Origin of the sequence: Deefgea rivuli DSM 18356 (assembly GCF_000620145.1) — a bacterium.
GTDB lineage: Bacteria > Pseudomonadota > Gammaproteobacteria > Burkholderiales > Chitinibacteraceae > Deefgea > Deefgea rivuli.
The window spans coordinates 288,056-345,726 of record NZ_JHVM01000003.1; the positions used below are offsets into that span (position 1 = coordinate 288,056).

The window sequence follows — 57,671 nt, forward strand, 5'->3', positions numbered from 1 at the left end:
CATCTGGCGAGCGGTACATAAATTGCACCAAACGATCGCGCGATGCCGATGGCTCCATCAAATTACGCGCAATTCGTGTTCCCACGCGATCTGCAGGCTGCGCCAAAGTCATGCCGCAAGGAAACACCACGCGGCGCGCAAACCATGCAATTGCCCGATTCGGATGATTGGCTAAAAAGCCGTGCATCGCTTCTTGACAGTCATACAGCGCCGTTTCTACTGCCCAACGCACCAGTGGACGGTCTTCTTTAGGCTGGCCATCATCATGGAATTTCTTCAATGCTGCCGTTGCGATATACAGGTTCGACAACATATCGCCCAAGCGAGCGGATAATTTCTCTTTAAATTTCAAGCTACCGCCCAAGGTCGCCATTCCCATGTCGGCTAAGAAAGCAAAAGCCGATGAAAAACGCACGATATCGCGGTAATTTTGTGCCGTTGGCCCATCAACAGGCGCAACAACAAAACGTGCACCTGTCAAACCTAGCCAGATTGAGCGCACCATATTTGAGATGGCAAAACCGATGTGCCCCATGACTGCATCATCAAATGCCACCAAATCTTTACTCATCGCCGCTTTGAGTTCACGCAATACAAATGGATGGCTGCGAATCGCGCCTTGGCCAAAAATAATCATGCTGCGCGTTAGAATATTAGCGCCTTCTACTGTAATAGCAACGGGTATTGCGTGGTAGCCCAGAGCCAGATAGTTACGCGGGCCAATACATACTGCTTTACCACCATGCACATCCATTGCATCGTTCAGCGTTTTGCGCATTTTTTCGGTATTGTGGTATTTCAAAATCCCAGAAATCACCGATGGTTTTTCACCCGAATCCAGCGCAGTCAAAGCAAGGCGTTGCGCGGCATCCATTTGATAGGTGTAGCCACCGATCCGACCTAGTGCCTCATCCACGCCTTCAAAGCGGCCAATCGACAGACCAAACTGGCTACGAATCCGTGCATACGCACCGGTGGTATACGACGCCAACATACCCGTCGCAACCGACATCGCTGGCAAGGAAATACAGCGACCCACTGACAGACATTCGACCAGCATTTTCCAGCCTTTGCCGACGAAATCCTGCCCGCCAATCACCCAATCCATCGGGATAAACACGTCTTTACCCCAGTTCGGGCCATTCTGGAATGCGCTGGTACCTGGATAATGACGGCGGCCAATTTCAACACCTTCGTGCGTCGTTGGAATCAGGGCACAAGTAATACCGATGTCTTCTTTATCACCGAGTAATTGCTCAGGATCGTACAGCTTGAAGGCCAGACCTAAAATCGTCGCCACTGGCCCTAAGGTGATATAGCGTTTTTCCCAAGTCAGGCGAATGCCGAGCACATTGTCGTAAAACACGCCAGTACGCGGATCGGTATAGCTGCCACGCGTCACGATACCAAAGTCAGGAATCCCGCCCGCGTCCGATCCGGCCTCTGGGCTGGTTAGTGCAAAACAAGGGATTTCTTCGCCGATAGCGAGTCGCGGCAAGTAGTAATTCTTTTGCTCTGCTGTGCCGTAATGCTGCAATAACTCGCCCGGGCCGAGTGAGTTCGGCACCATCACTGTCACTGCAGCCGAACCTGAGCGCGTTGCGATCTTAGTCACTACACGAGCGTGGGCGTAGTTGCTGAATTCTTTACCACCGAATTCTTTTTTAATGATCAGACCCAAAAAGCCGTTTTTCTTAATGAAATCCCACGCTTCGGGTGGCAGATCTTTGGTTTTTTGCGTGATTTCCCAATCATTGAGCATCGCGCACAGAGTTTCGGTCGGGCCGTTTAAAAATGCTTCTTCTTCAGCGCTGAGTTTTGGTGCGTTGTATTGATGCAATTTGGCAAAGTCAGGCTTGCCCGAGAACAAATCTCTATCCCACCACACCGTACCGGCATCGACTGCTTCTTGTTCAGTTTGCGACATCGCAGGCGTGATTTTGCGAAACACGCCAAACAAAGGCCCAGTCAATACAATCCGACGTATTGGCTTGAGATTCAATACTATTAATACCGCCAATAAGATACCTGCCCAGATCGGATTCGCGCCCTGCTGAAATACGGCAAAAGCAGCACCAACCAAGAGCAATAAAGAACTCCACCACAGTGGCGCGCGCGAATACGCTAGCGCACCCAATAAAACGACAATGGCAATAATACAAATAAAAATAGACATGATGTTCTCCAACCTACGCTTAAGCTGCCGCGGGGCTATTGAGCCCCGCAGCGATAAATGGCAATAGCATGTCCGCCACCAATTGCGGATCACGGGCGTTCACTACAGGTTGCGTCATAAAGAGGCGCATCACGTTATTGCCAGCAAATGCGTTAAACATTGCACTGGTCATAAAATGGAAACGCCAATTGATTTCTGCGGTCGATAAATGCGGCAAGGCATGCGCTAGCGCCGCCAAATACTTGCGGGTGAGTTCGCCATAACGTTGCGGGAGTTTTTCTTTAAGGGCGGGATTAGGCTCAACATAGCTGCGAGCCAGTAATTTAACGAACACCAAGCCGCCATATTCTGGATTACTACCCATTTCCATCGCGGCAGTCATAAAAGCCTGCGCCACTTCGATGGCGGAATAGTCGTTTTTTGCAGCAGTGAGTTCGTCGATTTTACGAATAGACAGTTGTGCAAACGGTTCGGCGCGACGCTCAAACACAGCTTGGAACAAACCATCTTTGGAGCCAAAATAATAATTCACCGCCGCGATATTGACGCTCGCCGAGCTGGTAATTTGCCGCATCGAGGTGCCGGCAAAACCATGCTCTACAAACAGCAGCTCTGCCGCATCTAAAATGCGCTGCGATGTTTCTAAGGCTTTCCCCGTTTCCATGCCCTACCCCTGTAATAACTTGATTTACGTCAATTTCAAACGACTGTTTGAAAGTTAAATCTTGTCACTACATAAGTCAAGTAGGAAGCACTAATCTAGGGAATTTACTTATTATTTTCTACAACAGCGCATCTAAACGATGCAAAACTTCCACAAAGCGTGGGCGCTGCAAAACATGCACTTGGCAACATTGCGCGGCGAGATCCTGCAGTTGATCTTTTGCCTCATCACCACACCACTTAATACGCTCAAGCAATTCGGCCAGCAACACGCCAAATGCACGCACCTCAATTTTTTCTAATTCAGCCTGCGGCGCAGTCTGAGCATAGAAAGAAGCCGCACCAAAATCACCCAAATACGCATGACCTGCCACATCGTGCAAAATATTGTGCGCATACAGATCACCATGCAAAATACCTTGCTGATGCAAATGCAGCGCCGCACTTGCGATACTACGAGCAATACTCAGCGCCGTAGCGAATTCAAGAACGAGCGTTTGCGCATAAACATCTCGCGTACAGCTCGTCAAACTCGGCGGCTGCGCCAAAATCGTAAATTGCGGCTCAATCAGAGGCACGACCAAACCTTGCATCTGCTCTGGATGCTCAATCAGTTGCCCGTGCACACCAATTAAATTCGCGTGCGAGCCCGCCGCGCGACAAACGGCCATTTCAGTTTGTGGCAAACCATCACTGGTCACCTCGCCTTTGAATAATTTTAGTGCTACGTTATTAATGCCCGATGGCTGCGTATGCTGCGCGCGATAAATCGTTCCTGAAGCGCCCTCACCCAATAGCTCACCAACTTCTAAATCCGACCATGCAATCTGCACACCTTCATTACCAACAGCACGATCCGACTCAAAGCCTTTATTTAAAGGGTTGCCACCCAAGGCCAGCCACGACAACTTCGGCAATTTCAACAGCCACTCCGGCAAGCCATGCAATTGATTGGCAGCCAAGCGAATTAATTCGAGCTGCTGACAAGCCGCCATTTCTGCTGGTAATGATGTTAATTGATTGCCAGCCAACATCAATTTTTGCAATCCTGCGCAAGCGCCAATACTCGCAGGCAATTCGCCAATTTGATTATCGGTCAGTACCAACCAGCGCAAGGATTTCGGTATAGACTCTGCTGGAACATCCACAATTTGATTAGCTTTAAAGCCGATCATCGTCAACGCAGCGCAATTTCCAAGCACGACGGGTAGCTGCGTAAATAAATTGTCCGAGCAGAAAATAATCTGCATTTGATGCAAACGCCACAAATCATCGGGCAGGCTGGAAAGCCGATTACCCGATAAATTGAGAATTTCCAAACTATCAGCTAAAGCAAAAATCTCGCACGGGAACTCAGTCAAGCCGCAAGACAAATCTAAGCGTTTGATGCCAGCCAATTCGCCATTTCGAAGCCGCGCCAGTGTGTCCTTACCCTGCATCACGCCACATCACCATCGACGTAAAACCAGCGTCCGTTTTCACGCACAAAGCGGCTATGTTCGCTTAAACGATGCGCTTTGCCGCCCACTTTGTAGCGCGCAACAAAATGCACTTCGCCTTCATTACCGTCCTCGCCCGTCTCTATAGCAAAATCAACTTTCAAACCCAGCCACTTCACACCAGCATCGGCTGACAAATCCAGTTCAGCAGCACGCGTACTGGGATGCCACGTCGCTTGCAAATAGTCAGCCAAGCCCAAAACATAGGCGCTATAGCGCGAGCGCATCAGGCTTTCTGGCGTCGGTGCGGCGATTCCCGCATGGTACACGCCGCAGCAGAGTTCATACGTTGTAGCGCGACCGCAAGGGCAAGGCGCGACGGCGGAAAAGGTATTTTTGGCAGTCATTTGAGCTTCAAGGCGAGTAAACTGGCGTATTGTTGAAACAAATCGCAAATAAGGCAATGAAAATCAACTCAACTCCAGCAAAAATTACTGCCGCCATTTTTGATATGGATGGCTTACTCATTGATAGCGAGCGTATGTCGCTAAGCTGCTGGCACGATGCGGCGCAAGAGCTTGGCCACAGTATCAGCGAACACGTGCCACTGGGCATGATAGGTATGCACTCTTCAAAAACGGAGGACTACTTACGCTTGGAACTCGGCGAGCAGTTTCCAGTCGCAGCACTGCGCAGTCGCACGCATAAAATTTATCTAGAGCGCAGCCAAACGGCGATAGCGCTACGCCCTGGCGTGATTGAACTACTCGATTTTCTGCAAAAACAACAAATCCCTTGCGCAGTGGCCACATCAACGCGCCGCAGCATTGCGATTCACCATCTTGAGCTAACTAATCTATTGCATTACTTTCAATTTGCCGTGTGCGGCGATGAAATCACGCACCCAAAACCTGCGCCCGATATTTATCTGAAAGTCATTGCAAAATTGAATGTGAATGCTGCTGATTGCATCGTATTTGAAGACTCGAATTTTGGCGCGCAAGCGGGGCACGCCGCAGGCTGCCGCGTCATCATGGTGCCCGATTTGCGCCCAGCCAGCGCAGAGACGCAAGCGCTAAAGCTTGAAATCGTCGAGTCACTACATCAAGCCAAACAAATCTTAGAATCTGAACTGGCATAAAAAATCGCGCCTGCTGTGCAGTGCGCGATTTTAATCAAAGCAGCCACATCAACAGGTATATCAATGTAGGATTTATTGATAAAGGCCTAGAAAGATATACCCATAGATTAATGCTTACCTGTACTACCAAAACCACCTTCACCGCGATCACTCTCGGCAAATTCTTCAACAATATTAAAGCCAACCTGCACCACTGGCACAATGACCAATTGCGCGATGCGCTCTAAAGGTTGGATCGTAAAACTGGTGTTACCGCGATTCCATACCGACACAAAAATCTGCCCTTGGTAATCGGAATCAATCAGGCCCACCAAATTACCCAGCACGATGCCGTGTTTATGCCCCAAGCCTGAACGCGGCAAAATCATCGCCGCCAAACCAGCATCACCCAAATGCAGCGCCATGCCCGTTGGCACCAAGGTCGTAGCGCCCGGTGCTAAGTCAACAGGTGAATCCACACACGCGCGCAGATCCAAACCTGCGGCCCCTGCTGTTGCGTAAGCGGGCAGATTGTCTTTTAAACGATCATCTAAAATTTTTACATCAATGGTGGTCATGGTCTTTCCTCAATGAGTGGATTTAAGGTGCAAAGTGGGATTACTACTTCGCGGCCTGCTCGGCATCATATAAACGCGCAATATGCGCGATCAGTTTGCGGGCAATATCAATTTTTGGCGCGCGCGCCAAACGCGTCTCACCGCTGTCGTCGAGCAATACCAGCTCGTTATCATTTTGCCCCATCGCTTGCTGCACTAAGTTCGCTGCCAGCAAAGGCAGTTTTTTGCGTTTGCGTTTAGCTTCGGCGTATTCAAGTAGATTTTCAGATTCAGCAGCAAAGCCGACACAAAATGGCGGATTGGGTTTGGCGGTAATATTGGCCAAAATATCCGGATTCGGCCCCAACTCCAAAGTCAAAATATGCGCATCTTTCTTGATTTTTTGCTCGGAAGGATTGAGCACATAATAGTCCGACACCGCAGCCACACCGACAAAAATATCCGCAGCCGCGATTTCATCTTCTACGGCATTAAGCATTTGCTGTGCGCTTTGCACATTAATGCGCCGCGAACCCACAGGTGTCGCCAAAGCGGTCTCACCCGAAATCAAAATCACTTCAGCGCCCGCTTCATACGCGGCGCGCGCAATTGCGTAGCCCATTTTCCCAGAGCTGGTATTGGTAATACCACGCACAGCATCAATTCGTTCAAACGTCGGGCCAGCTGTTAATAACACGGTGCGGCCAAGCAATAATTTGGGTTGCAAACCCGCTTCAAAGAACTCGAAAATATGTTCGGCTTCGAGCATCCGGCCATCACCCACTTCGCCGCAAGCTTGCTCACCTGAGCCAGGCCCTAAAATCACGACGCCATCACTGGTCAATTGCGCCACATTGCGCTGATTGGCGGGGTTCTCCCACATTTGTTTATTCATTGCTGGCGCGACAATCAGCGGACAGGTTCGCGCAGCCACCAAAGTCGTCAACAAATCATTGCAATGCCCGTGTGCAATTTTAGCCAAAAAATCCGCCGACGCGGGTGCAACCAGCACCGCCATCGCGCCGCGCGTCAAATCAATATGCGCCATATTGTTGGGCATTCGCGCATCCCATTGATCGACAAACACCGGATGACCCGACAAAGCCTGAAACGTCACCGCGCCGACAAAATGAGTTGCCGCTTCGGTCATCACGACATGCACTTGATAGCCCGCCTTCACCAACAACCGTGTTAATTCAGCCGATTTATACGCGGCAATACCGCCAGTAACACCCAATACAATTTTTTTATGACTCACGACGTAAGCCTCTGCTATAGCGAATGATCCAAGTTTAACAAGAAACGCCGATGTCCATCACCGATTGGCCCGCAGATTCTCGCCCCCGAGAAAAATTACTGCAAAACGGCGCCGCCGCGCTGAGCGATGCCGAACTATTGGCAATTTTTCTGCGCGTCGGCATTACCGGCAAAAGTGCGGTCGACTTAGCGCGTGATTTATTGCAGCATTTTGGCTCACTGCAAGCACTATTTCACGCCAAGCTCAGTGATTTTGAATGCATTAATGGCATCGGTGACGCCAAATACGCGCAATTGCAATCGGTACTTGAAATGAGCCGCCGCGCCTTGCTCGAACAACTCAAAGAACGCGATTCCTTTACCAATCCCGCCGCAGTCAAAGACTTTCTGCAACTACGCTTGCGCGGGCTTAAATCCGAAGAATTTCATGCGCTGTTTTTAGATAGCAGCTACAAACTGATTGCTGCTGAAACACTATTTAAAGGCACTTTGGCGGAAACGCGCGTTTATCCACGCGAATTGGCACGCCGCGCAATCGAACACAACGCCGCCGCGCTGATCGTCGCAGGTTATATCGTCAAGTACGACGTTGCATTCAGGGAGAGGCACTGATTCCTCTAGTTAAAAGCAAATTATTTGCGATTCGATGTTGCATATAGAAGTGTTGCATTAACTTTTTTACTTCACCCCCTGCAATGAGGAGCTGTATCTGTAAAGCGCCATTCTCTTTTCGATATTATCCACTTTTCTCGATTTATAGGGCAGTTATTAGTCATAAACTCTAACAACTCTGATTGACGGCTATGGCTATTTTTTGGCCAACTGGGCGTAGAGTATTTTTCAAGAAAAGTGCAGCAATGAGCCAACCTACTTCCCGTTCGATTGTTGCGCTGAATATCAATGCGAAGAATAAATTAAGATTACAAGACCCAGTATTTCTCATGAGTCCATTGATTTTTGAGACGGTGCATCAAATCTAGTAATATTTTATGAGCATCACGATAAATGCCATCGCCAGCTTTCAGCTCTACTACAACCCACAACAAACCCTGATCTCAACCTCGGACCGTTAACTTCCATCAAAGGATTTTTTCGCCAGCACGTAACAGGGTCGACGATATCAGCCATTCCTGGTATCCTGGCATAATCCCAAAGAAAGAAATTGAAATAGGCGAGGTTCGTGGAACAAATCATAAAAATTGTAGACCTTTTTGCAGGCCCCGGTGGTCTTGGAGAAGGTTTCTCATCTCATCCTGCATTTCGTATCAGCGTCTCGGCCGAGATGGAATCATCTGCACATGCCACGCTGCGTCTACGCGCTTTCTATCGGTGTCTTAAACGGCTTGGTGAAGATGCCCTTGCGCCCTACTTTGCTATATGTAATGGTGAAAAGCCACCCATTGACAACACAGCTCTCCCGCACTGGGATGAACAAACAAAAGCAGCGTGGGCTGAAGCCTGTGAAGAGGCTATGCAACTGACATTGGGCGAAGCGGAAAGCAATGCCAAGTTAGACCAAGCGATCAAATCCAATAAGATAAGCTCTGACGTGCCCTGGGTATTAATTGGTGGGCCTCCATGCCAAGCCTACTCCCTAGTTGGACGTGCGCGTAACAAAGGCAAGGCAGACTACAAGGCAGAGGATGATCATCGCCACTTCCTTTATAAGGAATATCTGCGAATCATCGCCGAAAACAAGCCGCACGTTTTTGTCATGGAAAATGTTAAAGGGATCCTATCTTCAAAGATTGGTAGTCAGCTTATTTTTCACAGTATTCTCAAGGATCTATCGGGCTGCGGATATCAGATTCATTCACTGGTGACAGACACCTGCTTTATGCAGGGCGATAACCCTGCTACGCTTGATGCTCGAAAGTTCATCGTACATGCCGAGAAGTACGGAGTACCGCAGGCTAGACATCGCGTGATCCTCCTGGGGATTCGTGAGGATATCGGCAATGTTAAAGGCCCTGGCTGGAGCCCACCTGTTCTTCATGAGAAAGGTCAAGTTTCCGTTATTGAAGCCATTAACGATTTACCCCCACTTCGCAGCCGGATTTCGAAGGGAGAAGACTCTCCTGAGCGCTGGAAGTCACTTCTTTTGAAACATTGCCATGATTTAGCAACACAAGCTCGCCTCAAAAAGCACAGTTTGGATTGCGTTGCAGATGTACTGGATAACGTCGTAACTAACGCCCGCTTTCCTATCAGCCTTGGCAAGATCCCAAGTGAGTATCAGCCGCCTAAGTATTGTCCCGAAGACCTTTCTGCTTGGTACACAACTCAAGGCACCACTAAGAAGCTGCGTAACATTTTGAACCACGAAGCACGTGGACACATGGAAAGCGATCTGAGACGCTATGTTTATGCTGCTTCTTTTGCGAGGGCAACTGGAGCCTCACCTAAAGGGTATAAAGATTTTGCCCTTAAAGGGCTGGCTCCTGATCATGAGAACTGGGAGAGTGGGAAATTTGCGGATCGCTTCCGTGTACAGCTGGAAGGTCGACCATCAACCACTATAACTAGCCACATCGCCAAGGATGGTCATTACTTCATTCACTATGATCCGCGGCAATGTCGCAGTCTTACTGTGCGTGAGGCCGCACGCTTACAGACTTTTCCAGATGACTATTTTTTCCAAGGCAACAGAACACAACAATATCATCAGGTTGGGAATGCTGTTCCGTCTTTTTTAGCGAGCCAGATTGCAGATATTGTTTACGCTGTACTGCATAGGCCACTGATGGACTGACATTATCAATGCAAGCAGAATTTGCCCCCCACAAGAGAGAGAGTCTCCCCCCCTAACGACTGATTTATCAAAAGCTACCATATACAGTAATCCATGAAGGTCGGTAATTCCATCTGACATAATAATTAAATGTATACGAGAATTATGTTTAAGCAGAATCGTCTTTTAATTTTGAATTTGTGAAACTACACCTTCAGTTTATTAATTTGAGAAATCTATTATTGATAATTATTTAAAAAGCAACTTCTAGTCTTTCAAGCAGCGCAATGAGTGAATTTTTTTCTGCTCGAGTCAAAGTAATCCGGCCAGCTTGCAGCTTTTCCAAGGCTCTTGAATTGTTGTTCGACAACAAATTCTTGCCTGTAGCTATCCGTCTCAATTCGGCAGCCTTAGGCACCAAATTTGCTATAGCGACATCAAAATCCAGTTTGCGATTTTTTCTTTCCTCTTTGCGTCCACGGCCAACTTCCTCACCAAACTCACTTAGTGAAACACCATAATCGCATATTTTTTCAGGAGGAGCTTCGACAAGAGGGAGAATATACAGCGTCCAGCAGAACTCTTTTTTTGCAAACTCAGAAGGATTTTTGACCATCCCAGGTGGATCATTGAGTATCTTATGAATTCTTGATGCCCAACCAAGCATCCAGTCAGTCAATACCTTAGGCACCGTCTGATCACGCCATATACGCATCAGATCGATTTGCATTTCTCCAACGCGAAAGGCCTGCGCGACAGCTGCAACTGAATAGGCAACAGTTTGAGCCTTTAGGCCCTTTGCAGCCTTGTACCATTCTGACTGTGCGATTTCTTTATCAAGTGAGCGGAATACGATGGCTTTAGCTACAACGCATTTAAACCAAAATTCATTCAGATCAATCCCGTCTCCATAACCTACCAGTACAGACGTGACATAGCGCTGAAAGCATTTCTGCTCCCCTTCAGAGACATGGTGTGGCCGCCCATTAAAAGCAAGCTCATACTTTGCTAGGTCCGTTTTAACCAAAAGTTGGTTCTTGGGATATTCAGTTTCAATGCGACTGCGAATTGCTGCACTCTTATAAGCAAACAAATTTCTGTACTGACCTCGTGCTCGTTCATAAAACCATCTTGTCACATGCAACTCACCGGCACGTTGAGGAGTCGATATTTCCTTTGAAAGACGTTCTATACGTATCTGAACTGGGCTGTTTGATGCCAAGTCTGCAAGCGATACCTTATTCTGGGTATTAGCGTACTCGGAGATCTTTGGAACAACTTCACCAAGTCGCTCTTCTCCGATCACCGAGAGCTTTACCTGCACGTAGACTTCGTCAAGATTACACTTCATAGCATCTCGAGCGTATAAAATTGATGCAGTAGTCTGCCCACCGTTAACGATCTGAAAATCCCTGATGCTTGCAATTCCTAGTGCACCGTCAGGCAGGCGTTCCGTTACAACAGATGAAGCAGTACCAGTAATACCATTGTTGTAGGCAAAAAACATGGATGGGCACTCTTGAATTGTTTTAAGAATCCCTTTGTTTACGCTTGTCTTGGCCTGAAGATAGGTGCGAACGTTCTGTTCAAGTAGTCGACTACCATAAGTAGCAAATATCTTAGCAAGTACAGGTCCTTGCATCGCGAATATGTAACTACTAAAACCTGTACTTCCCATAGATGCGGGCAAGCAAGATATTGCTCCCTCGAAGTCTTCCTTAAATTCCACCTCGACTGGATCAGAACCACTTCGTGAAATACGTTCGTATCGCTCAATATCAAGAACATTAATCTGGATCGGGAGATCGCCAAAAATTCGAGTATCAAACATTTTCCTGCGTGTCTTGAGGTGGCCATTAGTGAACATCAGTACACGAATACGAGCGAGCCTAGGTTTATATTGGCGAATCTGGATTGCCAACCTATATGCATGACTAGACTCTTCCATTGCCTCAAGGGTTTTTGCTGAATGAATAGCCTTAAGGAATCGTTCCACTTGTGATACGGCCAAGTCAACGTCGCGAGCATTAACTACCGGAAGGTATTCTTCTTGGTAATGGACGCATACGGCAAGATAAAGCTCTCCGGCCGGATCATCTGTCCCCTCTGGCAAATCAAAAGCATACCCATCAACGCGATAACCGGAACCAGATTCATTAAGGACGGGTGTATAGTCAAGGTCGGGGCAGTCGCCATTCTCCGCGGCGAGTTGTGCAAAGATGCGGAAAAACTCGGTAACCTTAAGCTCGCCATCAGCAATACTACCGATGGTGATCTCGTTAGCTAATTCTTGATAGCTCTCTGAGAAATCAACCATCAACCGCTCCAAGTAGTACTGCCCAATCCGTACGGCATGCATCCAGAGAAGGCCCAGCAATTTCATACTGAACTGCGGCAATCCCTAGCGGCACATTTGCAGGGGTCAACCTTGGGAAGCTGCCTGTGACAGAGTAAACAATTCGATCATCAAGGGCGTATTCCTCTAAGCATTGGTTGGAGTCGACGGTCATTCCGGAAAGGGCAATCTTTCGTTCAAACTCCAGCCCAGCCAGAGGACGCCCTATAAGCAGCTCCTTGATATCCTCGACAATCGTCAGCAGTGAGCGACCCTTCTCAGAAGGCGAGACTCGCATTAGTGCGACAAAAACCCGATCACCACAGTCATCCAGCTGCGTAAGGGATGAGATACGCAGTTTCAAAGCACCTGTTGATAGCTGTGCTTTAACCTCGACTCTTGTACCGTTAACTCCAATATCTCGTGTATCTCCATTAGGACCACGCCAACCAAGTATTAGTGTATTAGGATTGATCTCAGATTCGGTGAGAAGCGACTCCAGCACAAGAAGCTCCCCCATAAGCCCCAGAACTTCTTCTCTTGTAAGCCCATCATTCGCTCGCCTTTTGAATAATTCGGCCCAGTTCGCCAACGCCCTCAGCAAAATGGCAGTCGCAGCATCTACTGAACATGCCACTCCAGATCTTTCCGCCAAGTCATAGCACATGAGGGAAAAATTTCTAGCAAGATCTGCTTCAAGCAATGTCATGCCTATACGGATACCATTGTCTGTCTTCAGGGAAACCAACTCAATATTTCTGAACGCCGGCAGTTCAAACGGCTGCATGTCTTCACCGAGCACGTCAATCACGACTTCGCGATACCCCGCCAAGGAATATTGAACATAGAAATTGAGCGTATGATCTGGGTAGACGCGGAATCTTCCTGCTGAATGGCCTCCACTTGCCAACTCGGCCCATTTCGACTCGAACTCATTCATATTCATCAGTAAGCTCCTCATCCGTCTCTGCAGCCTCTCGCCTTTCGGCCAACAGCTGAATCAAACGTTGTGATGCTTGGTATCGTCTTTCCTTGCAGGGGATATTTGTTCCCGGCACAACGAGGCTGAAAGTTACGACAGGCATCTCACTACCGAACTTAAGCTCCTCGTCTATCGAATCCTTGGATGCAAGCCGGAAATTCAGAAGATGAACCACTAAAAGCGGCCTTGTACGAGACATTGCATACCGGATAGCCTCTGACTGTAGCTCGACTCCGCTCTCCAACTGATTACGTTTGATCTCTTGTGCCTTATGATCGAGTTCATCCCTGTCTTCGCCATACGCCATATCATCAGCGCCAAAGGCCACAGCATTTTTCGATGTTACTTTTACTAACCGACCGTCCCGTAGGCCACTGCCTCGTGTTCTGCAATAAATAGGGCTACTGCCTTCCTTTGGGTAAGGGAATGGGAGTGATTGCCCATTTGGCTTTTGGGTGACGAAGGGCAATGCCACATCCCATTCCTTCAATTCGCTTCCTGCTCGGTCTTCGATATAAGCTCCGATTAGGCTGACACCTCCGGCATCAAATGCGTTGAACTCAGTCTGTGGGAGCTGCACATTCGTCAACAGGCGTAGTATTTCGGCTGCTGGAACATGTGTCCATACTCTCGCGCTTGTAGTATCTGCCGATGTTCCAACCCCTATCAAACGTTTGAGAAACTCATCAACGGCGGCTAGGTTTTGATCGTTGGCTTCCTTGCTGTCATACAAGGAATAGGCTTGGATGTGACGGGAGGAAAAATCCTCTGCCAAAGTAATTTCTGTCGCACTCCGCATCTTATTCGCAGCTGTGATTGCAATACCGGTCGGACTTTGGCGGACTTTAAGACCAAACTCAAATGGCGTCTTACCAAGAAGTGCCATACGCTGAAAATCTGCGCGTAACTCTTCAACCGAATCACTCACCTCCTGAAAATCTCCAATCAGATTAGGAGTTACATGGATACGACAAATATTCTCGAATCCAAGGCGATATCCAAACCATCGCCCCATTTGAAGTAGCGTATCCGATGCTCCGACGTTACGCAAAACATAGGAAATAAGAAGACCTTCCAGCGTAAGTCCACGAGCCAGTGCTAGACCTCCAATGCCGATAAAGTGCAAGCCAGTGGATGGAGCGCTCTCGTAATCAATCCCGCTACCTTTCATGTTAACCAACCTGGTTTTGATAGAAGAGATAGAATCCTTGAGAAAAGGACGAATCGAATCCCAGTCAAACTCGACCGTACCTTCATACTCCTCATCCCAAACGCACTTTAACTGCTGCATTGAATCTGATTTTTTCCAGTTAGCCATCGACCAGCTCTCGATCGCAGACTGCATATCGAATAGCAGGCTATCGATGAGCTCGCGCACCTGCGCCTGAACAGCATTGAATCGACTCACATTGACCAGCATCGCTGAGTGGCTATCACCTTCACCACGGGCTATTCGGATAGATCGAACTAAGATGTATTCCAAAACTGCATTACTTAGACTTTTAGGAAGCGCTGCAACCAACCAGCCTGTCGGATGTTTGAGGGGAAGTAGATCAGCATAGTCATCAGGAATGGTCCTGATACAAACCTCATGGAGATCACCATCCTCCGGGAACAGTCTTCTAGCTCCGACATAATTGTCTGGAGGGTCTAGTGATTTGATGAAGTCCGCAGGAAAAAGATCTTCGCGCCTCCAATTGTCCGTCGTATCAGGATCGATAAAGATATTGGCAAACGGTGTAGCGGTATAGCCAACATATGTAGATTGCTTGCATGTATGCAGCAGCGCTCTTATATTCTGATTAATGGTAGTAGCCTGCTTTCGTTTCTCATTGGTGTTGATGCTCGCATTGTCAGCTTCATCATCGATGAGCAACATAGGTCCATCCAACTTTTCATCTTGACGCAGGCCCGTTAGCCACTGAGTAAGGCGCTCCAACACTTTGGGGTGCTTTTTCGTAACAAACAGGATCGGATCCGCAAAATTACCCTCATGCGCACCAGTCGTGTTTGCAGAGGCCATGTTGAAATCAGACAACTGAGATGTTCCACAGTAAGGGTGATGTATTGTGTAGCCGTCTTTTTCACCTACGAAAACTCGGGCAACATCATAGACCTTGGTATGAGTGGCATCACTGATTGATGATTTGCCCACAAAAGTCTTATCTAGGCGAACTTGCGTCTGGTATCTAAGCGAATTTGTCTGTCCCGCAAGAATGACAATAATACGATAGCCGGCATCTGCAGCCTTCGACACCAAAGCAGAGTAGTTGGTTGTTTTTCCCATCTGGACGTGCCCCATGACCAATCCTCGCCGGCGATTCCAGCCGTTTTTGTCCCTTGGGTTACCAAGATATCCGAGAATCTCATCGGTCACGTCATCTACAGATCTAATCACATCAACAGGAAGGATGGAGTGATCCTTCCAGTACTTTTCCAATCTACGCCAGTAGTAAAAGTCGATTGCCCCCTTCTCGGCGGGATACCACTCCTTGAAGTCGCCTCGGAGTAGATGACCATCTTCCTGTCTGGTGCCAAAAATTGTTTCTAGATGTTTTACCAAACGTTCATGCTGATCTGGAGAAAGATTAAAGAAATGACCAAAGCGAGTGACGGCATCCGAGAGATATCCGGGTTGCACAACAGTTCGTCCATTTAGCTCTCCCTCGATACTTACACGTACAAATGAAAGCATTGCCTTGAATTTATTGGGATCCCTACTCATCATTAAAACTCCAATCCTTTAAAATTTTGTCAGTGATAGTACTTTCAGCGTACCTCCACTGCTCAGAAAATGGCTCAATCTGTTTGGCAAATGCGAGAAACTGGCTAAGGGTTGGTTTTCCGTCTGCTTGCCTCAGATAAGCAAGCATGCAAGCGTGTATTAGCGAATCAAACTCGCCTGGATCGGTTATAGCTTGAACAACCGTTTCTGAATTTGCCACCAAATCGTTTTGAATCACGTCAATCGGTACGCACGCTTCAAGTAACCTGATTGCTTCACTCACCACAAATGGATTGCCAGCGTCAGCCAAGATTTCACGGATGATCGGATGATCACGATTAATCAAGTAGCGAATTCGACCATTGTGAGCATTCCGCTTCCAGACCGGTGACTTGTCTATAGTATTTAGATCGACGCCCTTTCGGCGGTGAACACCAACAGACCGTTTGGAGAAATTTTTAACTATCTCTCTTAGACGCTTACGCAGCGTGACCGGAAGCTGAGCATCAGACTTGTCTAGCGTGATTTTCCACTCATCATCCAGACTGTTTGGAAGGTCAATTCGAACACGTGTCAGTTGTGATAGTTCACCATGAGGTACGAGTCGGAACCAAGTTCCGTGAATGATTAGCCGCATGTTTCTGTAAACGTAAAACCCTTGATTACGAACTAAACCCTCTTCGCCTCCAAGCGCCATTTGTTCATGAACAGTAAGTTTTGAAAAGTGCGGTATAACATAAGGCTTAACTTGGATATACTCCCCCTCCTTGATTTGAATCCGCTCACCATCGAGTGACTGAGTTGCAGGATGGGCGATCATAAAAGGATCCGACGGAGCAAGAGAAATACCTTGGATATGGATCGACAATTGTCTACCACCTTCACCTGACAAATACCGGTGAAAAATCAATGATAGCTGCGACCTAGCATGCGATATTTTTTCGTTTAAGCGCTCATCGAGCGTTGCATCCAGTCCAATATCATAAAGTCGATCGCAATACGTCCAGATAACCTCTGTTCCAGTTGAAGTCAGAGGTTCCGATTCTAGGAAATCAAGAGCATCCGCGTCATGAAACATATCCATGTACCAGTCATCGATGTTATCAATGTCCCATCGAGCCGCATTAATACCAGCATCATTCCAAGAAACAACGGTCAACACACGAGCCTGGGAAAGCGAAGCTGATTTCAGCCCCCAGCCGAAACGGCCCAGATCAAGAGAGTCTCGTCTTTCTTTAGGGTTTCTGCTCGCAGGCTTCATTGCATCGATGAGCACATTTTTAGACATCCCCCTCCCATCATCACATATGCGAACGATGACATCGTTATCCACGGGATCAAACTTCACCCAAACGTTTCTCGCGTTCGCTTGAATACTGTTGTCAACCAAATCAGCCAATGCAGCGGCTAGATCATAGTTGCCGAAACTGCGTGCCGTAGTCATTAGCGCGGATGCGCTGGGAGGATTTAAAATTCGCAATTTTCTTTCTCTAACCAATTCGAAGTCATGCCTAGTCCACTTGCTCAACTACGCTATCAAGCGCCAAGTGTCGGAAGATATTGAGCTGACCGACAACCACGTCCAATCTTGTGCTTGTGCGAGGACAATTGTAATCAATAAAAAAGCCAACCTAACACCATAAACATTTTTCATGACATTATTACATAAGTACCCGGCACTCTAAGTGGCAGATCGAATCAAATAACCGGCAAATAGCTTGCTGATTATGAAGTAGCGCCAATTGCACGAAGCAGGAACTGGTACAGCAGACCTGCAGCCAGCAGAAATTATTGAAACAAGAACCAAGTAGCTATCGTAATAAATGGCAACTTTTACATCCAAGATGCAAACGCAAATTGGGCAAGAACCGCAAGCTAAATTCCTTACACAGATCAAGACTCACCCGCCATAGCAACAAGTATGTGCGCTGCCTTAATGCCATGCGCGAAGAGCTTCGCATATCATGTACAGCACAGTCAGTACTGAGAAGCAGCCACATACCGTGGCGTGCTTTCATGAAAAACAATAACTCACACTTGATTTGTAAGAGTTTATTGACGTAGGATTCTGAGTAATCCAAACAAACCACACAGGCACCTCCACAGGTGTATCTTTCAAACTAGCCTTACATGAAAATTCTCGCCTACACGAACCCCAATTGCCAAGGTGAACTCATCACCGTATATGAGGCGTTGCGGCGCAGACAATCCGATCCTGATAATTGGGAAAGGCGAATTTACTACGATATATCCCGCTCAAGACCAATGGTTGCCGTCAAGCGCGTAGATGGTAAGAAAGACAGTAGTAGCTTTTCTTTCCAAGGAGAAGCAGGCGGCGGCCATGGGCGAGGTTCAAAAGGAGTCGCTCACGAGCTTGCCCAAGATTTCTTATGCAGGCAGACGGAATTTAAATTTTCTCTCTTCAGGCAATCATTCATCGCTACTGTGCAGAACGCAGAAGAAGAAGTACATATAGTAGATCCTTATAACCCCAAGCGAAGTGCTTACGTCGATGTGATGCTATCACTTGCGCAGAGTTGCCCATTACGAGTGAAGTTTGGTAAGTGCATTGCGATCGAGATTACTGATACACACGCAAACACTAAAAAGAAAGAGAAGCTCTTCAAGGACCTAGGCATAGCTGCATTGGAAATCAAAATACCAACCGATTGGCATATTCCGAATCAATCTTCCGTTACGACTATGGAGTTGGAACGACTCAAGAGAAGAATCGCTGGTTTTTGGAATTCAGAAGTCTACGCGCAGTACATTCACGCCTGTGCTCGCCTTAAGTAGGCATCATTGCCAATCAACCCGACCTAAGCCACTAGCCGCACATGCCAGTGCAACTCATTGGAAACCGAGAATGGCTATTAAAACTCAAATAGTTGAGCACCTAATAACGCCGCGATCTAGCTATAGCGACCAAACCCAATACATAGGAGAAGGACTTGTAATTCAGTACTCAGGATTGGCAGAAAGATCAATATCTTTAGGTTACGGAATCTACAAGATCGTTCGTTAGGCAAAAAAGTAATCAAGCTAATATGTCGAGGGGGCAGCTTACAAGCTTCGTGCGTAGGCCCCTTCTACGCTACAGCGGCTCCATACACCAAACGTTGTGCCCCAAGTCGAAGTTTATAAATGAGGTTAAGGATGCGCGATATTCAAGAAGTCTGGCTTCTACTAGAGAAGTCTGATGAAACTCGAATCTCTAAAGGGATAGATGGCTATCAAGATACAACTGGCGAAGAGTATCGATATGACAGCTTTGTCCCGAATCACAAAAACATCAAAACCGGCGATATCGTAATTTTAAGAAAAGAGAACGAGATTTACGGCTATGGCGAAATTAGTGAGATTTCCAAAACGCCAACTGTAAAAACTCATAGGCGCTGCCCTTCATGTAACTCCACGGATATTAGGGCACGTAGTACGATGCTTCCGAAATGGAAGTGCGGGAGATGCGCAAGTGAATTCGAAGCCACAATTACTACTGAAACGCACGTAAATTCCTATTCCGCAAGAATCAAGGGGTTTACACGCTTCGCCACTCAGCCAACGGTGTTAGCGGTCAAGTCCTGCGCCGCTATCGGCGAAGGCCACACGTCACAGTTGTCGATGATGAAGTTAGATTTCCGAAAGATTAGGACACTCCTCGAAAGCACAGATATCCAGTTACCCACTCGCACAAATAAGGCAGGCCAAGGCCTAGGCTTGTCGGCTCCAGAACGCAAAGCCGTGGAACTCCATGCCATGGCCGCAGCACGAAAGTTATATGAAGAAGCAGGTTGGAACGTTGTTGATACTTCTAGCTCTCAGCCCTTTGATTTACTTGCCGAACGAAATGCTGACAAACGATTCATTGAGGTAAAGGGTACGACAGGCGGAGGTGCCTCAGTAATTCTCACAAGCGGCGAGGTTTCTCATGCAAAAGAAAACTATAAGGAGTCGGCTCTTGTCGTTGTATCCGGCATAAATCTCACAAAACTAGGCAATGATTGGATTGCGTCCGGGGGAGACATTAGTACGCACTTAGATCCTTGGTCACCTGAAGAAAATCGCCTGAAAGCGACGCAATACCGATATTGCGTTGGCCCGTAGGAAACCAACCTTTTAATACAGGCGCTACAGCCCTATAGGACCCAAGAAGAAAAATAGCCATAAAATATGTGTACATTCCATATTAATTTTCACTTAGATATTCTCTCCTAACATTATCAATTTCCTTTAAATTTTGACTAATAATACTATAAGGATCAAGACCTAAATCAATTAGCCTCCTACAAATTATCATAATATTTTGAACAAGAATTCCATTCTCAACTTCTAACTGTTTATTTTCAATTTCAAGCAAGCGAAATCTCATTATTAAATCTGCACGACCAGGGTTTTTATGCTTAATAGAGGGTTGAATATTTCGAATATTATCAATCCTCTGCATAATAGATTTGTCACGCCAAATCGTTTGGCGTGCCACCCCAACTATCTGGGATATTTCTGTTAATGTTAAACGCCCTTTTCTTACCCCTAGTTCGAACTCATCTAAAACTACCGAAGCATGCTTTCTCCAGTCTTCGTAAGCACTCATTCAAGCACCTCTCTACCATTGTTAGATTGCTCAAAATCACAACTTATATTTACACCTGATTTCTCATACTCATCCAAGGCTGAATTGCACCCACGGATCATATCCCTAATAAAAATCAAATGCTGATCTAAAGGTTCCACTGTATTCAATTCATTATTAATGATACGATTCAATTCATCTATTCTTGGCGTTATAGAGCGATATAATTTTTCATAATTATCACGCAAAGCTATTATTTCTTTCATCGCAGAAAGATCGCTTACATCAATGTGAAATGATGAACACATTGATTCAGAACCAAAACCACGAAGACAAGCCAATCCTTTACTACATGGTGAAATATAGAGTTCTTTAGAGCATGAGCCCCATGGCGTAAAATGAACAGCTTTAAGTCTTTCTGTTACTAAGAACATTATTTGCTCATCGGATATTTCATCTAAACGCCAGCGACTAACTTGACGTCCTATAAAGTCATCAGGCACCACCCCTGGCTGCAGATAATTAGATCGAACATATTCAGCACGTTCATTTGCGGTACGATAATCATAAACTCTAGATTGCCCGATCTGCCGCCCCATCCAAAGATCAATTGCGGCTTGGGAGGGTCCTGACCTAAGAACCGCAGTTGTAAGCCATCGCCTTATTGAATGCGGGGTAATACTAAATGGATTTCCCACACTATCAAAAATTGAAAGCCGCTGAAATATAGTTTCTTTCTGAGCATTTGAAGACAAATAATTGTAGTAGTCTGAACGTAAAATCGGTCTAGGCAGAATACCATTTATATTATATTTATTAAATTGATGCTCCCATACTACAATTAAGTGCTCACTTAACCGGTTTGGAACACCATCTCTTGAATTTTTACACTCAAATATAGCGCCATCGCCATTAGGATCTGAATCCAAAGTTTCTTTGAAATGCATTTCAAGCCATCGCGCATACTGCGCACTCAAAATGTTTTGCACAACATCAACATCAACAAATGAGCACTGCCCACCTCCTCTTAGTGATATCATTTTGGATCGCAATTTTTTCCACTTCAACTCCAATAGATTAATTTCCATTTCTGTAGTATTACTATTCGGCTCAAAAACACCAGAAGCTAACAAAGAATCAAGAAAATTCCTTAAACAATCATAGAACCAGTGGGCCTTACAAACACTTGATTTTGAAGCTCCTGATAAATTTGCCATATCATTGACTGATAATTTGTACACCCCAAATTTATTTTTTGAAAATTTATTCCAATCCCATAAAAAAAATCGCTCATCAATCCAAGATACAAGCAAGGAAGCGACTATTCGTGGCACCTCTACAATGGCACCATAAAAACGCCCTCCTGAAGTAAACTCTTTCTCAGATAGATCAAATGCTGCGGTAAACTCACTAATTAATGCATATTTTGATGGATCTAAGCCGATTGACTTTAGTTGTGCCTTTTTTGCAATAGCAAGTGGAAATTTAGATCTTACTTCATTAATGCCATTCACAACGAAAGTGAAACCTGACTTTTCAATCTCAGCAGCTCTTTTTCTAGCACTAGCACAAGTTTCTAGGAGATAAGCGTATGACTCTCGAACTAATGGCACCCACACATCAGGAATTGTCGTGGCTTTTGCTCCAGCTCCTTTTTCAACTGGGACCCTTAAAAACTCAAGTCCCGTATCCGTATCTATCTCTAATGCATTAACTGGAATTGCGCAAAGCTCACCAATCCTCATACCTGTACATAAGACAAGTCCAATTGATTCAAGCCTTATAAGGTCATAACCTGGCTTGGGTTCTAATTCAATATTACTACGAATAGTAGCTCGCGCCTTTCCCAAAGCAATATGAACATCTTCCTTAAATAACTTTTTCCTTTTTTCAATATATCTTTCAGACGTAGGATCTAAATTTTCACGAATTGGATTTTTAACACCATGCCTCCATACTATATTTTTATTACAAAAACAAACATTCTCACCATCAATTTGTATACGCACTCTATTCAAATAATCAACGAACACTGCAATTGCACCGGCTCGATTATACGATGTAGAATATGAAGTTTTAGCTTCAATATTTTTAATAGCATAATTTAATACGTTCTTATTCAACTCATGCCACAAGCAATTTTTCTCTCTAACGGCCACCTCCAACCATCGAAATCCATTAAGATGACCTATCAAAGATTCCGGTGTTAATTCTTTAGCTATCTGGTGAATTGCAAAACATCGAGCAAGACTTGCCGACACACCACTTAAAGCAAATTCCTCTCTGGTACTTAAGCTGTCGATTTGACAAAAAATTAAATAACAACCTTTATATTTCCATTTAATATCATCAAATTCACCCTGTAACAAACCCAATGATTTTTTATTCTCAAATTTACTGCGTGCTTGACGCAGCTCATTTTCAAGAACTATAGATACTCTGTTATCATTACTATTCATTTTTTTTCATCTATAGATTCTATAAACATAATCAACCCTTTCGCACCTAAAATTGCAGAATCTAATTGCTCAACAATTGGACCAGTTGATTTCTCACGAATACTTTTTCTTAAATCTTCCAAAGAGATTAACGATTCTTTATGATTTGCATCTTTCCTAGGGCGAAATGAAGTGCATGAATAACAACTAACGGTCGGATGCAATGGGCAAGCACTATCACGGACACAGAGACCTAAAGAACCAATTTTAACACCTTCAACATTTGATTTATTCGAATGAGTAATTCTCCCTTGCCACATCTCAACTGCCAAATTAATTGTAGGACTAGCAGTATGAGCAGCATTAATAATTTCATGGACTTCTAGATTATATCGAAAATAATGTTCAACTGAATTAGTGCCCTGATGATCAAGTGCTTCGGCCACCTCTTCCATACTTGCACCAGCCAGTACCATCGATGTACCCTTTGTTCGCCTTAATCTATATGCTGAAATTTGAAGAAGCTCATTTTCTCTCCCTAAAATTTCCGCACGTAAATTTGGTAGAGCAATAATATCCGTTAAACGAGATATCTCTAAAGATAATTTAGCCGAGTCAGAATGCAACGCATACTCAATGAGCGCTGGCTGTGAACTCATTCTAGCCAGCCTTTCCTCTGAGCGCGCACTATTCGGAAACAATGGAGTTGGAAGTAGTATGCATTCATCGCCACTTTTTTTTAATAGCTTATTTATAGTTATCTGCGTTTCAGTTATTTGACTTGATGCGGTATTTATTTGTTCTTCAATTGCCAAGGCCGTATCATAAGATAAATATCTTTTTACAAAATTGCCAGGAGCTCTTCGTAAATGCGATCTCTTTCTTCCCTTAACACTTGGCACAAGAATAAATGGACCCAACGCATCTGAATCAAAATCAACACTTCGTAAAAGTGCCATTTGAATTGGTCTTAACCCCCAGTCACGACAAAGCAAAAACAAAGCACGCTGCCTAGTATTTATATTTTTGTTTATCTGCAACTTTTGTTCTATAAGATCCAACTCCAGTCGCGTAAAGGGGCCATCAATAACATCCCTCATAGCAACTAAGCCTTTAGTTCGACGATGAAACGTTCGAACCTCTCTTAAATCTTCCAGCCTTATCTCATTAAAACCTGGCAGGCATTCATCAAGACACCACTCATAAAGTAACCTTGCGCCCACTGTGACGTCTATTGATCCCAGCTCAGATATTTTCACCAACCATGCAAACAATTTCTCCTCAGCATGATCTGGATCATTTCCAAATTTATATTCAAAACTATGTATCAGACTAATTATTTCTTTTATTGGGCGCATATCTATGCGAGACTGAATTCGATCTATTGTCCACTGCCTTAAAATCCATTCAAAATAATCACTTGAATGAAGCCTACTACCCCAATTAATTTTTACAACCCCGTACCCAATATTTTCAATACGCAAACAAGGGCACCACTGACCCCTATCGTCTATAAGACAAATTTCTTGTCCAAAAATTGTCGTACAAAATACTGAGAATGGTTCAAGATCAAAATCGAGATATGATTTAAGAACATCAATAATTCTCTCAGCCTCCCCTCTAACTAGTAGCTTAGCTGTCACAATAATCACTCCCATTTTTAAGCAAAAAAGAACGCAATCTTTCCGAAATGGCACTTCTTGTATAGCGCTCAATCATTCGACTATTCTGTGTCCAGCCACCTAAATAACTAAGGGCTTCTCTCATTTCTAAATCATTTGCTTTTTCATTGTTCTGAATCTTTCGTCGTGCATGATTTGCCGCAGAGGAGCGAATGCCATGGGGATGGATGCGTCTACCCAACATTTTCACCTCAGGAGACTCTTGTATTTTTCTAAATATTTGATTTAATGTATTTGAACTCAGCCTCTTACCATCTTTCTGACTTAAAAATAGCGCTTTACTTGGACGTCGAGGCAAAATAAAACTCTCTCGACAGTTCTCAATATAAACAGTCATTGCTAATGCTACTTTTTCTGATAATGGAACGGTGCGCCCCATGGTTTTCATACTAGCACCATCTCGACGTCGTATTTTTGATGCCACGCTTGGAGCTTTAATTGTAACTGTAGGATTAGGACCTAGTGTCAAGTCATCAATCTCAATCAAGACAAGTTCTGACCGTCTTGCAAGGGTTTCCATTAAAATTAAGAATATGCAATAATTTCTAAATTTAACGTTTTTCTCTACAAATGGATTTAACTCAGAAGCAGGATGTAAAACTGATTCAATTATTTCTATTTCAGAAGATGATAGATCGGTCGATGGTTTTGAAGCAGGGCCGTTATTAGCACGCGCCATCATAAGTTTTTCAAGCCTATTCAACTGAAAAGACTTATTTTTTTCAACTAATTGCTGAACTAATATTGGAACCTTATCAATCTCAATGAAATGGTCAAATGCATACCCGATAAAAGATTGAATAGACTGTATTCTTCTATAAATAGTTGACTTACTACAAATTTCTCCATTATTTTTTGTCGTCAAAAGGTTTGCTATTTTTCTTAGCTCTGGTCTACTAAATCCTTTCAAACTTCGGATCCGATTTTCAATTGAAATACCGTTTTCAACTGCCCATTCATACATTATTTTCAAATCACGCAAATATGCGTTCAAGGTGTTTTCCCTGGCTGTCATCCCCAGGTCATCGATCCATAGGTTCGGCAAAATCAAGGGAAGCCCCTCAAAAATCATGAATGGTCGTAACGTTCCATCTGGTCTTGCTAAGCGCCGTATTTCCACAGTGACTTTTTTCAACATACATTTGCTCCTGCAACATACTAAGGAACATAGTACATAATGCACATAATCATCCATCTGGCAGTCCTCAGCCATCCTCCGCCGATCTACTACTCACCAGCCAATTACAACATGCACTGGAATTACTCGATGTAAAGCTACTCGATCACTTTATTGTGGCAGGGCATCGTGTGGTGTCGCTGGCCGAACTCGGCCACCTCTAAGATCACGCATCGCGACACATCCCTATTTCACACGAATAAAGCGCACAACAAAGTCGCGATAAAACAACATCTATTCACCATCCGCACGACATTACACCGCAAAAAATCTATTTGTTTCACCCCCGAGGCAAGATAGTAAACCCTGTAAATATCAAAATTTCGCCCTGTAAGCCGCGAATTTGCATCTGTTACGTCGTTTACACGCAAGAACTGTTGCTACACAGATACAGGAAATTACGGATTTATCCGCGCAATTTGCCCAAGCAAGATGGATTGCCTTCTAATGGCAAAGTCAGAGAAATACTTGTTAGTCACACCGCAGATCCAGAAAAAAACAATTTAAATCTACCCGGAGAAACTCAATGACCATCGCCCGTCTCAGCCTTATCACTGCTGCAATTTTGTCGATTACCGCCTGCGGCAAGCAACAAGAACCTGCCGCTCCTGAAGCCGCCAGCGCACCTGTTGCATCAGTCGTTGCTGCCGCTCCAGCCCCAGAAAGTGACGTCATCAAACTTGGTCAAGCAGGCCCGTTGACAGGCAATATCGCGCATTTGGGTAAAGACAATGAAAATGGCGTAAAAATGGCCATCGACGAAATCAACGAAGCAGGTGGTGTTGATATCGGCGGCAAGAAAATGAAAATCGAAATGATTTCAGAAGATGACCAAGCCGATCCAAAAACAGCAACCACTGTTGCACAGCGTTTTGTGGATCAAAAAGTCAACGGCGTGATCGGTCACTTGAACTCAGGCACGACGATCCCAGCATCAAAAATCTACTCTGATGCGGGCATCCCACAAATTTCACCTTCTGCAACTGCCGTTGCCTTCACCGCGCAAGGCTTTAAAACCGCCTTCCGCGTGATGGCCAATGATGCACAGCAAGGTAAAGTGCTCGGTCAATTTGCAGTTAAATTGGGTGCGAAAAAAATCGCCATTATTGACGACCGTACTGCATACGGCCAAGGCTTGGCTGATGAATTCGAAAAAGCAGCAACTGCCGCTGGTGCAACCATCGTTAAGCGCGAATTTACAACCAACCAAGAAACCGACTTCAACGCGATCTTGACTGGCATTAAAGGCGCAAAACCAGACCTGATTTTCTTTGGCGGCATGGATGCACAAGGCGCACCACTGAAAAAACAAGCTAAGAAACTGGGTATCAACGCTTTGGTAATGGGTGGTGACGGTACGCAAACGCCAGAATTCATCAAACTGGCAGGCACGGATGCTGAAGGCATGTTGGCTTCGATCCCAGGTGTACCAACTGAATCAATGGTCGGCGGTAAAGAATTCCTTGCTGCCTACAAAGCAAAATTCGGCACTGACGTTCAGCTCTACGCACCATTCTGCTACGACGCAGTTAAAGTGATGGTTGGCGCAATGCAAAAAGCAGGCTCTGCTGACCCAGCGAAATACTTGCCAGAACTCGCAAAAATTGAATACAAAGGCTTAACTGGCCCTATCGTATTTGACGAAAAAGGCGATATTAAAGACGGCGCAATCACCATTTACACCGTAAAAGGTGGCAAATGGGTTGTGAAAGAAATCGTAACCGCAGCACCTGCAGCGAAATAAACTCAGCATCATTATAAAAAGGGAAGCTTTGGCTTCCCTTTTTTTTGCTCCCTCATTTTAGGCTCAAACGCACTACACCATGATTGACCACGCACACCGCATCCATTTAGCGATTTCCTATATTCACACCCATTTCGATCAAGACATTAGCTTGGCCGATTTGGCGCTAGCCGCACATTTTTCGCCCTACCATTTTCACCGCGTCTTCACGGCGATTCAAAACGAAACCCCAAACGATTACCTGCGCCGCGTCCGCATCGAGCGCGCCGCCAATTTACTCTTAATTTACCCGCCCTTCCCGATGCAACAAATCGCGCTTGATTGCGGCTTTAAATCACAAGCTTTGTTTTCGCGCGCATTTCGGAGTCATTTTGGCATGACGGCCAGCGACTGGCGCAAAGGCGAGCAATGGGTGCTTGACGGCCTAAGCTACAACTGGCGTCAGCAATCTCACAAAAACAATGAAAACATTTCGCAAGATAGCAAGAATTGCAAAGTATCCCATACGGATAAACCCATAGAATCCATACCCGATGCACAGTTTCAAGCGGCGCTAGAAGCTGCTGGAAACGGCGAATTACCAAGGCAAATTTCGGCACTCAAAATTGAAAAAATGCCGAGCTATCGTTGGGTATATTTTTGGCAAAACGGCGTTGCACTCGAGCAAATGTTTACGCTATGGCAACGCGTAGCCCGCTGGGGGCAAGCACATGGCTTAACGAATGCCAATAGCTGCTTGGTTTCGCGCATGCTGGACAATCCCAACGTGACCGACCATCAGCGCTGCGCCTACGCCGTTGGCTTGCTGGTCGATGCGGACTTTAAGGCCGAACGCAATGTCCTCGTTGACGAACTGACAGCGGGGCAATATTTAGTCGTCGACTTTTGCGGCACCGTCGCCGATTCGATGATTCTGGCCGCGTATGTATTTGGCTATTACTTGCCGCATAGCCAATGGGAGTTCGACGAAAAACGCGACGGCCATACGTTGGGGCCCATCAAAGACCCACAAGAAACGCTGGTTGCGACAACTGAATTTACTTACCAGTTTTGTACGCCGGTAAAGAAACGAAAGTAGAAATAATAGCCATGTATTTGATTGCAAGCATTGCTGATTAAAGCCTTCAAAAAGATACCCAAGGATACCTAATGCACCGCCGCCTTATTTCAATCGCCATCGCACTCAGCCTCAGCTCGGCATTTGCTAAAGACTTACCCAGCCCAAGCAAAACACAAAACACAGAAATCGCGCAATTCAGTAGCGCCACACCCGAATCCGTCGGGCTCGACTCGGCCCAGCTCACCAAAATGCTCAGCTACTTGCAAACGCCTGGTTTTGATATGGAAAGCATTATCATCGCGCGGCACGGCAAAGTGCTACTCGAAGCCTACGTTGCGCCGTTTCATGCGGGCATTCCGCATCAAGTCAACTCAGTCACCAAAAGCTTTATGGCGACATTGGTTGGGATGTTGATTAGCGACGGCAAGCTCAAACTGACCGACACCGTAGCGGATATTTTGCCGCAATATGCTGACCTACCGAATGCCAAGCTGATTACGGTTGAGCAATTACTGGGAATGAAGACAGGCATGCTCTGGAAAGAAGACGGTGACAGTGCAGACTGGGCTGCTGACTGGTATTTTGACCCCCAAAAAGATTGGATCCCTACTTTTCTCAAGATACCCATCGAAGCTGATTTACCTGGCAGCTTTCACTACAATAGCGGTGGCTCAGATCTACTCGGTATTCTGGCTGAAGCTGCGCTCGGTAGTTCTTTGGCTGACTATGCATCGCAACGTCTATTTAAACCACTCGGAATTGACAACACTCGCTGGGTTAATCGTGACCAGCAAGGCCATCTTGGCGGTGGGCGCGGACTTTATATCATGCCGCGCGACATGCTCAAACTGGGTGAGCTGTATCGAAAAAATGGCGAATGGCAAGGTAAGCAAATTTTGCCGGCAAGTTGGGTGCAATACGCCACATCGCCGATCATTCCCGTTTCTAAAGGCACTCACTATTATGGTGCTCAATGGTGGGTAGGAAATAATAGAGAATGGTTTAGCGCGCTAGGCGCGCGAGGGCAATTTATTGCCGTTTTCCCACAAGATGACATCACTGTAGTGATGACTTCACGCAATCAAGATCGCTCCAATTTTGGCCTCAGTGCGTTGCGCGAATATTATTTAAAACTCAAAGAGCCCCGTACTGAAAACCCCATCGCTTTCGCTGCGCTACAAGACAAAATCACGCAGCTCGCCACGCCAACAGCCACGTCAAAACTGCGCTCGCCACTCGAAAAAACCATCAATAAACGAAAAATTGATTTAGAAAACCCCGCCTTTTGGGCCAACCAACTACAGTTTGAATTTAAGGATGATGTAGCCACCATCACGATGGTGCCACGCAGCATCAATGACGCCCAACCCTACATCATCCCGGCCAATTTAGGCGAAGCTTGGCTGCATACGCCAGTAACTCCGATCAATAACCGTTGGCAAAAATCAGGCCCAGAATCAATGCGCGCTGCGCGTGCGCAATGGCTGGACAATAACACCTTGCAATTCGAGGCGCTGGATGTCGATGAATATTACAGCGCAAACTACAAAATCAAATTCAATGGCAAAAAAGCGACCCTACTGAACATGAACGACTCGGTTGCCAGCCAAGGCATCCTCCGTTAAGTCAATATTTGCTCACACCAAAAAGCTAGGGATCACAGCATGCGTTTTAAAATCTGTAGTTTGATACTTCTGCTTGCGAGTGGTTTGATTTACGCCAGCACAAATGACTTACCCACTAGCTCGCCCGAAGCGCAAGGTATCGACTCGGCTCAGCTCAATACCTTACTTAAAGACATCCAAGCGTCAGGCACGCCGATTGATAGCATTTTGATCATGCGTAATGGGTATATCGTGCTAGACAGCTATTTTTATCCTTACCAGCCCAATACCCTGCATGACTTACGTTCAGTCACCAAAAGCGTAACTTCAACCATGCTGGGAATTTCGATTCAGCAAGGCAAACTCAAAGGACTCGATCAGCCGATGCGACCTTTTTTTGCCGAGCAACTCAAAGGTGATATTGACCCACGCAAAGGTGATATTGACCCACGCAAAGCGGCAATTACGCTGGGCAATTTGGTGGATATGCATTCGGGGATAGCTTGGTATGAATGGCCTTACACATCCCAATCCAGTGCGTATCAAATGATGGAAAGCCGTGACTGGAATCAATTCGTCCTCAAACAAAAAATGGATGATGAACCGGGCCGAACTTTTAATTACAACGGCGGCAATATGAATTTGCTGTCTGAAGTCATACAGCAGGCTTGGAGCAAGCCAATGCAAGACGTTGCGCAGCAACAACTTTTTAAACCCCTAGGTATTACGCAATTCACTTGGGGGAAAAGTCCCCAAGGCCAAACTGTTGGGGAGTCTGCTTTAATGCTCAAACCGCACGACGTAGCACGACTCGGCCAATTCTGGTTGCAAGATGGCGTTTGGGAAGGACAGCGTTTATTACCCGCTGGCTGGACAGCAAACTTAATTGCAGAAGCCAAGGCCGCACAAACCTATAGCTATCGTCGTGGGTTTTGGCTGAATTTAGGTAAGCAGTATTTTCAAGCGGCTGGTCGGCACGGGCAGTTTATTCGTGTCGACCCAGCGCAGCAGTTAGTTATCGTCACCACCGGCCGAATACCCGATCAAAATGTCGATGAAACACGGCTTAATCAGCTGCATCAACTGGCGAAAAATACGCAGCCATTGCCTGAAAATACAGCGGCACACTCTGAATTAGCCGCAACCGTACATACGTTGGGCTCGCCACCCCAAACAAGCAACACGCTTGAACTAGGCAAAGACTGGTACGGAAAAACCTGGCGCTTTACGGCAAAGCCCTGGGGCATTGAAGCCATCAATATCAAACCAGACCCACAAGATGCGGGTGCTTTGATCTGGGAGGTCGACTGGGCTAAAGGCAAAAACAGTTGGCCAGTCGGTATCGACGGCGCGTATCGCAGCAAGCCTGATCCAAGCGCCAACAACCTAAAACTACAGGCAAGAGCGCGTTGGCTCAACTCAAATACCTTAGAGTTAAAAACGCTTTACAACGAAGCCTCGACCTACTGGAAATACACTTTTAATTTCAGCGAAAATAGCGTTGATTTAAAATACACCGACGATGAATACAATAGCGGTCAAGCGACTGGCCTTTTAATCAAACCATAAGGATTTATTGAATGCGCGAACTTTTCCTCAATTACGGCATGCCTTTTTTGGTCTTAGGTACTTTACTGGGCGGCTTGGTGTACATGGCGTGCTCTCATGCGCTTTACACCTATTTGAAAGAAAACTATAGCGATGCACTGCCGCCACGATTGGAGCTCTTTATGCACGATGCAGAGGCAATGGGTGGCTTTATGCATGGCATACGGTATGCAGCTAAGCACGGCGGTTGGAAACGCATAGAGAGCAATACATGGCGAAGATTATTTGCGTTCAACCATGCGCTAGGGCATTTCGTCACGTTCTGCTGTGTTGCACTTTGCGCTGCGTTTATCTTTTGGCCAGCCAAATAAACACATATTCCGATTGCAGAACAGATTTGCCAATCTTGCATCTTCTTCAAAATAGGCCGACGTGAAGTTTTGTAGGAGCGCGCTTGCTCGCGAAGCCCCTGCTGACGGAATCATTCAACTCCGTATTTACATTGCTTTCGCAGGCAAGCCTGCTCTACAAAACCTCATGCGTGTCTTTCTGAAGCAAAGACATCATCAGGACATCTAAAGCCACAGGCATTTTTCCTATGTTCGTGCTTTTCGTGGACTTCATATGGCTTCAAAATAACTAGCGCAGAGTCTCACCACCACTGATGAAAATGATGCACGGGGCCAATGCCGTGACCGACTTCGAGGCGTTCGGCGTTTGCAATCGCCAACAAGAGCCACGCTTTGGCTTTGGCGACGGTTTCTGGCCAATCGGCGCATTGCGGCCGCAGCGCGGTCAGTGCCGCCGACAGCGTGCAGCCCGTGCCATGCGTATGGCGTGTGGCGATGCGAGCAGCGGGGAAGCAGACTTCGTCATTCGGTGTAATCAACCAATCAGGGCAAGATTCACCGCCTAAATGCCCGCCTTTCATCAACACCGCCTGCGCACCTGCGGCGAGTAGCTCTCTACCTTGTTGCAGCATCTGCGCTTCCGTTTGCGCCTCTGCGCAGCCCAGCAAAGCCGCCGCTTCAGGTAAATTGGGCGTGATAATGCTGGCTAGCGGCAATAATTGCTCACGCAGCGCATTCACCGCCGCCGGATCAAGCAGCGCGTGACCGCCTTTCGCAATCATCACGGTGTCGAGCACAATAATTGCAGGTTGGTAATGCGCCAAACGCTCTGCCACCACAGAAATCGTTGCGGCATTGCCCAGCATGCCCATTTTGACCGAATCGACGCGAATATCGCTAAACACTGCATCGCATTGCGCAGCGATAAAGTCGGGCGACACCACTTGCACACCATGTACGCCCTGCGTATTTTGCGCCGTCAGCGCCGTAATCACGCTCATGCCGTACGTGCCCAGAGCAGAAAACGTCTTCAAATCCGCCTGAATCCCCGCGCCACCACCTGAATCAGAGCCTGCAATTGTCAATGTATGAATCGTCATTGCGATTTCCTATGAAACTAAATTTCCATGAACGGTATGAAATAAGAAAAACGTAGGTCGGGTTTTAACCCGACAGCCTTACTATATCGGGTTAAAACCCGACCTACGGACGCTCAATACTTAAGCCACGAATTCATTTTTTTGCATTGCTTCGGTTTTTTTTCGGCCTTGTTCGTGCCTTTCGTGATCTGCATTTGTCTTTTTCTATCGTGCTTGCTGAATTTCAGCCAACAAAGCCTGCGTTGCTGCGGCGATGTCGGCTTTGCCGCAAATCGCCGAGACGACGGCGACGCCGTTCAGCCCTTGCGTCATCAAGCTTGCTGCTTTGCCCGCTTGAATCCCACCAATTGCCACCGCAGGTAATACGCGGCTTTGCATCATCGCGGCGACTTCATCTGCGGCAATAATAGGGGAAGCGTCTTTCTTTGTTCCTGTCGGGTATACTGGCCCAACGCCAACATAATCAATGACGCCAGAGCGATACATCGCCTCAGCCTCTTGAAACTGCGCCAAGCCATTAGTCGATAAGCCAACGATTTTATTCGGCCCCAGCAAACGGCGCACTTCATCCACAGGTAAATCTTGCTGCCCGACATGCACGCCATCGGCATCGACTGCCAATGCAATATCCACATGATCGTTAATAATCAGCGGTACATTGAATGGCGCGAGCACGGCTTTAAGCTCAATGGCGGTTTCCAGCCACTGGCGTTTTTTCCAGTTCGGCGCACGCAATTGCACGACGGTAACGCCGTTGGCTGCAGCCAGTTGCACCGTCGCGACCATGCCTTCGCTGCCGCCACATAAATCAGGATCGAGCACCAAATACAGACTTAAATCGATGGGGATGGGGGCGCGGCTCATACGCTATAGCTCCGCAACTGTGCTGGATGAATCACATGCAGCGCGTCTAAAAATGGCGCAACAAACGTTCCCGGCCCATCCGAGCATTCAATCGCTCGCTCACCCGCAATCGCCATCACCGCACATGCAGCGGCAACGGCATTCAGGCGATTCGGTGCATCAGCCAAAAACGCCGCGACCACTGCCGATAAGGCGCAACCCGTACCGACGACGCGCGTCATCATCGCGTGCCCCCACGGAGCTGCCCATGTTTGCTCACCATCAGTGATGTAATCGGTTGCACCGGTCACCGCAACGATCGCGCCGGTTGCCAGCGCGAGCTGCTGCGCGGCGACGATCGCTGATTGCGAACTGATGGTACTGTCAACGCCTTTACCGCCGCTAGCAGCGTTGCGATTAAGCGCAGCCGCCAGTGCCAGGATTTCCGAACCATTGCCGCGAATCGCCGCCGGCTTGCTCGCCAACATGTTCACGGCGGCATCGGTGCGATATTGCAACACGCCAACGGCCACCGGATCGAGTACCCACGGTGTGCCAGCAGCATTCGCCGCAGCAATCGCCAACCCCATAGCCGCTAAGCGCTCAGAATACAAAGTACCGACATTAATCAGCAAGGCATCGGCAATCGCCGCAAATTGTGCCACTTCTTCACGCGCAACGACCATCGCAGGCGATGCGCCAATCGCCAGCAGGGTATTGGCTGTGAAGCATTGCACTACTTCGTTAGTGAGCACATGCACTAGAGGGGTATTTAAACGCAGTCGCTCGAGTTCATCGGCGATGATAGAAAATGGTAATTCGGGAATCAGCGCGGTGGCTTGGGTCATGGCGGTTTTCCTGTTACAGCGTGGAAAGTCGCCATCGAAGCAGACTTCCCTACGCCAGCATGATCTGGATCAGGTGTTACGGGTTTTTCTCAGCTGCAAATATAAAAAAGCAGCACCCCGAGTCGATTGCTATTTTAGCGCGCATTAAGCGCACTGACTTGCACTTAGATCAATATCGAGCAATTACTCCGTCAACAGCGCAGCCAATTGCGCAATCCCCGCCTCAATTTGCTCTGGTTTGGCATGACTAAAGTTCAAGCGTAAATAACCATCATCACGCCCCGAGGCCATAAATGCCACGCCGGGCATAATGGCCAGATTTTGCGCTAAAGCCCGCCGCATCAAGGCCAAAGTGTCAGACACACAGTGCAACTTCACCCAGAAGAACAGCCCGCCAGCGGGCAGCGACCAAGTGGCGTGATTGGATAAATGCTGCTGCAACGCCGCCGCCATCGCATCGCGGCGTTCGCGATAAATCGGCAATGATTTGGCCAAATGCGGCTCCAGCTGGCCAGTCGCCAAAATCTGGCTGACGATCAACTGGCTTAAACGATTCGAATGCAAATCCGCTGCCTGTTTTAAACGAATCAAATGCGGCATTAAATCGGGATGCGCGATCAAAAAGCCCAAACGTAGACCTGGAGCGAGCGTTTTACTGAACGAGCCTTGGTAAATCCATGGCGCAGATTGGATAAAACTCACCAAAGGTGCGGGTGCAGGGGTATCGTACGCCAGCTCTCGATAGGGATCGTCTTCAAACAAACACACCCCATGGGTATCTGCCAGCGCCGCGACGGCTTTACGCTCAGCTTCGGAATAACAATACGCCGATGGATTTTGGAAGGTCGGTGTCAAATACGCCATTTGTACGCTCGGCAAAATCGCCGCCAGCGCGTCAATATCAACGCCTTGATGCAGCGGCACAGTACGTAAATCGGCGCCAAACAATTTAAACGATTGCAGCGCGGCCAAATAAGCCGGTTCTTCAACCAACACCGGCGTGCCCTCTTCGATCATCAATTTACTGACCAGATCAATACCTTGCTGCGAGCCATTTAAAATCAACACTTGATCGGCACGGCATTCAAAACCAATTTTTGCCATCCGCTCAGCAACGTGCTCACGCAGGCCGCGCTCGCCTTCAGTTGGGCCGTATTGCATTGCATTGGCAAGCAACTCAGGCGGCAAAGCGGCCAAATCGACATTGAGCAAAGCCTCAGAGGCCGGTAAACCACCGGCAAAGGAAATCACGCCGGGGCGCTGCGCCACCGCCAAAATATCGCGCACCAAGGAAGAAGTTAAACGTTCAATTCTTTGCGCCAACATGAGAGACTCCGAATGGATTAAAATAGGTCACAATGATTGACCTAATCATGCCCACCACGGAAAACTAAGTCAAGATGATTGACCAAAAAATCGAAGCCGATATTGAACTCTTGTTTTATGCCTACCGCGCCTTTACCGCGCAAGCCGACGCGCTACTGGCCGAACGACAATGGGGACGCGTCCATCATCGAGTACTGTATTTTGTTGCCAGAAATCCCGGCATTGCCGTGAATCAATTGCTGACTAAATTAGGAGTCAGCAAGCAGGCTTTGCACGGCCCGATGAAGGCGCTGCAAGCGGCTAAATTACTTGAAACGCGTAGCGATCAAAGCGACAAGCGTATTAAGAGTTTGTATTTAACACCGCAAGGGGTGGCGCTAGAAAGTGAACTAACCAGTCCACAGCGTGAACTATTGCAAACGATTGAAAGCGAACTTGGCAGTGATGTCACCCTCGCTTGGCGGCAAATGATGCTGGCACTAAGCAATAAGATGATCACCAAAACCTAAATTTTCGAGGTGTGCGGAATGCGTATCAGCAGCGCCCAAACCTCACTTTTGTTGATTAGGCTCACAATAATGCATAGCGCTAGCCGCTAAGATGGTTCTAATCGTCTTTAGGGAGCTTTTGCCATGCCCAATTTCACACCCAGTCTAGCGACTACTTTTTTAGATTTACCACTGAGCAATCCGCTGATGAATGCCTCCGGCGTTTGGTGCAGTGTGGCCTCACAACTAGAGGCACTGCAAGAATGCGAATCAGGAGCAATGGTCACTAAAAGCTGCACGCTCGAGCCGCGTGATGGCAATCCAGAGCCGCGCTATCGCGTGCTCGACGGCGACAAACCTTGGGGTAGCATCAATTCGATGGGACTACCCAACGAAGGCTTTGCCTATTATTTGCGCTACGCGGAACGACACAACTACGAAACCAAGCCGCTATTTATCTCGATGTCTGGCCTAACGCTGGATGACAATCTAGCGATGATAGCCAGCCTAAAAGATGCAGTCACACCGGCCATCCTCGAAATCAATCTGTCTTGCCCCAATGTGCCGGGCAAAGCGCAATTGGGTTATGACTTTGATGCGATGGATACGCTTTTGGCCGAAGTCACTTCGGGCTATGGCCAGCGCCAGTTGGGGGTGAAATTACCGCCCTACTTTGATATTGCGCATTTTGATGAAGCCGCTGCGATTTTGAATCGCTACCCCAGCGTCGCCTTTGTGACTTGTATTAATTCAATCGGCAATGCACTGGTCATCGATATTCAGACCGAATCAGTGATTATCAAACCCAAAGACGGCTTTGGCGGACTTGGCGGAGATTATGTCCTGCCGACCGCACTCGCCAATGTGAATGCGTTTTATCGCCGCTGCCCAGACAAAGCCGTTATTGGCTGTGGTGGTGTTAAATCCGGCGCGGAGGCCTTTTTGCATATTTTGGCGGGAGCGAGCTTGGTGCAAATGGGAACGGCTTTATATGAAGAAGGACCAAGTATTTTTGCGCGAGTCAAATCAGAGCTACTCGACATCATGACGCAAAAAGGCTACACGCATCTGGCCGAGTTTCATGGCAAGCTAAAAACACTGTAAATCGTCACATTAGACTCTGTTGACGTAAAAAGAGCGGGCTAGCCCGCTCTTCGCTTATTTTTCAGACTCTTTTTTAAGCCGCTCGGCATTTTCAGCCGTTCGTTTATGGACTGGATGCAGCACTGCATGCGCCATATTTGCCGCAGCCTCGGCCAAATGATCTGGACTTAAAACGCTATATTGGTAGGCCTGTTGCGCTGCGGCCTGCTCTTGCGGCGAACCGACTGAAGCGGCCACCATACCCATCGCCGCCTGAGTTTGCTGCAAAGCCGAGTTCCACATCGCTTGCTGCATTTGCCCTAAGTGCTGCCAAGCCGCCAGACTGGATTCGCCCACCGCCTCCAGCTTCTCTAAACCCATTTGGCTCATCTCCTGCTGATCAGCTTCAGAAGGGTTCACACCTGCTTGCGCCATACGCTGTGTGCGCTGCGAAAAAACAAAAGCCGAATCCAGCCACATTTCTTGGGTTTTTTGCGCTAATTCATTCCACGCCATAAATGGATCTTGAGTCGGTTTAGTCATATCAACTTTTTAGTTTGTCGTTATAAAACAAAAATAGTCCGTGAAACACATGCCCCGCAGGAAACACCTTTGGAGTACAAAACAAACACCGCACCTAATACTCAACGGGTACAGGCTCTAAACTGCGCCACAAATACCACGTTGCCACGCTGCACCACGGCTGCCATTGCTGCGCTAAAGCCAGCAAATCAGCTCGCGGTAATCGTTCACCGCCGTGATAATTCAAGGCAATCCCTTTGATTAAGCCAATATCATCCAGCGGCAATACATTTGGGCGCAGTAAATAAAACATCAAAAACATCTCGGCAGTCCAGCGGCCAATGCCGCGTATCGTGATGAGTTCGCGAATAATCGCATCGTCATCCCAATCTTGCCACAGCGTTGGATCTAAACGCCCAGCTTGATGGCGCTGCGCCAAATCGCCAAGATATTCAGCTTTTCGTCCTGATAAACCACAGCTACGCAAAATTTCGATTGAACTAGCTAACACGCTTTCGCTGCTCACATCGCCCAAAGTGGCTGTTAAACGCGCCCAAACTGAATCGGCCGCTTTGAGCGAAATTTGCTGCCCTACAATCGATCGAGCAAGGGTATGAAACGCATCGCCTCGCCCATTCAGGCTGATAGACGTATACCCATTAATCAGTTTTGCCATCACCGCATCATTTGCGGATAACTCATCGCAGGCTTGCTGCCAATAGGCGGGGTGGCCGTGACTCATTCGCCGGCGACCGTCATGCGTTCAATCAAAATCGAACCAACTTGGCGGCTGCTCGATTTCAAACCATCGTCACCAATTGCAACGATATTTTGGTACATGTCACGCAAATTACCTGCGATGGTGATTTCTTCGACTGGATACTGGATTATTCCATTCTCTACCCAAAACCCAGCCGCGCCGCGTGAATAATCACCTGTCACCATATTCGTGCCGTGACCAAGCAATTCAGTCACTAGCAAACCTGTCCCCATTTGCGCCAATAAACCGGCGGCTTCGGTCGTCGGCGACACGAGGATATTATGCGGGCCACCAGCATTCCCAGTGGTATCCATCCCTAGCTTACGTGCAGAGTAGCTCCCAAGGAAATACCCCTGTTGCACACCGGCATCAACTACCGTTCGCGCAACCGTAGCCACGCCTTCGGCATCAAACGCACCGCTGGCAAAACCGCGCTTTAGAAATGGATCTTCATGAATCGTCACACACGGCGCGAAGACAGATTGCCCGAGACTATCAACCAGAAAACTTGATTTGCGATATAGACTACTGCCGCTTACTGCGGAGATCCAATGTCCAATCAAAGAACTAGCGACTGGAGCCTCAAACAGCACCGGATATTCGCCGGTTTTCAAACGTCGCGCGCCAAGGCGACGTACGGTACGCTCGCCCGCGCGTTGACCGATTGCTTTGGCATGATCCAAATCGGTGTGCGCTCGTGCCGAGCTATACCAATAATCGCGCTGCATGCCGCTCTCGTCCTCGGCAATCACCGCCGCTGAGATGCTATAGCGCGTACTGGTTCCGGCACCCATAAAATCTTGCGAATTGGCATACACCCAGCGCGAGCCAGAGGTCGATACCGTTGCACCATCCGAGTTATTAATCCGTGCATCAACCGCACGCGCAGCGGCTTCGCATTCACGCGCTAACTCAATCGCACCTTCAACGGCCAGCGGCCATGGATGGTATAAATCTAAATCAGGGAATTTAGTACACAGGCGCGCCGGATCGGCTTGACCAGCGAATTCGTCGCTGGCGGTGTATTTGGCGATGCTGAGTGCCTTGCTCACGGTTTCAGCGAGTGCATTACTCGAAAAATCGCTGCTGCTGGCGTGTGCTTTTTGCTGCCCCAGATAGACGGTTACATTTACGCCTTTATCTCGGTTGTATTCGATGGTTTCAATCTCGTCCAAACGCACGGAAACGTTTTGCCCTGCGCCCTCAGAGACTTCAACATCACATGCAGTGGCGCCTTGCTTTTTGGCCTCTTGCAGCACTTGTGCAGCTAAATCACGCAGATTTTGTTCACTAAAACTAAATTCAGACACAGAGTTTTCCCAGAAGAACGATGAAGAACAATCAGTAACAGGCTTTCGTTTGGTATCATACTGCTTTTGCACCTATTTCAGACATATATGGCCAATCAGTACAATCAGTATGATAGCGATGAGCCAGTAGGCATCATCAGTAAGTCACAAGCCAAGCGTGAAGCAACGGAATTGCAAAAGTTAGGCGCTACTTTACTTGAATTCACGCCTAAGCAATTATTGCCGCTCAACTTGCCAGAAAATTTACTGCACGCAATCAAAGAAGGCCGAAAAATTACGGCTAACGTGGCCACCGCGCGTAATAAACAGTATATCGGCAAACTGATGCGTAATATCGATCCGGCGCCGATTTATGCGTTTCTGGATGCACAAAACGGCATCACTAATGCGCATAATATTTGGCTACACCAGATTGAGCGTTTGCGCGAACGCATGGTCACCGACGTAAAAGCCGTTGAAAAATTCATTGCCGATTATCCCGAAGTCGACATTCAATATCTGCGCCAGCTGATTCGCAACGCGCAAAAAGAACGTCAACAACAAGCCGAAGGCAAGCACATTCCGCCTAAAGCATTCCGTGAATTGTTCCAGTTAATGAAGCAATACATCAAAGAACCGGCAACTGGCTATCAAGACGAAGTGACAGCCGAAGAAGAAAATAACGAGGAATAATGTATGACGCAGCATTCAGCTCAAGTTTTTACCGCCAAAGGCTTCTTGTTCGATATGGATGGGACTTTGATCGATTCAACCCCTTGTATCGAGCGTATTTGGCAGCGTTGGGCTGAACGCAATGACATTAGCTTTGCTGAAGTAATGCGCGTCATGCATGGGCGGCGTGGCGAAGAAACCATCGCGCTAGTCGCACCGCACTTAGATGTTCAAACCGAACAGGCGTTGCTGATCGCTGAAGAGCTGAGTAGCCTCGAAGGCACGATTGCGATCACTGGCGCGGCTGAATTTCTAAATCAACTGAATAACGAGCAATGGGCAGTAGTGACTTCAGCGCCCCGCGAGTTGGCACTGGCGAAATTAGCCTATGTTGGCCTGCCTACGCCCAAATATCTGATCGGCGCAGAAGACGTTGCTCAAGGTAAACCTCACCCAGCACCTTATCAACAAGGCGCAGCCTTGCTGAATGTATCACCAGCAGAATGCATTGCTTTTGAAGACGCACCGAATGGTATTCACTCAGCGCACACTGCGGGCAGTACAGTCATCGTTATCACGGCCGCTGCTGGTGCGGATTCAACTGGATTGGCGCACGGACAAGTGAGTAACTTTGACCAATTGACCCTCACTCAAAACTCTCAAGTACTGTCTTTGAGTCTGAGATGAATCAAGTCTTTAAAATTGGTCTGGTCTCGATATCGGATCGCGCAAGCGCTGGCGTTTACGAAGACAAAGGCATTCCAGCCTTAAGTAATTGGCTTGACCAAGCGCTAATCACACCATTTACGCTAGAAACTCGTTTAATCGCCGATGAGCAACGCCTTATTGAAGCGACGCTGATCGAGTTGGTCGATCAGTGTGGCTGCGATCTCGTCCTCACCACAGGTGGTACTGGCCCCGCCAAACGCGATGTCACACCAGACGCGACGCGAGCAGTAATGGATAGAGAAATGCCCGGCTTTGGCGAGCAAATGCGGCAAATTAGCTTGAAATTTGTACCAACAGCGATTTTATCGCGACAAACGGCCGTTATTCGCGGCGCGAGTTTGATCTTGAATTTACCTGGACAACCCAAATCAATTCAAGAAACACTGGAAGGATTAAAAGATTCGACAGGGAAAACGTTAGTGGCAGGAATTTTTTCGGCCATTCCCTATTGCATCCAATTGCTTGAAGGTCCTTATATTGAAACGAATCCAGAAATCGTCAATTCATTTAGGCCTAAATCGGCAATTCGAATTTAGAACGGTAAAAATAAAAATGGCGTGTTAAAAAAACACGCCGTTTTTATAATTCAAATTTTTGCTTAACGACTTAATCTTGCCGCAAGACGTTCACCGTTACCCAAGTCCAGTCCACGCCTTTTTCCAGTACCGAGCCTAAGCTAACCGAGAATTTTTTATCTCTAGCGTTAACTTGGTAAATTTTATCCAGACCATAATCAGCAGAATGCATAATCAGTGTATTAACGCTGGCGCCGTTGATTTGATGCGGTACATACAGCGCAGTACGTACGTTTGGCAATTCCAAACCACCGGTAAATCCCAACTCAGCGACGGTAATATTTTCAATCCGGTCGTTCTGCTCAGACTTCATACCCACCATCACCGGCGTACCACTGACAACCTGCACGCCAACCGATACTTCATCTTCACTTAAACGGGCAATACGACGCAAAATGCCGACATGCCAATTATCGGCACTACTCGCACGTGAGCCGATTAATAAACTAGGTCGTATCCATTCATTTTCAGAAAAACGAATCACCGCGCCAAAACCGTCGGTACTTTCGTTATCTACCGCCCATGCTTGCCAATCGTTTTCTTTTTTATTAACAGTAAAGCTATATGGATTGGCAGCCAGTTTTTCTTTCGTCCGCGATGAAACGAAACCATATAAACGCATATCCATGATTTCATCGTAATCGACTTGATCTTTATTCTCGACGCCTTGTCGGCTGAATTTATCATTATCTTGCTTCACATAACGACAAACGCGATCTAAACCATAGATAATATCAGCGGCTTTAGTTACTTTCTGCCGCTCACTGCGCTTCACTTGGCTGTTACGCATGCACATAGTCCAAAACACATCCAAGTGTTTTAGCAACTCACCAACGGCCGGGCCACGTGCATCAGAACCTAAATCCAATGATGCATAACTTGAGCCGGTCATTAATTTACCCAAAATCTCTTGAATTTGACTAATTAAATCATTTAAGCCCCAGTAGCGATAAGGCTCGCCGACTAAATCATTATTAATTTTTTGCGGGCCTTGTGATTCTTGTAAATTAACGCAAAAATGATGCCGATCATTCTGATATTTACGCGCAAACTGGATTAATTTCGACCATTGTTCTAGCCAGCCGTCGACCATATCAATCTGGCGTACTGATAGATTATTATTGGCCAGCGTATTGAGCATCAACATCTGGATGTACTCATCAGCGCACGATGAGACTTCTTTTTTATAGGATGGATAAAGCTCAAACGGATTACAGTCAAATGCACCCACTTCCGACAAACGATACATTTGATGCGCCTGAATCCATAACTTAGACGGCACGCGCTCAAAGCGGAAATAATGCCATTTGGCCTGAATTGCCACATAGCGCAGGCTACGCGCCAGCACTACCGGCATTAGCAAATCAAATTGCTGTTGCTGCATTTCACTATTTTCGGCCTGAACAAATCGCTGATACGCCTCAACCATATCGGCCGCAAAACTAACTATCGATTTCCATAGTTTTTGCTCCATATCTTTTGACATGCGCGGATTGGAAATATATTGATAGCAAACGGCCTCAAACGACTCCTGTACTTGTTCGTCAATCAGCATCAGCGCCTGCAAGCGCTCAATCGAAACTTTATCAGCTCCTGCAACAAAATCACTAATTAATCCATGCACCTTATTGCATTGCGACGCGGGGTCGAGCGGTTCTATTTGCTTGCACCACTGCGTGGCTAATTTAGGATTAGCCAGCGGTGATTTCTCACGAGAAAACAGTGATGTGATTCGATCAAGCATAGTTTTATCCAGCCAATACGGTTAACAGTTCAAATGTCATTTGCGTTTACTCTGCAAGACTGACTTCTTGCAGCCAAAATTGGGCACTCTCAACATCCGGAAATATTTTAATCTCTGATTCAGCAATCGCCTGATTCAGCCAGACCGACCACAAAACCCACTGATCGTTACTCACTACCGCAACTCGATCAAAGTTTTGACGATTTTGTTTTGAGAAACGGATTTCTTCCAAAGCCATATCAATGGTGTAGCCATCCATTTGACTAAGGTCGAGCAGTAAGCGTGCCGAGCCATGGAAACGAATGTCATAGAGCACATTCACTTCAAATTCTTTGTAATCCTGCAAGGTAAACTGCTCGAAAACAACCGCATGAATATATTCTGCTTCATGTGAAATGCTAATCATGGTTTACCCCTAAAGCGTCGAATGATTCTTACACTAAAGCATAGAGAATAAATACGCAATTAGGTAAACAATCAGCAACAATCATTCAATTACGTACGAGATGCCAACATTAATGCCTTCATTTCAGCAATGGCCGTCTTCAAGCCAACAAAAATCGCATGTGAAATCAAAGCGTGACCAATATTAAGCTCTTCAATTTCGGGGATCGCCGCAATTGCTTGCACATTATGATAATGCAAGCCATGACCTGCATTGACGATCAAGCCCAATGACGCGGCAAACGCGGCTGCGTCTTGCACTCTTTCTAGTTCAAACTGCTGTTCTTTTCTAGATTTGGCATCGGCGTAGCGGCCTGTATGAATCTCAATCACAGGGGCGCCCAAATCATGTGCCATTTGAATTTGCGCTTGATCAGGATCGATAAAAATCGACGTTCGAATTTGAGCCTCTTGTAAAGCTTGAATATACTTGCCCACATGTTGCGGATCACGCAGCACATCCAGCCCGCCCTCGGTCGTCACTTCAGCTCGGTGCTCTGGCACCAAGCACACATCCTGCGGCAAGATATCGAGCGCATGCGCCAGCATTTCCTCAGTCAGTGCCATTTCAAGATTCATACGCGTTTGCAACACTGCACGCACCAGCCGTACATCCTCGTCGCGAATGTGGCGGCGATCTTCACGCAAATGCAAAGTAATCAAATCTGCACCAGCTTGTTCGGCCAATTGCGCGGCCAATACAGGATGCGGATAAATTGTGCCGCGCGCATTACGCACCGTGGCGACATGATCAATATTAACGCCAAGCAAAATGGGACGAGACATCTCTAATCAAATCCTATTAATAGTAGGTATACATATGAAGGCATTACAAAACAATAGCCAGAAGCAAATACCCTAATGAAACGTATCAAACGTTCAAGAGCGCGCTCAGAAATACAGCAAGCGATACAAAATCAAACTGGTACTTATAACTTTTGCAAATCAATGAGTAACTGCCGAGTGTGCAAAACAGTATCGCCCAGCAAACTGGTGATCGATTGCCGCATCCACATCTTGGCCCATGGCAACAATTGCTCGTTGGAAAAATTTGCGGCCGAAAACGCTAAAATCAAGGGCGCAGGGCAAGCATTGATGCCCTGACTAGGAATCAGGCCATGTCCATGCTGAAATTCATAGGATTGTTGCAGATTAAGTGGTCGACTTGAATGCGCTTCGAATTGCCAGCTAATGCCATAGCCAAGACAATCTAGCAATTGTCGCTCAAAATTACGCAGCACGGGTTCTACATTCGCACTCCCTAACATCGACAGCGCTTGTATTGCTTCGAAATATGCAGCAAACAACACCGAATTAGGCTCTTGTTTTGGACACAGGCGCTGCAATAGCTCGTTAATATAAAAACCACACAGCAAAGGCAAACCAGAAAGTTGCGGCAAGCCCGGCTGCCATACAGCCGAATGCAGCGTTTTTAACTCGCCACCACCAAACCATGATAGCAACAAGGGCTGAAAGCCCAGCAGTACGCTACGAATCTGCGAGCCCGGCCGCTGAACACCGCGCGCATAGATGGTGATTCGGCCATGATCGCGCGAAAAAACGTCCAGCAAACGACTAGTTTCGCGGTATGCATATTGATGGATTACAAAAGCAGGCTGCGCGTTAATTCGCAGCTTCGCTGCAGCCCGACTCATCGATTATTCGTAACCAAATTGACGTACTAAGCGTGTATCGTCAGCCCAGCCACTCTTCACTTTCACCCAAACCTCTAGATGAACCTTGGCTTCAAAAAGTTTTTCCATATCGACACGGGCATCGGTCGCGATTTTTTTCAATTTTGCGCCATTTTTTCCGATCAAGATCGGCTTTTGATTCTCTCTATCAACCAAAATGGCAGCGTAAATTCGACGCAATTCACGACCATCTGCGAGCGTTTCCTCTTCGAATTTTTCGATTTCAACCGCCATCACGTAAGGCAACTCTTCGCCCATCATGCGGAAAATCTTTTCACGAATAATTTCCGAAGCCAAAAAACGCTCATTACGATCAGTAATCTGATCTTCGGCAAACATAGGCACTGATTCAGGCAATAAAGGTTCAATAGCCGAGACCAGCACATCAAGTTTCAAGCCTTTTTGTGCCGACACCGGCACGATAGCCGCAAAATTAAAATGCTTGGAAACTGTTTCAATAAACGGAAACAAACTGCCTTTGTCCGCCAAGGTATCGACTTTATTAATGACCAACAACACAGGACGATCTTTCGGCAATAGTTCCAGCACGGCCTGATCGGCAGGACCAAAACGTCCCGCTTCAACGACAAATAAAATTGCATCCACATCAGCCAAAGTGCTGGTAACACTTTTATTCATGGCCTGATTTAAGGCATTACGAAACCGTTTTTGAAAGCCTGGTGTATCCACAAATACAAATTGCGCAGTTTCCGACGTCAAAATACCTGTAATTCGGTGACGGGTAGTTTGTGCTTTCCGTGAGGTGATACTTAATTTCTGGCCAATCAAATGGTTCATGAGCGTGGATTTACCCACATTCGGCTGACCTACAATCGCCACAAAACCACAGCGAAATCCGTCCCGACCTTCTGAAGCAATCAGATCATTTGTATTTAGTATTTCACTCATTTTCGCACAACCTTTTTACCTGGAAATTGCTCACGCAATTGATGGAGTACTGCGCCAGCAGCCAATTGTTCTGCGGCACGGCGGCTAGTACCCTCTGCTTTTGCCGACACTTTCAGTTCAACAATCGTGCAGCTCACTTCAAAAATCTGATCGGGAGAATCCCCTTGCTGACGCTCAATCACATAAGCGGGCAAATCTACTTTTCGCGCCTGCAACCATTCTTGCAGTGACGTTTTGGGGTCCTTCATCGCTTCTTCAGGATTTACCGCAGCAATCCTTGTAGCAAATAATTTGTGCAGTACGGCCTCAACTGAACTAAAACCGCCATCCAACCAAACCGCCCCCAAGATCGCCTCTAGCGCATCAGCCAAAATACTAGGGCGGCGATGACCGCCACTTTTCAGCTCGCCCTCGCCCAAAGACAAGTAATCACCCAGCTGCAGCTCGGTTGCAATAATCGCTAACGACTCTTGACGAACAAAGTGGGCGCGTAAGCGCGACAAATCACCTTCGCTCAATTGTGGAAACGCCAGAAACAAACTCCGCGCCACAATCGCATTCAAAATACCGTCGCCAACAAACTCCAGCCGCTCATTATGCGTCGAAGAAAAACTACGATGCGTTAAAGCTTGCTTGAGCAATTTAGGCTCAGAAAAAACATAACCGAGCGTTTTTTGCAAACGCTCGGCGGGTAAGACGACTGACAAATTAAAGATTCCTCGAATTATTCAACACTAGCACCAGATGATTTTTCAATTTGAAAATCAAACAATAAACTCACATTCGCCACCAAAGGGATCACCTTCTCATAATTAGCCGCGATGGTCGTTTTTCCACCGATTTGCGTAATGACTAAATCTTTCCCAGTCACATCGGTGATATAACCAATCGTTGCTTCTTTATCAAAAGATTCACGAATTGCATCTGGCGTTTGACCGGCACTATTTTTAGCTAATTTCTGTACCGTATTCTGAATAGAAAAAAACTGCGTATACGTGGGTACGACTTTAAAGCCAACAATTAAAGCCATTGCAACAGCCATCGCGACAATAATAAAACCGAAAAAAGACATTCCAGATTGCTTTTTCATTCCCTTCGCTCCTATTGAATCGTGGTACCGATACGATCAAAATATTTAAAATTCATCCAAATGAAAAATGCTTTCCCGACAATGTTTTCATTTGGTACAAAACCCCAGTAACGGCTATCTGCACTATGATCGCGATTGTCGCCCATCATAAAATACTGCCCCGCAGGAACCGTGCATTTAAAACCTGAATCATCATAGCTGCAATTTTCACGCAATGGGAAATCGCCAACTTCACGCAAATTCAACGCAGGCACTTCGGCCATCGTCAAAGTTTTATACTGCTTTGTGCCCTGACGTTCAAGAAATTGCTGGTTATTGACTAGATAAACACCATTTTCAACATACTGATGATCTGCTAAAGGCAGCGTTTCAACCGGATTACCATTAATGGTGAGTTTTTTGGAGCGGTACTCAACCACGTCGCCTGGCAAGCCAATTACGCGCTTGATGTATTGGATTTTTGGGTTGTTTGGGTAATCAAACACCATCACATCGCCGCGTTGCGGCTCACCGATGGGAACAATGACTTTATTCAGCAGCGGCAAACGAACGCCATAGGCGAATTTATTCACTAAAATAAAATCTCCCACCACTAAACCTGGGCGCATTGATGAAGATGGAATTTGAAATGGCTCGACAATAAATGAGCGCAATACAAATACGGCCAAAATCACCGGAAAGAAACCACGACCATATTCAATCCAATCGGCAATTTGGTTCTCACCGCGGGTTTTACCCCAAACAAACTTATCCATCGCCCAAACAAAACCAGTCAGGACGACAAAAATCAGCATTGCAGCGCTGATGCTAAAAAATTGCACCAATAGCACAAACAAACCCACGACTGCCAACAAATAGCCGTACTGCACTAATTGTGGTGGTTCATTGTTTTTACGCTCGTGCTTAGCGCCCGCCATAATCAAAACAGGCCCCAACACCAAGGAAAGCACACCGATTAACAGCCAATTCATTGATTGTTCCTTTTGAACAAAACGCGATAATTATTTATCACTCACCTGCAAAATCGCCAAGAACGCTTCTTGTGGAATCTCAACATTACCCACTTGTTTCATGCGTTTTTTACCGGCTTTTTGCTTATCGAGCAATTTACGTTTACGTGAAACATCGCCACCATAACATTTTGCCAAGACGTCTTTACGTGTCGCCTTCACTGTTTCACGCGCAATAATATGACTACCAATCGCAGCTTGAATTGCAATATCAAACATTTGGCGCGGGATCAATTCGCGCATTTTTGAGACAAGTTCGCGGCCACGATATTGGCTAGTACTACGGTGAACAATCAAACTCAGCGCATCAACGCGCTCGCTATTCACTAGCACATCCAATTTCACCAAATCGCCAACACGAAACTCTTTGAAATCGTAATCCAGCGAAGCATAACCACGGCTCACTGATTTCAATTTATCAAAGAAATCCATCACCACTTCAGCCATTGGCATTTCATAGGTCAACATCACTTGGCGACCCATGTATTGCATATTAATTTGCATGCCGCGTTTTTGATTGCACAGCGTCATCACAGGGCCGACATAATCTTGTGGCACCAAAATCGTTGCGGTAATAATTGGTTCGCGCACTTCATCGTATTTGGATGGATCAGGTAATTTCGATGGATTTTCGATTTGAACGACTTCGCCACCTTTGAGCACCAACTCAAACACCACGCTGGGTGCGGTGGTAATCAAATCCATATCAAATTCGCGCTCTAAGCGCTCTTGCACGATTTCTAGATGCAACAGACCTAAAAAGCCGCAACGGAAACCAAAACCCAATGCTTGCGATACTTCTGGCTCGTAATGCAAAGACGCGTCATTCAATTGCAGCTTTTCTAAACTATCGCGCAATTTTTCATAATCATGGCTTTCAACCGGATACAAACCAGCAAAAACCTGTGATTTAACCTCTTTAAAGCCAGGTAAAGCTTCAGTTGCTGGTGCTTTTACTGTGGTAATCGTGTCGCCCACTTTGGCGCTGGCGATTTCTTTGATACCGGCAATGATAAAGCCCACTTCGCCGGCGCGCAGTGCTTCGCGCTGCACTGATTTAGGCGTAAACACACCGACTTGCTCGCACAAGTGCTGCGCTTTGGTCGACATAAACAGGATTTTGTCTTTCGGACGAATTTCGCCGTCAACGACGCGAACCAACATAATTACGCCGACATAATTATCAAACCATGAGTCGATAATCAGTGCTTTCAGTGGGCCATCAGGATTACCCTTAGGTGGGGGTATCTTATTGACGACCTCTTCCAGAATATCTTCGATACCAATACCCGACTTAGCCGATGCACGCACCGCATCAGTTGCCTCGATACCAACGATGTCTTCAATTTCTTTGGCCACGCGATCAGGATCAGCCGCTGGCAAATCAATTTTATTCAGTACCGCGCGAACTTCAACGCCTTGCTCCAGTGCCGTATAACAATTAGCAACGGTTTGCGCTTCAACCCCTTGCGATGCATCGACGACCAATAAGGCGCCCTCACAAGCGGCCAAAGAGCGGCTCACTTCATAGCTGAAGTCAACGTGACCTGGAGTGTCAATTAAATTGAGATTGTAAATTTTGCCGTCGCGGGCTTTATATTTTAAGGCCGCGGTTTGCGCCTTAATCGTAATACCACGCTCTTTTTCAATATCCATTGAATCAAGCACTTGCGCGCTCATTTCGCGCATTTCCAAGCCGCCACAGAATTGAATAAAGCGATCTGCCAAGGTACTTTTACCGTGGTCGATATGCGCGATAATAGAGAAATTACGAATGTGATCCATGAGTCCCGCAGCCACTAAGCTGTTACACAATTGCAAATAGAAAAAGGCACGCCGCGCGTGCCCATACTAGCGATAACCGCTTATTTTAACTGATTTTTGCCAAGCTGACATCCAAAGCCTGTTGATCCAGATGGTAATGGCAGATTTCAAGCCCCTCTGCATCGGTCAAAACGGGCACCAGCTCGCCATACAGCGCTTCTAATTCATCGATATCTTCAATATCAATCCACTCCACCTCAAAGCGCCCTGCCGCTTGCGCCAACAGCTGCTCACGCATTACCGTGCATAAGCCGCAATACTCTCGACCAAACAATTTCAATTTCACTACACGACACCTCAAAAACAATTATCAAGCCAATTAACGACTTGAACAGGATGTTAATTTCATATTTGCCGGAATAATCTCAACAATCCGTGGCTGCATCGCTTGCGCCGAAGGGTTTCTCAAACGCAAAATTAAAAAACCAACAGCAAAACCAAGTGCAGCACCCAGTAAAGAAAATAATTCAGCCCGCGCAACGCTAGCCAAGGCACTACCTATCACAGCGCCGAAAATCAACAGCATCAATGGCAATCCATAAGCCCACAGCGCGGTATTGAGCAAAACACCATCATTTACGGCCACTTTAACCAAGTCGTTCGGCCTCGCACCCAAGGTATTTTTGACTTGATAACTTTGCTGTGCAGCGCCAAACAGTCGCGTAATCGCCACCGACTTACAGCCGGTTTTCGGGTTGCAATGACCACAAGGCGAATGTGGGCGAATACTCACCCATGCAAATTCACCCTCACAACGCTCAACCTGAGCTTCGCTCACTATCATTTAATTTCCAAAATTAACGTGGGGCATAAGCGTTCGAAAACCCTTCCACCGTAGCCGCAGGCACTTCACCCAAGCAACTCACCAAATTACCACCAACTTGGCGTGCATATAAATGAATTGGCCCCTGATGCGCCAAACCCAAAGGAAGGCTCGAATTCATGGGCTCAATAAACACCGATAGCGTCACCGCGCCATCACTATACAAATGATGCAACACTTCTCTGTGCTTGTGCGGCAAAGTACGTGTACTTTGTTTGATGAGTTTAAAGCCCGGAATGCTCGGCTTAATTTGCCAATGTGGATCACTCGCCAAATCAATCGCCTCACCCTCTACCACTGGGACGGCTCGCACGGCATGAGTTGGCTTTAACAGTTTGCGATCTATCCCTCCCCCCACTTGAATTTGGGCAAAATTGAAGCGCTGAACCACTTCATGGCGCATTCCCATCATCAACCACTTTAAAATCAGGCCACTTTCCTCATCCACCCAAAAGCGCTGCGGATAACGATAAGCATCCAGCGGTTCCAATTGATAAACCAGCGCCTCCCGACCTGCTACACGATCACGACCTATTTTCGACAAGCCATAAGAGCTAAGCAATCCAGACAAGTCACTCGGCAAATGATTTGGGAATAACTTCGAGGTATAGCGACGATCAATAACAAATCCGTTACCTGGCGGCGGATACATCATCACTTTATCGCCAATCCGAATGTATTCTTTGGTCTCGCCATCTAATAAAATTCGGCGCTCAGTGCTAATACCATTTTCAATCAAATGCGTAATTTGAAAATTGGTAACACTATCGCCGTACTGAAGAATGTAATTGCCCGAGTAATTTACTGTTTCCGCAGCGGTTGCGGCTCGCGTCAAAACACGTAAAGCCTCGGCACGCTCTAAATTGGCCGCCTGGGCTGCCAATACCGAAAAACACCCAAGCACAAATACAAGCACCCGCGCCAATGAATTTGCCAACATATTAACGCTGTTCTCCAGCTTCAAAATTAGCCATAGCTAGCTGCTCTGATGCAAATGAATTTGAAAGCCCTTCGCGATGCGCCGCCAAATAGGGGCTAATTTCGCTCGATTTAATCACCACTGGCGCCTGTGCCATTGTGGCCGGGCTTGGCGCTACGCTATGCATTGAGAATTGCCAGAAAGCCAACCCCACAAACATCACCGAGGCCACAGCCGAAGCGGGCAGCAATAATGATTTAACAAAATGAGGCTTATGCCAGCGACGCGGCGCGATCACGATAGGCTCTAACGCCAAACGCGCAGAGAATCTAGCCATAAAATCGGGCGACAAGGGGCAGTGCTGGACTGCATCGCGTGCCGCATGCAGCTCATACCAAGCGGTTTGCTGTAGATTCGATGCCAATATTTCATTAATCGTGGCCGAGGCTGTAACCCGATCCACTTCACAATCCATTAATGCAGAGATTTTTTCATTCATTTTGGCAACCTTTTTATTGCATTGCGGCGATGTAGCGATAGCGCACTACCAGCGCTTATCTTTGCCGACTTCTTTAAGTAAAGGACGTAAGCGATTAGCAATCGCTTCACGTGCGCGAAAAATTCGCGAACGCACGGTACCAATCGGACAGTCCATTGCCGCAGCAATTTCGTCGTAACTCATCCCATCCATTTCCCGCAAAGTAATCGCTTCGCGCAGCTCTTCTGGCAAAGCATTTACCGCCTCATTCACTGTAGAGACAATCTGTTTATTGGATAGTTCAGTTTCCGGCGTATGAAAATCGGGCACCAAAGAAGAGGCGTCGACAGTATCACCATCTTCATCTTCGTACTCAGTCGCCAACATCGGCCGTCGGCCCAAGGTCGAAAGATAGTTTTTTGCCGTATTGATCGCAATTCGGTACAGCCAAGTATAAAAAGCACTTTCGCCGCGAAAAGTCGGCAGCGCACGATAGGCTTTAATAAAAGCCTCTTGGGATACGTCCTCAATCTCGGCTTGGTCGCGAATCATTCGCGACAAAAGCCGCGCAATTCGGCGCTGATATTTGACTACCAGCAACTCAAAAGCACGCTGATCGCCATTTTGCGCCCGCAAGACCAATTCCTGATCTAAATCGCGCTCACTGATCTTAAGCAAGAAGTTCAACTCCCCAAAGTAAATTCATAAGCAACCGTCCGAAAGGTTTATGGTAAGCCAATGCCAGACGTACTTATCTAGCTTTAATATTGGGTAGATCCAGATTATTACAAGATCAATGGTGCGCACTCAAGCACGCGCTGCCCCGCTCTGTTAATATTTGACCATCCACTTTTTGAAATAATGACCATGCGTAAATTTGATGTACTGATTCTAGGTAGCGGCCTCGGTGGGATGACCATCGCCCTGCAATTGGCAGAAAAACTCAAAGTTGGCCTCATTACCAAACGTGCACTCCGCGATGGTGGCAGTGGTTGGGCTCAAGGTGGTATCGCGGCAGTACTGGATGGCTCAGACAGTGTTGAGCTACATATTCGCGACACCCAAGTGGCTGGCGCGGGCCTGTGCGATTTAGACGCCACGCGCTTTATTATTGAAAACTCCAAAGATGCCATCGATTGGCTGATTAAAATGGGCGTGCCCTTCACCAAAGATGACGAAGGCGAAAGCAGCTACCACGGCTATCACCTTACGCGTGAAGGCGGTCATAGCCATCGCCGCATTATTCACGCTGCCGATGCCACCGGCGCAGCGGTGATCGACACGCTGGCAATCAAAGTGGCGGCACATCCGAACATCACCGTGCTTGAAGAACACATCGCCGTCGATCTGATCACGGATAAAACCGAAAAAAATCGCTGCATCGGCGCCTACGTTTATAGCAAAGAAAAAGACCAAGTCGAAACCATACTCGCACCGTTTACTGTTTTAGCCACTGGCGGCGCGGGTAAAGTGTATCTGTACACGACCAATCCTGACGTCGCGACCGGTGACGGCATCGCGATGGGCTGGCGCGCGGGTTGCCGCGTGTCGAATATGGAATTTATCCAGTTTCACCCGACTTGCCTGTACCACCCGCACGCTAAATCGTTTTTGATTACCGAAGCGGTGCGCGGCGAAGGCGGCATTTTACGCCTACCAGATGGCACGCGCTTTATGCCGCAGCACGATGAACGCGCCGAACTCGCGCCACGCGACATCGTCGCCCGCGCGATTGACTTTGAAATGAAGCGCGGCGGTTTTGATTGTGTATATTTGGATATTTCCTATAAACCTGCCGCGTTTGTCAAAGAGCACTTCCCAAATATTTATCAACGCTGCTTAGAACTCGGCATCGACATCACCAAAGAACCGATTCCCGTCGTTCCTGCGGCGCATTACACCTGCGGCGGACTGGTGACAGATCTAACAGGCCGCACCGATGTGACGGGCTTATACGGCGTTGGCGAAGTCGCCTGCACTGGGCTGCACGGCGCAAATCGCTTGGCATCGAACTCTCTACTCGAATGCATGGTGCTCGGCAAAGCAGCCGCTGCACATATTTTGCAGCAAACGCCAGTCACACTGCCAGAAGTGCCAGAGTGGGATGAAAGCCGCGTTACCGATCCAGACGAGGAAGTGGTTATTGCGCATAACTGGGATGAATTACGCCGCTTTATGTGGGACTACGTCGGGATTGTGCGCACCAATAAACGCCTTGAGCGCGCGCTGCACCGGATTGAATTATTGGAGCGCGAAATCCACGAGTTTTACCGCAATTTCCGCGTATCGAACGACTTGATCGAGCTACGCAATCTCGTCATCACTGCCGAGCTTATCGTGCGCTGCGCGATGGCGCGTAAAGAAAGCCGTGGCCTGCATTACAGCCGCGATTACCCAGGTATTGATGTGGATTCCAAACCGACTTTGCTGCAACCGGAAAACTATAAAACCAAGGTTTAAGCCAACGCTTTTTTAAATAGCCACCTTAAAATAAATAGAGCGCCTACACGGCGCTCTATTTACATCAACAAGGGTATCTCAATACAACCATTATTAGCCAATGCCTATATGGCAATACCTATCAAACGATAAACACCAAAACCAATAATAATCACCCCAAAACAAGGGCGAACACCGGGGTAATTCAGCACCCGCATCAAGCCACTGGCAAACAAGCCCATCAGCAATAAATTCGGCAATGTTCCCAAACCAAACGCCAACATCACACCAGCACCTTGCCACATCGACGCAGTAGAAAGCGCCGCTAAACTAGCGGTATACACCAAACCACAGGGAATCCAGCCCCACAAAAAACCAATGATCGGCGTATGCCATAGCGTACGGATCGGTAAAAATCGACGTAACAGCGGTTGAATCTGCCGCCAAATCGGCTGGCCTACTTTCTCGATTTTCGTCAGCCAGCGCGACCATCCGGCGATATACAAACCCAGCACAATCAACAGGATATTGGCTAACACAAACAAAATCGTTTTGACGGACTGCAATTGCGCCAGCGAGGTAAAGCTCGCTAGACCACCCAGAATAAAGCCGATAAAGGCATACCCCAGCAGTCGGCCTACATTAAATCCAATGTGATACGGTAATTTGGGGCCAGCAGGCAGTTGCGCGCTGAATGCACCGACAATGCCGCCACACATCCCCGCGCAATGCCCGCCGCCGAGCAAACCGGCTAAAAAAAGCGCAATTAAATCTAATTCCAACATACGAAACTCAAAACGACACTTTAGATCAGCTGAGAATACCGCGCCTGCGTCGCTTTTGTCCGCAAATAGCCATCAAAGATCATTGCCACAGAGCGAATCAACATCCGCCCTTTGGCCGTCACGGTGATTGAATCGTCATCCAGCTCGACTAAACCGTCGAGTACCAAAGGCTGCAACAAAGCTAATTCTTCAGCAAAATATGCAGCAAACTGGATCATATAACCCGCTTCAAAGGGTTTAAAAAACACTTGAAATTGGCACATCAAAGCCTGAATCACGGCGCGGCGCAGCACATCATCGTGCGTCATCGTTAAGCCGCGCTCAACGGGGAATTCTTGCAAATCTAATCTGGCGTAATAATCCTCTAGCGTTTTGACATTTTGGTAATAACTCGCGCCGACTTTGCCAATTGAGGACACACCAAACGCCAATAAATCACAATCAGCGTGCGTGGAATAACCCTGGAAATTACGCTGTAAACGGCCACGGCGCTGCGCTACCGCCAGATCATCATCAGGCAAAGCAAAATGATCCATGCCGATTAACACGTAACCTGCTTGCGTGAGTTGTTCGATTGAATTTTGCAAGATATCGAGTTTGACTTCGGCCGATGGCAACTCGTCCACATTGATGCGCCGCTGCGGCATAAAGCGCTCGGGCAAATGTGCATAATTGTAGAGCGCGATTCGATCCGGCTTGAGCAAAAGCACCCGCGATATGGTTTCAGCGACGCTGGCGGCCGTTTGCTTGGGTAGGCCGTAAATCAAATCGACGCTTACCGACCTAAAACCATATTGCCTCGCAGCTTCAATCACAGTGCGAGTTTCTTCCTCAGTTTGCACGCGATTCACAGCGATTTGCACCTCGGGATTAAAATCTTGAATCCCGACACTCATCCGATTAAAGCCCAAACTCGCTAAATGTTGGATGGTTTCTGCGCCGACTTTACGCGGATCGATCTCAATCGAATATTCACCATGCACTTGCAAAGAGAAATGCGTATTGACCACATCCATCAGCCGCTGCAATTGCGCATGCGACAAGAAAGTCGGCGTGCCGCCGCCCAAATGCAATTGACTCACCTTAGGCCGACTGGGTAATAAATCACCATACATCTGC

Annotated in this window: 54 protein-coding genes and 1 riboswitch (2 of these 55 running past the window's edge); of the genes, 17 read left to right on the forward strand and 37 right to left on the reverse strand. The window is 47.1% G+C overall.

Features of this window, described 5'->3' with window-relative positions; all coding sequences use genetic code 11:
• The 4 genes from Q320_RS0101295 to Q320_RS0101310 all read right to left on the reverse strand — a co-directional run.
• Positions 1-2,176, reverse strand: the 5' portion of a protein-coding gene (locus Q320_RS0101295) for an acyl-CoA dehydrogenase (RefSeq protein WP_027467502.1). 281 nt of this gene lie to the left of the window's left edge; only the first 2,176 of its 2,457 coding nucleotides appear in the window; it begins with the start codon at positions 2,174-2,176; the stop codon falls past the left edge of the window.
• A gap of 19 nt (positions 2,177-2,195) precedes the next feature.
• Complete coding sequence (locus tag Q320_RS0101300; RefSeq protein WP_027467503.1) at positions 2,196-2,840, reverse strand: TetR/AcrR family transcriptional regulator; 645 nt, start codon at positions 2,838-2,840, stop codon at positions 2,196-2,198.
• Positions 2,841-2,958: 118 nt separating this feature from the next.
• Positions 2,959-4,278 carry a leucine-rich repeat-containing protein kinase family protein gene (locus tag Q320_RS0101305; protein WP_035851638.1) on the reverse strand — a complete coding sequence of 440 codons (1,320 nt, stop codon included), beginning with the start codon at positions 4,276-4,278 and terminating at the stop codon, positions 2,959-2,961.
• Positions 4,278-4,685, reverse strand: coding sequence for a YchJ family protein (locus Q320_RS0101310; protein ID WP_027467505.1), 408 nt, complete (start codon positions 4,683-4,685; stop codon positions 4,278-4,280). The genes Q320_RS0101305 and Q320_RS0101310 overlap by 1 nt, the downstream gene beginning before the upstream one ends.
• A gap of 56 nt (positions 4,686-4,741) precedes the next feature.
• Here Q320_RS0101310 and Q320_RS0101315 point away from each other — a divergent pair, with 56 nt between their 5' ends.
• Complete coding sequence (locus Q320_RS0101315; protein WP_027467506.1) at positions 4,742-5,419, forward strand: HAD family hydrolase; 678 nt, start codon at positions 4,742-4,744, stop codon at positions 5,417-5,419.
• A gap of 107 nt (positions 5,420-5,526) precedes the next feature.
• Here the strand turns inward: Q320_RS0101315 and dut are convergent, their stop codons facing one another.
• Complete coding sequence (gene dut, locus Q320_RS0101320; RefSeq protein WP_027467507.1) at positions 5,527-5,976, reverse strand: dUTP diphosphatase; 450 nt, start codon at positions 5,974-5,976, stop codon at positions 5,527-5,529.
• Positions 5,977-6,019: 43 nt separating this feature from the next.
• Positions 6,020-7,213 carry a bifunctional phosphopantothenoylcysteine decarboxylase/phosphopantothenate--cysteine ligase CoaBC gene (gene coaBC / locus Q320_RS0101325; protein WP_027467508.1) on the reverse strand — a complete coding sequence of 398 codons (1,194 nt, stop codon included), beginning with the start codon at positions 7,211-7,213 and terminating at the stop codon, positions 6,020-6,022.
• A 50-nt stretch (positions 7,214-7,263) separates the two neighbouring features.
• On the opposite strand from coaBC, the gene radC reads away from it, so the two are divergent.
• Both radC and Q320_RS0101335 read left to right on the forward strand, forming a co-directional pair.
• Positions 7,264-7,824, forward strand: a complete 561-nt coding sequence (gene radC / locus Q320_RS17945) for a RadC family protein (RefSeq protein WP_084282249.1) — start codon at positions 7,264-7,266, stop codon at positions 7,822-7,824.
• Positions 7,825-8,392: 568 nt separating this feature from the next.
• Complete coding sequence (locus Q320_RS0101335) at positions 8,393-9,964, forward strand: DNA cytosine methyltransferase (protein ID WP_027467509.1); 1,572 nt, start codon at positions 8,393-8,395, stop codon at positions 9,962-9,964.
• Positions 9,965-10,196: 232 nt separating this feature from the next.
• On the opposite strand, the gene Q320_RS17950 is transcribed toward Q320_RS0101335, so the two are convergent.
• The 4 genes from Q320_RS17950 to Q320_RS17960 are packed head-to-tail and all read right to left on the reverse strand — an operon-like array spanning position 10,197 to position 17,429.
• Positions 10,197-12,260 (reverse strand): AIPR family protein, encoded by a 2,064-nt coding sequence (locus Q320_RS17950; protein ID WP_051534361.1) that lies wholly within the window; start codon positions 12,258-12,260, stop codon positions 10,197-10,199.
• A complete protein-coding gene (locus tag Q320_RS0101345; RefSeq protein WP_027467510.1) occupies positions 12,253-13,224 on the reverse strand; it encodes a PD-(D/E)XK motif protein in 972 nt (323 codons plus the stop codon). The genes Q320_RS17950 and Q320_RS0101345 overlap by 8 nt, the downstream gene beginning before the upstream one ends.
• On the reverse strand, positions 13,211-15,988 hold the full coding sequence (locus tag Q320_RS17955; RefSeq protein WP_027467511.1) for a Z1 domain-containing protein: 2,778 nt from the start codon (positions 15,986-15,988) through the stop codon (positions 13,211-13,213). Before Q320_RS17955 ends, Q320_RS0101345 begins: the two co-directional genes overlap by 14 nt.
• Entirely contained in the window at positions 15,978-17,429 is a 1,452-nt protein-coding gene (locus Q320_RS17960) for an ATP-binding protein (protein WP_051534362.1), read from the reverse strand. Before Q320_RS17960 ends, Q320_RS17955 begins: the two co-directional genes overlap by 11 nt.
• A gap of 686 nt (positions 17,430-18,115) precedes the next feature.
• Here Q320_RS17960 and Q320_RS0101360 point away from each other — a divergent pair.
• Both Q320_RS0101360 and Q320_RS20495 read left to right on the forward strand, forming a co-directional pair.
• Positions 18,116-18,781 carry a hypothetical protein gene (locus Q320_RS0101360; RefSeq protein ID WP_156938945.1) on the forward strand — a complete coding sequence of 222 codons (666 nt, stop codon included), beginning with the start codon at positions 18,116-18,118 and terminating at the stop codon, positions 18,779-18,781.
• Positions 18,782-19,141: 360 nt separating this feature from the next.
• Entirely contained in the window at positions 19,142-20,089 is a 948-nt protein-coding gene (locus tag Q320_RS20495) for a protein NO VEIN domain-containing protein (RefSeq protein WP_027467513.1), read from the forward strand.
• Between the two features lie 82 nt (positions 20,090-20,171).
• On the opposite strand, the gene Q320_RS0101370 is transcribed toward Q320_RS20495, so the two are convergent.
• Genes Q320_RS0101370 through Q320_RS17975 form a run of 4 tightly spaced genes read right to left on the reverse strand, consistent with a single transcriptional unit; the run spans position 20,172 to position 25,813 of the window.
• The gene (locus tag Q320_RS0101370; protein WP_027467514.1) at positions 20,172-20,576 is read right to left on the reverse strand and encodes a hypothetical protein; all 405 of its coding nucleotides are present in this window, start codon (positions 20,574-20,576) and stop codon (positions 20,172-20,174) included.
• Positions 20,573-23,014 (reverse strand): site-specific integrase, encoded by a 2,442-nt coding sequence (locus tag Q320_RS17970; RefSeq protein WP_051534363.1) that lies wholly within the window; start codon positions 23,012-23,014, stop codon positions 20,573-20,575. Before Q320_RS17970 ends, Q320_RS0101370 begins: the two co-directional genes overlap by 4 nt.
• Positions 23,011-24,636: a site-specific integrase gene (locus tag Q320_RS0101380; protein ID WP_035851828.1), complete on the reverse strand. Its 1,626-nt coding sequence runs from the start codon at positions 24,634-24,636 to the stop codon at positions 23,011-23,013. Before Q320_RS0101380 ends, Q320_RS17970 begins: the two co-directional genes overlap by 4 nt.
• The gene (locus tag Q320_RS17975; RefSeq protein WP_051534365.1) at positions 24,626-25,813 is read right to left on the reverse strand and encodes a tyrosine-type recombinase/integrase; all 1,188 of its coding nucleotides are present in this window, start codon (positions 25,811-25,813) and stop codon (positions 24,626-24,628) included. The genes Q320_RS0101380 and Q320_RS17975 overlap by 11 nt, the downstream gene beginning before the upstream one ends.
• A 29-nt stretch (positions 25,814-25,842) precedes the next feature.
• Between Q320_RS17975 and Q320_RS21150 the strand changes: the two genes are divergently transcribed.
• The 6 genes from Q320_RS21150 (at position 25,843) to Q320_RS0101410 (ending at position 32,179) form a co-directional block, all read left to right on the forward strand.
• Positions 25,843-26,016: a JAB domain-containing protein gene (locus Q320_RS21150; protein WP_373277168.1), complete on the forward strand. Its 174-nt coding sequence runs from the start codon at positions 25,843-25,845 to the stop codon at positions 26,014-26,016.
• 362 nt (positions 26,017-26,378) lie between these two features.
• Entirely contained in the window at positions 26,379-27,596 is a 1,218-nt protein-coding gene (locus tag Q320_RS0101390) for a branched-chain amino acid ABC transporter substrate-binding protein (RefSeq protein WP_027467516.1), read from the forward strand.
• 79 nt (positions 27,597-27,675) lie between these two features.
• A complete protein-coding gene (locus Q320_RS20500) occupies positions 27,676-28,674 on the forward strand; it encodes an AraC family transcriptional regulator (protein WP_027467517.1) in 999 nt (332 codons plus the stop codon).
• Positions 28,675-28,745: 71 nt separating this feature from the next.
• Positions 28,746-30,281 (forward strand): serine hydrolase domain-containing protein, encoded by a 1,536-nt coding sequence (locus Q320_RS20505; RefSeq protein ID WP_051534366.1) that lies wholly within the window; start codon positions 28,746-28,748, stop codon positions 30,279-30,281.
• Between the two features lie 39 nt (positions 30,282-30,320).
• The gene (locus Q320_RS0101405) at positions 30,321-31,829 is read left to right on the forward strand and encodes a serine hydrolase domain-containing protein (protein ID WP_027467518.1); all 1,509 of its coding nucleotides are present in this window, start codon (positions 30,321-30,323) and stop codon (positions 31,827-31,829) included.
• 11 nt (positions 31,830-31,840) lie between these two features.
• Positions 31,841-32,179, forward strand: a complete 339-nt coding sequence (locus tag Q320_RS0101410) for a hypothetical protein (protein ID WP_027467519.1) — start codon at positions 31,841-31,843, stop codon at positions 32,177-32,179.
• A 281-nt stretch (positions 32,180-32,460) separates the two neighbouring features.
• On the opposite strand, the gene thiD is transcribed toward Q320_RS0101410, so the two are convergent.
• The 4 genes from thiD to Q320_RS0101440 all read right to left on the reverse strand — a co-directional run bounded on the left by thiD (position 32,461) and on the right by Q320_RS0101440 (position 36,275).
• A complete protein-coding gene (gene thiD / locus Q320_RS0101415) occupies positions 32,461-33,258 on the reverse strand; it encodes a bifunctional hydroxymethylpyrimidine kinase/phosphomethylpyrimidine kinase (protein ID WP_027467520.1) in 798 nt (265 codons plus the stop codon).
• Between the two features lie 204 nt (positions 33,259-33,462).
• Complete coding sequence (thiE, locus tag Q320_RS17990; RefSeq protein WP_035851642.1) at positions 33,463-34,122, reverse strand: thiamine phosphate synthase; 660 nt, start codon at positions 34,120-34,122, stop codon at positions 33,463-33,465.
• A complete protein-coding gene (gene thiM / locus Q320_RS0101435) occupies positions 34,119-34,949 on the reverse strand; it encodes a hydroxyethylthiazole kinase (RefSeq protein ID WP_035851645.1) in 831 nt (276 codons plus the stop codon). Before thiM ends, thiE begins: the two co-directional genes overlap by 4 nt.
• Positions 34,950-34,978: 29 nt before the next feature.
• Positions 34,979-35,079, reverse strand: a riboswitch (TPP riboswitch).
• Positions 35,080-35,132: 53 nt separating this feature from the next.
• Positions 35,133-36,275 carry an aminotransferase-like domain-containing protein gene (locus Q320_RS0101440; protein WP_027467523.1) on the reverse strand — a complete coding sequence of 381 codons (1,143 nt, stop codon included), beginning with the start codon at positions 36,273-36,275 and terminating at the stop codon, positions 35,133-35,135.
• 74 nt (positions 36,276-36,349) lie between these two features.
• Between Q320_RS0101440 and Q320_RS17995 the strand changes: the two genes are divergently transcribed.
• Both Q320_RS17995 and Q320_RS0101450 read left to right on the forward strand, forming a co-directional pair.
• Positions 36,350-36,784, forward strand: coding sequence for a MarR family winged helix-turn-helix transcriptional regulator (locus Q320_RS17995; RefSeq protein ID WP_245590947.1), 435 nt, complete (start codon positions 36,350-36,352; stop codon positions 36,782-36,784).
• Positions 36,785-36,907: 123 nt separating this feature from the next.
• Positions 36,908-37,867, forward strand: coding sequence for a dihydroorotate oxidase (locus tag Q320_RS0101450; protein WP_035851647.1), 960 nt, complete (start codon positions 36,908-36,910; stop codon positions 37,865-37,867).
• A gap of 54 nt (positions 37,868-37,921) precedes the next feature.
• On the opposite strand, the gene Q320_RS20510 is transcribed toward Q320_RS0101450, so the two are convergent.
• The 3 genes from Q320_RS20510 to pmbA form a co-directional block, all read right to left on the reverse strand.
• Positions 37,922-38,389: a polyhydroxyalkanoate granule-associated phasin gene (locus tag Q320_RS20510; RefSeq protein WP_156938946.1), complete on the reverse strand. Its 468-nt coding sequence runs from the start codon at positions 38,387-38,389 to the stop codon at positions 37,922-37,924.
• A gap of 94 nt (positions 38,390-38,483) precedes the next feature.
• A complete protein-coding gene (locus Q320_RS0101460) occupies positions 38,484-39,110 on the reverse strand; it encodes a DNA-3-methyladenine glycosylase family protein (RefSeq protein ID WP_027467525.1) in 627 nt (208 codons plus the stop codon).
• Positions 39,107-40,438: a metalloprotease PmbA gene (gene pmbA, locus Q320_RS0101465; protein WP_027467526.1), complete on the reverse strand. Its 1,332-nt coding sequence runs from the start codon at positions 40,436-40,438 to the stop codon at positions 39,107-39,109. The genes Q320_RS0101460 and pmbA overlap by 4 nt, the downstream gene beginning before the upstream one ends.
• 87 nt (positions 40,439-40,525) lie before the next feature.
• On the opposite strand from pmbA, the gene yjgA reads away from it, so the two are divergent.
• From yjgA to mog, 3 genes are read left to right on the forward strand one after another with little or no spacing between them, the layout of a single operon-like run.
• A complete protein-coding gene (gene yjgA, locus Q320_RS18005) occupies positions 40,526-41,110 on the forward strand; it encodes a ribosome biogenesis factor YjgA (protein ID WP_051534368.1) in 585 nt (194 codons plus the stop codon).
• A gap of 3 nt (positions 41,111-41,113) precedes the next feature.
• A complete protein-coding gene (locus Q320_RS18010; RefSeq protein ID WP_035851651.1) occupies positions 41,114-41,776 on the forward strand; it encodes an HAD-IA family hydrolase in 663 nt (220 codons plus the stop codon).
• Positions 41,773-42,354: a molybdopterin adenylyltransferase gene (gene mog, locus Q320_RS0101480; RefSeq protein WP_027467527.1), complete on the forward strand. Its 582-nt coding sequence runs from the start codon at positions 41,773-41,775 to the stop codon at positions 42,352-42,354. The genes Q320_RS18010 and mog overlap by 4 nt, the downstream gene beginning before the upstream one ends.
• 70 nt (positions 42,355-42,424) lie before the next feature.
• Here the strand turns inward: mog and Q320_RS0101485 are convergent, their stop codons facing one another.
• The 14 genes from Q320_RS0101485 to rpoE all read right to left on the reverse strand — a co-directional run bounded on the left by Q320_RS0101485 (position 42,425) and on the right by rpoE (position 53,997).
• Positions 42,425-44,137 carry a cyclic-di-GMP receptor FimW-related protein gene (locus Q320_RS0101485; RefSeq protein ID WP_027467528.1) on the reverse strand — a complete coding sequence of 571 codons (1,713 nt, stop codon included), beginning with the start codon at positions 44,135-44,137 and terminating at the stop codon, positions 42,425-42,427.
• A gap of 46 nt (positions 44,138-44,183) precedes the next feature.
• Positions 44,184-44,543 carry a SpoIIAA family protein gene (locus tag Q320_RS0101490; protein ID WP_027467529.1) on the reverse strand — a complete coding sequence of 120 codons (360 nt, stop codon included), beginning with the start codon at positions 44,541-44,543 and terminating at the stop codon, positions 44,184-44,186.
• Positions 44,544-44,632: 89 nt separating this feature from the next.
• Positions 44,633-45,367, reverse strand: coding sequence for a pyridoxine 5'-phosphate synthase (pdxJ, locus tag Q320_RS0101495; protein WP_035851655.1), 735 nt, complete (start codon positions 45,365-45,367; stop codon positions 44,633-44,635).
• 143 nt (positions 45,368-45,510) lie between these two features.
• Complete coding sequence (gene recO, locus Q320_RS0101500; protein ID WP_027467531.1) at positions 45,511-46,236, reverse strand: DNA repair protein RecO; 726 nt, start codon at positions 46,234-46,236, stop codon at positions 45,511-45,513.
• Positions 46,237-46,239: 3 nt separating this feature from the next.
• Positions 46,240-47,184, reverse strand: a complete 945-nt coding sequence (gene era / locus Q320_RS0101505) for a GTPase Era (RefSeq protein WP_051534369.1) — start codon at positions 47,182-47,184, stop codon at positions 46,240-46,242.
• Positions 47,181-47,891, reverse strand: a complete 711-nt coding sequence (gene rnc / locus Q320_RS0101510; RefSeq protein WP_027467533.1) for a ribonuclease III — start codon at positions 47,889-47,891, stop codon at positions 47,181-47,183. Before rnc ends, era begins: the two co-directional genes overlap by 4 nt.
• 17 nt (positions 47,892-47,908) lie before the next feature.
• Entirely contained in the window at positions 47,909-48,274 is a 366-nt protein-coding gene (locus tag Q320_RS0101515) for a DUF4845 domain-containing protein (RefSeq protein ID WP_027467534.1), read from the reverse strand.
• Positions 48,275-48,285: 11 nt separating this feature from the next.
• A complete protein-coding gene (gene lepB, locus Q320_RS0101520; protein ID WP_027467535.1) occupies positions 48,286-49,245 on the reverse strand; it encodes a signal peptidase I in 960 nt (319 codons plus the stop codon).
• 30 nt (positions 49,246-49,275) lie between these two features.
• Entirely contained in the window at positions 49,276-51,069 is a 1,794-nt protein-coding gene (gene lepA, locus Q320_RS0101525; RefSeq protein ID WP_027467536.1) for a translation elongation factor 4, read from the reverse strand.
• A gap of 85 nt (positions 51,070-51,154) precedes the next feature.
• Positions 51,155-51,394, reverse strand: a complete 240-nt coding sequence (locus Q320_RS0101530; RefSeq protein ID WP_027467537.1) for a glutaredoxin family protein — start codon at positions 51,392-51,394, stop codon at positions 51,155-51,157.
• A 33-nt stretch (positions 51,395-51,427) separates the two neighbouring features.
• Positions 51,428-51,892, reverse strand: a complete 465-nt coding sequence (locus tag Q320_RS20515) for a SoxR reducing system RseC family protein (protein ID WP_051534370.1) — start codon at positions 51,890-51,892, stop codon at positions 51,428-51,430.
• A 13-nt stretch (positions 51,893-51,905) separates the two neighbouring features.
• On the reverse strand, positions 51,906-52,871 hold the full coding sequence (locus Q320_RS0101540; RefSeq protein WP_027467538.1) for a MucB/RseB C-terminal domain-containing protein: 966 nt from the start codon (positions 52,869-52,871) through the stop codon (positions 51,906-51,908).
• Position 52,872: 1 nt separating this feature from the next.
• A complete protein-coding gene (locus tag Q320_RS0101545; RefSeq protein WP_027467539.1) occupies positions 52,873-53,349 on the reverse strand; it encodes a sigma-E factor negative regulatory protein in 477 nt (158 codons plus the stop codon).
• A 45-nt stretch (positions 53,350-53,394) separates the two neighbouring features.
• Positions 53,395-53,997 (reverse strand): RNA polymerase sigma factor RpoE, encoded by a 603-nt coding sequence (rpoE, locus tag Q320_RS0101550; RefSeq protein WP_027467540.1) that lies wholly within the window; start codon positions 53,995-53,997, stop codon positions 53,395-53,397.
• A gap of 198 nt (positions 53,998-54,195) precedes the next feature.
• On the opposite strand from rpoE, the gene nadB reads away from it, so the two are divergent.
• On the forward strand, positions 54,196-55,788 hold the full coding sequence (nadB, locus tag Q320_RS0101555) for an L-aspartate oxidase (protein WP_027467541.1): 1,593 nt from the start codon (positions 54,196-54,198) through the stop codon (positions 55,786-55,788).
• Between the two features lie 104 nt (positions 55,789-55,892).
• On the opposite strand, the gene Q320_RS0101560 is transcribed toward nadB, so the two are convergent.
• Positions 55,893-56,552 (reverse strand): sulfite exporter TauE/SafE family protein, encoded by a 660-nt coding sequence (locus Q320_RS0101560; protein ID WP_027467542.1) that lies wholly within the window; start codon positions 56,550-56,552, stop codon positions 55,893-55,895.
• A 20-nt stretch (positions 56,553-56,572) separates the two neighbouring features.
• Positions 56,573-57,671 carry the 3' portion of an oxygen-independent coproporphyrinogen III oxidase gene (hemN, locus tag Q320_RS0101565; RefSeq protein WP_051534371.1) on the reverse strand. The gene runs 311 nt beyond the window's last position, so the window shows 1,099 of its 1,410 coding nt (coding positions 312-1,410); its start codon lies beyond the right edge, outside the window; it ends in the stop codon at positions 56,573-56,575.

Excerpts from the sequence above, each read along its gene's own strand:
- Q320_RS0101300 (WP_027467503.1), bottom strand. The coding sequence starts at position 2,840 with ATGGAAACGGGGAAAGCCTTAGAAACATCGCAGCGCATTTTAGATGCG.
- Q320_RS0101305 (WP_035851638.1), bottom strand. The coding sequence starts at position 4,278 with ATGCAGGGTAAGGACACACTGGCGCGGCTTCGAAATGGCGAATTGGCT.
- Q320_RS0101310 (WP_027467505.1), bottom strand. The coding sequence starts at position 4,685 with ATGACTGCCAAAAATACCTTTTCCGCCGTCGCGCCTTGCCCTTGCGGT.
- Q320_RS0101315 (WP_027467506.1), top strand. The coding sequence starts at position 4,742 with ATGAAAATCAACTCAACTCCAGCAAAAATTACTGCCGCCATTTTTGAT.
- dut (WP_027467507.1), bottom strand. The coding sequence starts at position 5,976 with ATGACCACCATTGATGTAAAAATTTTAGATGATCGTTTAAAAGACAAT.
- radC (WP_084282249.1), top strand. The coding sequence starts at position 7,264 with ATGTCCATCACCGATTGGCCCGCAGATTCTCGCCCCCGAGAAAAATTA.
- Q320_RS17950 (WP_051534361.1), bottom strand. The coding sequence starts at position 12,260 with ATGGTTGATTTCTCAGAGAGCTATCAAGAATTAGCTAACGAGATCACC.
- Q320_RS0101345 (WP_027467510.1), bottom strand. The coding sequence starts at position 13,224 with ATGAATATGAATGAGTTCGAGTCGAAATGGGCCGAGTTGGCAAGTGGA.
- Q320_RS17955 (WP_027467511.1), bottom strand. The coding sequence starts at position 15,988 with ATGATGAGTAGGGATCCCAATAAATTCAAGGCAATGCTTTCATTTGTA.
- Q320_RS17960 (WP_051534362.1), bottom strand. The coding sequence starts at position 17,429 with ATGACTACGGCACGCAGTTTCGGCAACTATGATCTAGCCGCTGCATTG.
- Q320_RS0101360 (WP_156938945.1), top strand. The coding sequence starts at position 18,116 with ATGAAAATTCTCGCCTACACGAACCCCAATTGCCAAGGTGAACTCATC.
- Q320_RS20495 (WP_027467513.1), top strand. The coding sequence starts at position 19,142 with ATGCGCGATATTCAAGAAGTCTGGCTTCTACTAGAGAAGTCTGATGAA.
- Q320_RS0101370 (WP_027467514.1), bottom strand. The coding sequence starts at position 20,576 with ATGAGTGCTTACGAAGACTGGAGAAAGCATGCTTCGGTAGTTTTAGAT.
- Q320_RS17970 (WP_051534363.1), bottom strand. The coding sequence starts at position 23,014 with ATGAATAGTAATGATAACAGAGTATCTATAGTTCTTGAAAATGAGCTG.
- Q320_RS17975 (WP_051534365.1), bottom strand. The coding sequence starts at position 25,813 with ATGTTGAAAAAAGTCACTGTGGAAATACGGCGCTTAGCAAGACCAGAT.
- Q320_RS0101390 (WP_027467516.1), top strand. The coding sequence starts at position 26,379 with ATGACCATCGCCCGTCTCAGCCTTATCACTGCTGCAATTTTGTCGATT.
- Q320_RS20500 (WP_027467517.1), top strand. The coding sequence starts at position 27,676 with ATGATTGACCACGCACACCGCATCCATTTAGCGATTTCCTATATTCAC.
- Q320_RS20505 (WP_051534366.1), top strand. The coding sequence starts at position 28,746 with ATGCACCGCCGCCTTATTTCAATCGCCATCGCACTCAGCCTCAGCTCG.
- Q320_RS0101405 (WP_027467518.1), top strand. The coding sequence starts at position 30,321 with ATGCGTTTTAAAATCTGTAGTTTGATACTTCTGCTTGCGAGTGGTTTG.
- Q320_RS0101410 (WP_027467519.1), top strand. The coding sequence starts at position 31,841 with ATGCGCGAACTTTTCCTCAATTACGGCATGCCTTTTTTGGTCTTAGGT.
- thiD (WP_027467520.1), bottom strand. The coding sequence starts at position 33,258 with ATGACGATTCATACATTGACAATTGCAGGCTCTGATTCAGGTGGTGGC.
- thiE (WP_035851642.1), bottom strand. The coding sequence starts at position 34,122 with ATGAGCCGCGCCCCCATCCCCATCGATTTAAGTCTGTATTTGGTGCTC.
- thiM (WP_035851645.1), bottom strand. The coding sequence starts at position 34,949 with ATGACCCAAGCCACCGCGCTGATTCCCGAATTACCATTTTCTATCATC.
- Q320_RS0101440 (WP_027467523.1), bottom strand. The coding sequence starts at position 36,275 with ATGTTGGCGCAAAGAATTGAACGTTTAACTTCTTCCTTGGTGCGCGAT.
- Q320_RS17995 (WP_245590947.1), top strand. The coding sequence starts at position 36,350 with ATGATTGACCAAAAAATCGAAGCCGATATTGAACTCTTGTTTTATGCC.
- Q320_RS0101450 (WP_035851647.1), top strand. The coding sequence starts at position 36,908 with ATGCCCAATTTCACACCCAGTCTAGCGACTACTTTTTTAGATTTACCA.
- Q320_RS20510 (WP_156938946.1), bottom strand. The coding sequence starts at position 38,389 with ATGACTAAACCGACTCAAGATCCATTTATGGCGTGGAATGAATTAGCG.
- Q320_RS0101460 (WP_027467525.1), bottom strand. The coding sequence starts at position 39,110 with ATGAGTCACGGCCACCCCGCCTATTGGCAGCAAGCCTGCGATGAGTTA.
- yjgA (WP_051534368.1), top strand. The coding sequence starts at position 40,526 with ATGGCCAATCAGTACAATCAGTATGATAGCGATGAGCCAGTAGGCATC.
- Q320_RS18010 (WP_035851651.1), top strand. The coding sequence starts at position 41,114 with ATGACGCAGCATTCAGCTCAAGTTTTTACCGCCAAAGGCTTCTTGTTC.
- mog (WP_027467527.1), top strand. The coding sequence starts at position 41,773 with ATGAATCAAGTCTTTAAAATTGGTCTGGTCTCGATATCGGATCGCGCA.
- Q320_RS0101485 (WP_027467528.1), bottom strand. The coding sequence starts at position 44,137 with ATGCTTGATCGAATCACATCACTGTTTTCTCGTGAGAAATCACCGCTG.
- Q320_RS0101490 (WP_027467529.1), bottom strand. The coding sequence starts at position 44,543 with ATGATTAGCATTTCACATGAAGCAGAATATATTCATGCGGTTGTTTTC.
- pdxJ (WP_035851655.1), bottom strand. The coding sequence starts at position 45,367 with ATGTCTCGTCCCATTTTGCTTGGCGTTAATATTGATCATGTCGCCACG.
- recO (WP_027467531.1), bottom strand. The coding sequence starts at position 46,236 with ATGAGTCGGGCTGCAGCGAAGCTGCGAATTAACGCGCAGCCTGCTTTT.
- era (WP_051534369.1), bottom strand. The coding sequence starts at position 47,184 with ATGAGTGAAATACTAAATACAAATGATCTGATTGCTTCAGAAGGTCGG.
- Q320_RS0101515 (WP_027467534.1), bottom strand. The coding sequence starts at position 48,274 with ATGAAAAAGCAATCTGGAATGTCTTTTTTCGGTTTTATTATTGTCGCG.
- lepB (WP_027467535.1), bottom strand. The coding sequence starts at position 49,245 with ATGAATTGGCTGTTAATCGGTGTGCTTTCCTTGGTGTTGGGGCCTGTT.
- lepA (WP_027467536.1), bottom strand. The coding sequence starts at position 51,069 with ATGGATCACATTCGTAATTTCTCTATTATCGCGCATATCGACCACGGT.
- Q320_RS20515 (WP_051534370.1), bottom strand. The coding sequence starts at position 51,892 with ATGATAGTGAGCGAAGCTCAGGTTGAGCGTTGTGAGGGTGAATTTGCA.
- Q320_RS0101540 (WP_027467538.1), bottom strand. The coding sequence starts at position 52,871 with ATGTTGGCAAATTCATTGGCGCGGGTGCTTGTATTTGTGCTTGGGTGT.
- Q320_RS0101545 (WP_027467539.1), bottom strand. The coding sequence starts at position 53,349 with ATGAATGAAAAAATCTCTGCATTAATGGATTGTGAAGTGGATCGGGTT.
- nadB (WP_027467541.1), top strand. The coding sequence starts at position 54,196 with ATGCGTAAATTTGATGTACTGATTCTAGGTAGCGGCCTCGGTGGGATG.
- Q320_RS0101560 (WP_027467542.1), bottom strand. The coding sequence starts at position 56,552 with ATGTTGGAATTAGATTTAATTGCGCTTTTTTTAGCCGGTTTGCTCGGC.